The sequence below is a fragment of the Pseudomonas sp. B14(2022) genome (genome assembly GCF_012030485.1).
Classification (GTDB): Bacteria; Pseudomonadota; Gammaproteobacteria; order Pseudomonadales; family Pseudomonadaceae; genus Aquipseudomonas.
In genome coordinates, this window is sequence record NZ_JAAUVM010000007.1 from 56,219 (window position 1) to 113,110 (window position 56,892).

Genomic DNA, 56,892 nt, shown 5'->3' on the forward strand with positions numbered 1-56,892 from the left:
AATACATGCCGATTGTCGCGAGCAAAAAGCTCGACACCCAGCAAATCCTCAAGTCGTCGAATTTGCTGGCTGATTGCCGGCTGGGTCAGGCTCAACGCTTGCGCGGCCCGGGTGAAACTGCCCAGTTCTGCGACCTTGAGGAAACTGCGCAGCGACTGAATATCAAGATTGACTCTCATGCCATACCCATGCGAGTGAGTAAATATTCCCCGCTATTAGTGCAAGGCACCCGCTATACCTGTCAAGACTACCTACTTGGCGCGCACATGATTCATCCAATAAACCCCCGTCCCTGAAACAACAAACCCCACAAGCGCAACCCCACTCGGCACCTCACCCAACACCAATGACGCCATGATCTGCGTGACCGCCGGAATCACATGAAACAAGTTCGTCGCCTTACTCGCCTCCCCCCGTCGAATCATCAAATACAGCAGCGTCAGCGCACCCACGGAGTTCATCAGCGTGATCCAGGCCACCGACGCTGCGAATGGAACCCACTCGGTGACCTGCATGGTTTCGGTGGTGTATGCCAGCAACAACATGACCAGTGACGCGGTGACCATCTGAATGAAACAACCCACCCATAGATTCACCCCGCCAAGAAAGCGTTTTTGATAGAGGGTGCCAAGCGTGATACCCAATAGCGCCAAGCCCACCGCGCCGTAACCAACCACTGACGCCTCGGAGCCAAAAAAGCTGCCGGCCACGACGATGCCCACGCCGCCAACGCCCAGGATCGAACCCGGCAGGTCGCGCCAGCTCAATTGCTCACCCAGGCAGAAATAGGCACCGATCACGACGAACACCGGCATCAGCCCGACGATCAATGCCGCCTGCCCTGCGGGAACGCCTTGGCTGATGCCGGTGTAAAGGCCGCCGAACTGCAAGGCCTGCAACAGCAGCCCCACTGCCGCAGCATGGAGGTAGGGGGCGAGCCGTTTCGGCCATTGCGCCTTGATGGCGAGTGCAACTCCCAAGAACACCAGGGCAGCCAAGGCAAACCGATAGAACGTCATGGTGAAGGGCTCGCCATAACGCACACCGAACGCACCGCCGATGTAGCCGGAACTCCACAGCAGGATGAAGGCAATGGGCAGTGGCGATGTAAGGCGCACTTCGTAGCTTTTATCGGCAATCGGGTGCATGACACTCTCCAAGGCAAGGGTTCTGGAGAGATAAGCTGCACCGGGAGCTTAAATCGGTAAAATCATAAAATGTCAGGCGCATCATGCAGATTGCTTATGCATCATCCCTGTGTGAGGGGCAAGCCCCCCTCACACACTGACTGCAACCCAGCCCCAAGCCTGTGCGGCATCCCGAATCGAGAGGCATCCCATGACCTGGCAACCCCACATCACCGTCGCCACCATCGTCGAAGACAACGGCAAATTCCTGATGGTCGAAGAACTCAAGGGCGGCCGCGCCGTGCTCAATCAGCCCGCCGGCCACCTCGACCCGCATGAAACCCTGACCGAGGCCGCCGTGCGCGAAACCCTCGAAGAAACCGGCTGGGACGTGGACGCCACGGGCATCGTCGGCATCTACCTGTACACCGCCCCCAGCAACGGCGTGACCTACCAGCGCGTGTGCTTCATCGCCAAGGCCTTGAAACACCACCCGGACTACCAACTCGACGAAGGCATCCTGCGCGCCCGCTGGCTGACCCGTGACGAGCTGATGGCCGTGCGCGACGACTGGCGCAGCGAGCTGATCATCCGCTGTATCGATGATTATCTGGCCGGCCAGCGTCACAGTCTGGAATTGATCCGCCCTTCTCTTTAGCCTTGCGGGCCCAGGCCTGCTAGAATCGCGTCCTTTTTCAAGACACCCGTTGAAACCCTATGCGTGATCCAGCCCCTTCTGACACACAAAAGAAGCGCGTCATCGTCGGCATGTCCGGCGGCGTGGATTCTTCCGTTTCCGCCGTTCTGCTCATGGAGCAGGGTTATGAGGTGGAAGGCCTGTTCATGAAGAACTGGGAAGAAGACGATGGAACGGAATATTGCACCGCCATGGACGACCTGGCGGACGCCCAGGCCGTGTGCGACAAGATCGGTATCAAGCTGCACACCGCCAACTTCGCCGCCGAGTACTGGGACAACGTGTTCGAGCACTTCCTGGCCGAATACAAGGCCGGTCGCACGCCGAACCCGGACATCCTGTGCAACCGCGAAATCAAGTTCAAGGCGTTCCTCGACTACGCCATGATCCTTGGCGCCGACTTAATTGCCACTGGCCACTACGTGCGCCGCCGTGACATCGATGGCCGCACCGAACTGCTCAAGGGCCTGGACCCGAACAAGGACCAGAGCTACTTCCTGCACGCCGTCGGCGGCGAGCAGATCGCCAAGACCCTGTTCCCGGTGGGCGAACTGGAAAAGCCCGAAGTCCGCAGGATCGCCGAGCAACACGGCCTGGCGACCGCCAAGAAGAAGGATTCCACCGGGATCTGCTTTATCGGCGAGCGCCGCTTCAGCGACTTCCTCAAGCAGTACCTGCCGGCGCAACCGGGTGAGATCAAGACCACCGAGGGTGAAGTGATCGGCCGTCACCACGGCCTGATGTACCACACCATCGGCCAGCGCCAGGGCCTGGGCATCGGCGGCTTGAAGGACGCCGGCGAAGAGCCGTGGTACGTGCTGGTCAAGGACCTGGAACACAACGTGCTGATCGTCGGCCAGGGCAATGAACACCCGCTGCTGTTCTCGGGCGCGCTGCTGGCCTCGGAGATCTATTGGGTCAACCCGATCGACCTGAGCACCCCGCGCCGCCTGACCGCCAAGGTGCGCTACCGCCAGAGCGACCAGCCCTGCACCCTGGAAAAAACCGCCAGCGGCTACCGCGCCACTTTCGATGACCCGCAACGTGCGGTCACCCCTGGCCAGTCGGTGGTGTTCTATGACGGCGAAATCTGCCTGGGCGGCGGCGTGATTGAAGTCGCCGAAGCCTGGAGCAACCCGGCATGAGCCCGACCCAGGAGCAACTGACGGCACTCGGCGGGGTATTTCTCTCCGCCGTGCTGGTGGACAAGATCGCCAAGACCGGCCAGGTCACCGAAGCCGGCCTGACCTGCATGCTCGGCAGCCTGCTGATCCGCGACCCCAAGGACACCCTGGAAGTCTACGGGGGCGACGACCTCGCACTGCGTGAAGGCTACCGCGCCCTGATCGGCGCCCTGGAGCGCGACCCCAGCACCTTGCAGCGCGAGCCGCTGCGTTATGCCCTGTCGATGCTCGGCCTCGAGCGCCAACTGGCCAAGCGCGAGGACATGCTGGAAACCATCGGCAAACGCCTGCCCCAGATCCAATCCCAGGTAGAGCACTTCGGCCCGGCCCACGAAAACGTGATCGCCGCCTGCGGTGCGCTGTACCAGGACACCTTGAGCACCTTGCGCCAACGCATCCAGGTGCACGGCGACATGCGCAACCTGCAGCAACCGAACAACGCCTCGAAAATCCGCGCCCTGCTGCTGGCCGGTATTCGTTCGGCGCGGTTGTGGCGGCAATTGGGCGGTCATCGTTGGCAACTGGTGATCAGCCGACGCAAATTGCTCAAAGAGCTTTACCCGTTGATGCGCAACGAATAAGTCGCACCAACAGACTATTTTCAAGCCGTTACGCGTAATACGCCGGTCAGTTGGCAACGGACCGGCGAATTTTTTCATGTATGATACGCGCCCCATTTCGTTGCCCGACTGTCCGAGAACACCCCATGCAGCTCTCTTCGCTCACTGCGGTTTCCCCTGTTGACGGCCGCTACGCCGGCAAAACCCAGGCCCTGCGCCCTATTTTCAGCGAATACGGCCTGATCCGTGCTCGTGTATTGGTTGAAGTGCGCTGGCTCCAGCGCCTGGCCGCTCACCCCGCCATCAGCGAAGTGCCGGCGTTCTCCGCCGAAGCCAACGCTGTGCTCAACACCCTGGCGGAAAACTTCTCCCTGGAGCACGCCGAGCGTGTGAAAGAGATCGAGCGCACCACCAACCACGACGTCAAAGCCATCGAATACCTGCTCAAGGAGCAGGCGGCCAAGCTGCCGGAACTGGCCCAGGTCAGCGAATTCATCCACTTTGCCTGCACCAGCGAGGACATCAACAACCTGTCCCACGCCCTGATGCTGCGCGAAGGCCGTGATGACGTGATGCTGCCGCTGATGCGCCAGACCGCCGAAGCCATCCGTGAGCTGGCCATCCGCTTCGCCGACGTGCCGATGCTGTCGCGTACCCACGGCCAGCCAGCGTCGCCGACCACCCTGGGCAAAGAACTCGCCAACGTGGTGTACCGCCTGGAGCGCCAGATCGCTCAAGTCGCCGCAGTCCCGCTGCTGGGCAAGATCAACGGCGCCGTCGGCAACTACAACGCCCACCTGTCGGCCTACCCTGAGATCGACTGGGAAGCCAACGCCCGCGCCTTCATCGAAGACGAGCTGGGCCTGGGCTTCAACCCGTACACCACGCAGATCGAACCGCACGACTACATCGCCGAGCTGTTTGACGCCATTGCGCGCTTCAACACCATCCTGATCGACTTCGATCGCGATATCTGGGGCTACATCTCCCTGGGTTACTTCAAGCAGCGCACCATTGCCGGTGAAATCGGTTCGTCGACCATGCCGCACAAGGTCAACCCGATCGACTTCGAAAACTCCGAAGGCAACCTCGGCATCGCCAACGCCCTGTTCCAGCACCTGGCCAGCAAGTTGCCGATCTCCCGCTGGCAGCGCGACCTGACCGACTCCACCGTACTGCGCAACCTCGGCGTGGGCTTTGCCCACAGCGTGATCGCGTACGAAGCCAGCCTCAAGGGCATAAGCAAACTGGAGCTCAACGCGCAGAAAATCGCCGCTGACCTGGACGCCTGCTGGGAAGTGCTGGCGGAGCCGATCCAGACCGTGATGCGCCGCTACAACATCGAAAACCCTTACGAGAAGCTGAAAGAGTTGACCCGTGGCAAGGGCATCAGCCCTGAAGCACTGCAAACTTTCATCGACGGCCTGGACATGCCAGCCGCGGCCAAGGCCGAGCTCAAGCTGCTCACCCCGGCCAACTACATCGGCAACGCTGTAGAGCAAGCCAAGCGCATCTGATTCGCGCTAGCCCCCTTGAGACGCCCGGCCGCGCCGGGCGTTTTTATTCCAGTCTGAAAAGTGCTTTTTTTCAATAGGTTACACATGAATCCTGACATCCCTCTTCAACTTCTGGGCGGCATCACGGCACGGGAATTCCTGCGCGACTACTGGCAGAAAAAACCGCTGCTGATCCGCCAGGCGATCCCTGACTTCGAAAGCCCGATCGACGCCGACGAACTCGCCGGCCTGGCCCTGGAAGAAGAAGTCGAATCGCGCCTGGTGATCGAACACGGCGAACGCCCGTGGGAACTGCGCCGCGGCCCGTTCGCCGAAGACGCCTTCAGCACCTTGCCTGAGCGCGAGTGGACCCTGCTGGTACAGGCGGTCGACCAGTTCGTCCCAGAAGTGGCCGAGCTGCTGGAGCAGTTCCGCTTCCTGCCAAGCTGGCGCATCGATGACGTGATGATCAGCTTTGCCGCACCCGGCGGCAGCGTAGGCCCGCACTTCGACAACTACGACGTATTCCTGCTGCAAGCCCAGGGCAAGCGCAACTGGAAGATCGGCCAGATGTGCAGCTCCGAAAGCCCGCTGCTGCCACACGCCGACCTGCGCATCCTCGCCGAATTCGAAGAAAGCGCCGAATGGGTGCTGGAACCGGGCGACATGCTCTACCTGCCGCCGCGCCTGGCGCATTTCGGCATCGCCGAAGATGACTGCATGACGTACTCGGTGGGCTTTCGCGCACCAAGCGCCGCTGAAGTACTGACCCACTTCACCGACTTCCTCGCCCAGTACCTGACCGACGAAGAGCGCTACACCGACGCCGACGCGCAGCCGGTCAGCGACCCGCACCAGATCCAAAGCGACGCCCTCGACCGCCTCAAGAGCCTGCTGGCCGAGCACATGAGCGACGAGCGCATGCTGCTGACCTGGTTCGGCCAATTCATGACCGAACCGCGCTACCCGGAAATGGTGGCGGGCGAAGAACTGGGCGAAGACGACTTCATCAGCAGCCTGCAAGACGGCGCGATCCTGGTGCGCAATCCAAGCGCGCGCATGGCCTGGTCGGAAGTCGACGATGACGTATTGCTGTTCGCCAGCGGCCAGAGCCGCTACCTGCCGGGCAAACTGCGCGAGCTGCTGAAACTGGTCTGCGCCGCCGATGCACTGCACGCCGAAAACCTCGGCGAATGGCTGTTGGACGAAGACGCCCGCGACCTGCTGTGCGAGCTGGTCAAGCAAGGAAGCCTGGGGTTTGCTGATGAATAAGATTCACGTAAGTGTCGCGGACTGGCATAAGGATATCGCCGAGATTCGGCGCATTCGTGAAGCGGTATTTATCGCTGAACAATCGGTCCCACCTGAACTGGAGTGGGACGCGGACGACGCAGACGCGGTGCATTTCCTTGCATTCGAAGGCGACTTTCCGATTGGTACCGCGCGCCTGCTGCCGAGCGGCGAGATCGGTCGTGTGTCGGTGCTCAAGGACTGGCGCGGACTGAAGGTCGGCGACAAGCTGATGGAAGCGGTGATTGGCGTGGCCGAGCAACGTGGCCAGACCAAGCAGTTCCTGAGTGCGCAGGTGTATGCGGCGCCGTTCTATGAGCGACTGGGCTTCAAGATCGTCAGCGAGGAATTCCTGGAAGTCGGGATTCCCCATGTCGATATGGTGCGCGGGGGCTGATTCGAGACCGCGTCGCTGCCATCGGGGGCAAGCCCCCTCCCACACTTGACCGCATCCCCAAGGATGTACTCGGTCAAAATGTGGGAGGGGGCTTGCCCCCGATGGCTATTTCAGCAACACCAACAATGCCCTGCCATGCCAGGGCATTTTGCCGTCTACGATTCAAATTGCGACCTCCCAGGCCGACAAACTGGCACTATCAAGCCTAAATGACTCGCAGAGATAACGGACATGTCCCTACGCACCCTGCTCACCGCCCTCCTCCTGACTGCCAGTTGCTCGGCCATGGCCGACACCGAAGTCGTCAACCTGAGCAACCGCACCAGCACCGACCTGCTCCCCGTGGCGCAGAATTTCATCGGCAAGGACGGCACCGTCAGCGCCTACGGCAACCAGCTAATTGTCAACGCCGCCCCCGGCAAGATCCAGGATCTGCGTGCACTGCTCGCCCAACTGGACACACCGGCCAAGCGCCTGCTGATCACCGTCGACACCAACGAAAACAACCAGCAGAACAGCGGCGACAGCCAGACCCGCATCATCAGCTACGGCACCGCCAGCCGCGACGGCGGCATCCAGCAGATCCAGGCCAGCGAAGGCGTGCCTGCGCTGATCCAGGTCGGCCAGAGCGTGCCACTGACCACGACCCAGCCCGACGCCTACGGTCGCCCGCAGAACCAGACCCAGTACCGCAACGTCACCCAGGGCTTCTACGTCACCGCCAGCGTCACCGGCGAGACCGTGCATTTGGCGATCAGTACCAACCGTGACCGCATGAGCCAGGAACGTCCCGATGTAGTGAATGTGCAAAGTACCGACACAAGCGTCAGCGGGCGCCTTGGCGAATGGATCCCCCTGGCCGGCATCAACCGTGAGACCCAGGCCGATAAATCCTCTACAACCCGCAGCTACTCTACCCAGGGCCGTGATGACCTGACGTTGCGGGTTAAGGTCGACACCCTGAACTGAAGCACCAAAAACTGACTGATGAGTCGTATTAGACTAAAGATGTAGTGCCATAAAAAAAGCACTACAAAACATTTGACGATCCAAAAAAGCATGGGCATGATGGCCTCGCTCCCGCTAATCAGGGGCCCTAGCAAGGGCCTTCGGATCGACGCTCCAAGCTACCCACCCGAGCCGATTCGTGTCTGTACCGCCCACAAGGCGTGTTTGACGAGGTTGCGACTGGAACGAAGTTGTCCCGAGGGACGGAAGCTAACCAGGTGACCCGGCTACACACTGATGGATCGTACAAAGGCCCACGATGCCCGAAGACCGTTCGCAGTTCGCCCTTACCTGCTCAACTCCCCCCCTTGAGCCGTCGTTCATCCCGTCGCCTACTCCGTCGAACTCAACTTGAACACCTGAGCTTCTGGTCAGCGAGCAGCCATAACCACGCATTCACTACGTGGCTGGCAAATGGAATTTTCCACCTAGACCTATGCGACGAGGTTTTCCCCCATGGCACTGACACGCGAACAGCAAATTGCAGCCCTCGAGAAAGACTGGGCTGAAAACCCACGCTGGAAAGGCGTAACCCGCGCTTATTCCGCTGCTGACGTCGTCCGCCTGCGTGGCTCGGTTCAACCTGAGCACACCTTTGCAAAACTCGGCGCCGAGAAGCTGTGGAAGCTGGTCACCCAAGGTGCCAAGCCGTCCTTCCGCCCCGAGAAAGATTTCGTCAACTGCATGGGCGCCCTCACTGGCGGCCAGGCAGTCCAACAGGTGAAAGCCGGTATCCAGGCGATCTACCTGTCCGGCTGGCAAGTGGCAGCGGACAACAATTCCGCTGAATCCATGTACCCCGACCAATCGCTGTACCCGGTGGACTCCGTGCCGACCGTGGTCAAGCGCATCAACAACTCGTTCCGTCGTGCCGACCAGATCCAGTGGAAAGCCGGTAAAGGCCCGGGCGACGAAGGCTACATCGACTACTTCGCGCCAATCGTGGCCGACGCCGAAGCCGGTTTCGGTGGCGTACTGAACGCCTACGAGCTGATGAAAAGCATGATTGAAGCTGGCGCTGCCGGCGTGCACTTCGAAGACCAACTGGCTTCGGTGAAGAAATGCGGCCACATGGGCGGCAAGGTACTGGTACCGACCCAGGAAGCCGTGCAGAAACTGACCGCTGCCCGCCTGGCGGCTGACGTTGCCGGCACGCCGACCATCATCCTGGCCCGTACCGACGCCAACGCTGCGGACCTGCTGACTTCGGACTGCGACCCGTACGACCAACCGTTCGTGACGGGCGAACGCACCCAGGAAGGTTTCTACAAAGTGCGCGCCGGTCTCGACCAGGCCATCGCCCGCGGCCTGGCCTACGCGCCGTACGCCGACCTGATCTGGTGCGAAACCGCCAAGCCGGACCTGGACGAAGCGCGTCGCTTTGCTGAAGCGATCAAGAAGGAATACCCGGACCAACTGCTGTCCTACAACTGCTCGCCTTCCTTCAACTGGAAGAAAAACCTGGACGACGCAACCATTGCCAAGTTCCAGCGCGAACTGTCCGCTATGGGCTACAAGCACCAGTTCATCACCCTGGCCGGCATTCACAACATGTGGCACAGCATGTTCAACCTGGCGCACGACTACGCCCGCAACGACATGACCGCCTACGTGAAGCTGCAGGAGCAGGAATTCGCTGACGCCGCCAAGGGCTACACCTTCGTGGCCCACCAGCAGGAAGTGGGCACCGGCTACTTCGACGACATGACCACCGTGATCCAGGGCGGCACCTCGTCCGTGACCGCGCTGACCGGCTCGACCGAAGAAGAGCAGTTCCACTGATCGATGTGAGTACACGGCCACTGCGGACCCGTTAAAGAGCTAACCGCAGTGCCGCACGACAATCACGCCCCGACTGGTTCGGGGCGTTTTTTTGCCGGTACGCATCTCACTGATTCAATAAGGGCAAAAGGGCAAAATGTGGGAAGGGTCTTGCCCCGGTACAGACCGGAGACATCCTTTACGTTTGAAACCGGAGACATCCTTTACAAGCCTCCTCCCACAAGGGAACGCATGCAACCTGAAGATTTTGTCCAAAACCTTGATCCAGAGCGCTATTCGTTGCAGATAAATCGGTTAAAAGATCCGCTCCAACAACTAGCGCTAATCAGGCAAGTAACGGCAACTTACTCCGCTGCATGAGAAACAATCGCTTAAACCCCACGCAAACAATACTCATTATCATTTGCCACATAAAAACTTCGTTACAGGTTAAACAAAACACATTTGATAAAATGCCCGCTAATGCCCGCCCCGCAAGGGCTACAGCCCCAAGAAGGTGCACTATGTGCTTATTCCATCGAATAATTTCGCCCTAGGAATTTTACTTGCCCGGTGTTTAGCCATAAAATCACCGCGATTGATTGCAGTGCGACATATCGTCACTGCATCGTTACTTTTTCGAGCTCAGAGACCTTTGCTCTCTGTTAAGGATTTCCAGCATGACCGAAGCGACAGGACTCATGGCCCACAACTGGGGCTTTGCCATTTTCCTCCTCGGTGTTGTCGGCCTTTGCGCCTTCATGCTCGGTGTTTCCAGCCTCCTCGGGTCAAAAGCCTGGGGCCGCAGCAAGAATGAACCGTTTGAATCCGGCATGCTGCCTACAGGTGGCGCCCGCTTGCGGCTCTCAGCCAAATTCTATCTGGTCGCGATGCTCTTCGTGATCTTCGATATCGAAGCCCTCTTTCTCTTTGCCTGGTCTGTGTCCGTCCGCGAAAGCGGCTGGACCGGATTCGTCGAAGCTCTCGTTTTCATAGCAATTCTGTTGGCAGGCCTTGTCTACCTATTTCGAGTGGGCGCCCTTGATTGGGCTCCGGAAGCTCGTCGTAAGCGGCAAGCGAAGCTGAAACAATGAGGCTTTGGCGATGCAATACAATCTCACCAGGATCGACCCGGATGCTCCTAACGAGCAGTACCCCATCGGCGAACGGGAAACCGTTTCCGATCCGTTAGAAGACCAAGTCCACAAAAACATCTACATGGGCAAGCTGGAAGACGTGCTGAGTGGCGCGGTCAACTGGGGACGTAAGAACTCCCTGTGGCCGTACAACTTCGGTCTTTCGTGCTGCTACGTGGAAATGACCACCGCCTTCACGGCGCCCCACGACATCGCACGCTTTGGCGCCGAAGTTATCCGGGCATCGCCGCGCCAGGCGGATTTCATGGTTATCGCCGGTACCTGCTTTATCAAGATGGCGCCGATCATTCAGCGTCTCTACGAGCAAATGCTCGAGCCAAAGTGGGTTATCTCCATGGGTTCGTGCGCCAACTCCGGTGGCATGTACGACATCTACTCCGTGGTTCAAGGGGTGGACAAGTTCCTGCCCGTGGACGTCTACGTGCCTGGCTGCCCGCCCCGCCCCGAAGCATTCCTGCAAGGCTTGATGCTGTTGCAGGAATCGATTGGCAAGGAGCGTCGCCCGCTTTCCTGGGTCGTCGGCGATCAAGGCGTGTACCGCGCCGAGATGCCGTCGCAAAAGGAACAGCGCCGCGAACAGCGAATCGCAGTCACCAACCTGCGCAGCCCCGACGAAGTCTGATCCAGCACCGCTTCTTTTATAGAACGAAAACCTGGCTTCATTCTTTACGTTGACCGAAAGCGATAAAAAACCATGACTACAGGCAGTGCTCTGTACATCCCGCCTTATAAGGCAGACGACCAGGATGTGGTCGTCGAACTCAATAACCGTTTTGGCCCTGACGCCTTCACCGCCCAGGCCACACGCACCGGTATGCCGGTGCTGTGGGTGGCGCGCGCCAAGCTCGTCGAAGTCCTGACCTTCCTGCGCAACCTGCCCAAGCCGTACGTCATGCTCTATGACCTGCATGGCGTGGACGAGCGCCTGCGCACCAAGCGCCAAGGCCTGCCGAGCGGCGCCGATTTCACCGTGTTCTACCACCTGATGTCGCTGGAACGTAACAGCGACGTGATGATCAAGGTCGCACTGTCCGAGAGCGACCTGAGCATCCCGACCGTGACCGGTATCTGGCCCAACGCCAGCTGGTACGAGCGCGAAGTCTGGGACATGTTCGGTATCGACTTCCCGGGCCACCCGCACCTGACGCGCATCATGATGCCGCCAACGTGGGAAGGTCACCCGCTGCGCAAGGACTTCCCTGCCCGCGCCACCGAATTCGACCCGTTCAGCCTCAACCTCGCCAAGCAGCAACTTGAAGAAGAGGCCGCGCGCTTCCGTCCGGAAGACTGGGGCATGAAGCGTTCCGGCACCAACGAGGACTACATGTTCCTCAACCTGGGCCCGAACCACCCTTCGGCTCACGGTGCCTTCCGCATCATCCTGCAGCTGGACGGCGAAGAAATCGTCGACTGCGTACCGGACATCGGCTACCACCACCGTGGTGCCGAGAAGATGGCCGAGCGCCAGTCGTGGCACAGCTTCATCCCGTACACCGACCGTATCGACTACCTCGGCGGCGTGATGAACAACCTGCCGTACGTGCTATCGGTCGAGAAGCTGGCCGGCATCAAGGTCCCGGACCGCGTCGACACCATCCGCATCATGATGGCCGAGTTCTTCCGGATCACCAGCCACCTGCTGTTCCTGGGTACCTATATCCAGGACGTCGGCGCCATGACCCCGGTGTTCTTCACCTTCACCGACCGCCAGCGCGCCTACAAGGTCATCGAAGCCATCACCGGTTTCCGCCTGCACCCGGCCTGGTACCGCATCGGCGGTGTCGCCCACGACCTGCCGAATGGCTGGGAACGCCTGGTCAAGGAATTCATCGACTGGATGCCCAAGCGCCTGGACGAGTACCAGAAAGCCGCCCTGGACAACAGCATCCTCAAGGGTCGGACCATCGGCGTTGCCGCCTACAACACCAAAGAGGCCCTGGAATGGGGCGTCACCGGTGCCGGCCTGCGTTCGACCGGTTGCGACTTCGACCTGCGTAAAGCGCGCCCCTATTCCGGCTACGAGAACTTCGAGTTCGAAGTCCCGCTGGCGGCCAATGGCGACGCCTACGACCGTTGCATCGTGCGCGTCGAAGAAATGCGCCAGAGCCTGAAGATCATCGAGCAGTGCATGCGCAACATGCCGGCCGGCCCGTACAAGGCGGATCACCCGCTGACGACGCCGCCGCCGAAAGAGCGCACGCTGCAGCACATCGAAACCCTGATCACGCACTTCCTGCAGGTTTCGTGGGGTCCGGTAATGCCGGCCAACGAATCCTTCCAGATGATCGAAGCGACCAAGGGTATCAACAGTTATTACCTGACGAGCGATGGCGGCACCATGAGCTACCGCACCCGGATTCGTACCCCAAGCTTCGCCCACTTGCAGCAGATCCCTTCGGTGATCAAAGGCGAGATGGTCGCGGACTTGATTGCGTACCTGGGTAGTATCGATTTCGTTATGGCCGACGTGGACCGCTAAGCATGAACAGCACGCTTATCCAGACAGACCGTTTCACCCTGAGTGAAACCGAGCGCTCGGCCATCGAGCACGAGCTGCATCACTACGAAGACCCGCGCGCGGCGTCGATCGAAGCCTTGAAGATCGTCCAGAAGGAACGTGGCTGGGTGCCGGACGGCGCCCTCTACGCCATCGGCGAGATCCTCGGCATCCCCGCCAGCGACGTTGAAGGCGTGGCGACGTTCTACAGCCAGATCTTCCGCCAGCCGGTCGGCCGTCACATCATTCGCGTGTGCGACAGCATGGTCTGCTACATCGGTGGCCACGAATCAGTGGTCAGCGAGATCCAGAACACGCTGGGCATCGGCCTCGGCCAAACCACCCCGGACGGCCGCTTCACGCTGCTGCCGGTGTGCTGCCTGGGCAACTGCGACAAGGCGCCGGCGTTGATGATCGACGACGACACATTCGGTGACGTGCAGCCTGCTGGCGTGACCCAATTGCTCGAGGGCTACCCATGACCCTGACTTCCTTCGGCCCGGCCAACCTGATCAAGCGTTCGGCCGAAACCCACCCGCTGACCTGGCGCCTGCGTGACGACGGCGAGCCGGTATGGCTCGACGAGTACCAGGCCAAGAACGGTTACGCCGCTGCGCGCAAGGCCTTCGCCGACATGGCCCAGGACGACATCGTCCAGACCGTGAAGGACGCCGGCCTCAAGGGTCGCGGCGGTGCAGGCTTCCCCACGGGCGTGAAGTGGGGCCTGATGCCCAAAGACGAGTCCATCAACATCCGCTACCTGCTGTGCAACGCGGATGAAATGGAACCCAACACCTGGAAAGACCGCATGCTGATGGAGCAACTGCCCCATCTGCTGATCGAAGGCATGCTGATCAGCGCCCGCGCGCTGAAAACCTACCGTGGCTACATCTTCCTGCGCGGCGAATACACCACCGCCGCCAAGCACCTCAACCGTGCCGTGGCAGAAGCCAAGGCCGCAGGCCTGTTGGGCAAGAACATCCTCGGTTCGGGTTTTGACTTCGAACTGTTCGTGCACACCGGCGCCGGTCGTTACATCTGCGGTGAAGAAACCGCACTGATCAACTCCCTCGAAGGCCGCCGCGCCAACCCGCGTTCCAAGCCGCCCTTCCCTGCCGCCGTGGGCGTGTGGGGCAAGCCGACCTGCGTGAACAACGTCGAGACCCTGTGCAACGTGCCGGCGATCATCGCCGACGGCGTGGACTGGTACAAATCGTTGGCCCGCGAAGGCAGCGAAGACATGGGCACCAAGCTCATGGGCTTTTCCGGCAAGGTCAAGAACCCTGGCCTGTGGGAACTGCCATTCGGCGTGACCGCACGCGAGCTGTTCGAGGACTACGCCGGCGGCATGCGCGACGGCTACACCCTCAAGGCCTGGCAGCCAGGCGGCGCCGGCACCGGCTTCCTGCTCCCCGAGCATCTTGACGCACAGATGTATGCCGGCGGCATCGGCAAGGTGGGCACCCGGATGGGTACCGGCCTGGCGATGGCGGTGGACAACACCGTGAACATGGTCTCGCTGCTGCGCAACATGGAGCAGTTCTTTGCCCGTGAATCCTGCGGCTTCTGCACCCCATGCCGCGACGGCCTGCCGTGGAGCGTCAAGCTGCTGATGGCCCTGGAAAATGGCGAAGGCCGCGAGGGTGACATCGAGACCCTGCTGGGGCTGGTCGGTTTCCTCGGCCCAGGCAAGACCTTCTGTGCTCACGCACCGGGCGCCGTGGAGCCATTGGGCAGCGCAATCAAATACTTCCGCTCGGAGTTCGAAGCCGGCATCGCGCCTACCAGCGCCGCCGTCCCGCCTCTGGCAAGGCCGATCGTAGTCGGCGCGTAACGCTTAAAAAGCGAAGGGTCCGTGCCCTTCGCTTTCTCATGTGCTGACGCCGTCAAGGCTGTGTAGATGCACATGAACAACAAGATTCCATTAGCCACGCCCGCTGACAACGGGCCAACGAAGAACTTTGAACCATGGCCACTATCCACGTAGACGGCAAAGCGCTCGAAGTCGATGGGGCGGACAACCTGTTACAGGCGTGTCTGTCACTAGGCCTCGACATCCCTTATTTCTGCTGGCACCCCGCGCTTGGTAGCGTCGGTGCCTGTCGCCAGTGTGCGGTCAAGCAGTACACCGACGAAAACGACACCCGTGGTCGTATCGTCATGTCCTGCATGACCCCAGCCACCGACAACACCTGGATCTCCATCGACGATGATGAATCCAAGGCGTTCCGCGCCAGCGTTGTCGAATGGCTGATGACCAACCACCCCCACGACTGCCCGGTCTGTGAGGAAGGCGGTCACTGCCACCTGCAAGACATGACGGTGATGACCGGCCACAACGAGCGCCGTTATCGCTTCACCAAGCGTACCCACCAGAACCAGCAACTGGGCCCGTTCATTTCCCACGAGATGAACCGCTGCATCGCCTGCTACCGCTGCGTACGCTTCTATAAAGACTACGCCGGCGGCACCGACCTCGGCGTATTCGGCGCCCACGACAACGTGTACTTCGGTCGCGTTGAAGACGGCGTGCTCGAAAGCGAGTTCTCCGGCAACCTCACCGAGGTCTGCCCGACCGGTGTGTTCACCGACAAGACTCACTCCGAGCGCTACAACCGTAAGTGGGACATGCAGTTCTCGCCAAGCATCTGCCATGGCTGCTCGAGCGGTTGCAACATCTCCCCCGGCGAGCGCTACGGCGAACTGCGTCGCATCGAAAACCGCTTCAACGGTTCGGTCAACCAGTACTTCCTGTGCGACCGTGGCCGTTTCGGCTATGGCTACGTCAACCGCGAAGACCGCCCACGCCAGCCACTGCTGGCCGATGGCGCCAAGCTGAGCCTGGACGCGGCACTGGATAAAGCCGCCGACCTGCTGCGCGGCCGCAACATCGTCGGTATCGGTTCGCCCCGCGCCAGCCTCGAAAGCAACTACGCGTTGCGCGAGCTGGTGGGTGCCGAGCACTTCTACTCCGGTATCGAAGCCGGTGAGCTGGAGCGCATTCGCCTGGTCCTGCAGGTGCTGAACGACAGCCCGCTGCCGGTGCCGAACATGCGCGACATCGAAGACCACGATGCCATCTTCGTGCTCGGTGAAGACCTGACCCAGACCGCCGCGCGTATCGCGCTGTCCCTGCGTCAATCGGTCAAAGGCAAGGCTGAAGACATGGCCGACGCCATGCGCGTACAGCCTTGGCTCGACGCTGCGGTGAAAAACATCGGCCAGCACGCGCTGAACCCGCTGTTTATCGCAAGCCTGGCTGAAACCAAGCTCGACGACATCGCCGAAGAATGCGTCCACGCTGCACCGGACGACCTGGCGCGCCTCGGTTTCGCCGTGGCCCACGCCCTCGACGCCAGCGCACCAGCGGTCGAAGGCCTGGACACTGAAGCCGTCGAATTGGCCCAACGCATCGCCGACGCCCTGCTGGCAGCCAAGCGTCCATTGATCATTGCCGGTACCTCGTTGGGTTCCAAGGCATTGATCGAAGCCGCCGCCAACATCGCCAAGGCCTTGAAGCTGCGCGACAAGAACGGCTCCATCAGCCTGGTGGTGCCGGAAGCCAACAGCCTCGGCCTGGCCATGCTCGGTGGCGAGTCCCTGGACGCGGCCCTGCAAACCGTGATCGAGGGCACTGCCGATGCGATCGTGGTGCTGGAAAACGACCTGTACACCCGCACCGATGCCGCCAAGGTTGACGCTGCGCTGAACGCCGCCAAGGTCCTGATTGTCGCCGACCACCAGAAGACCGCCACCAGCGACCGTGCCGACCTGGTGCTGCCAGCCGCCACCTTCGCCGAAGGCGACGGTACCCTGGTCAGCCAGGAAGGCCGCGCCCAGCGCTTCTTCCAGGTGTTCGATCCGAAGTACATGGACGCCAGCATCCTGGTTCACGAAGGCTGGCGCTGGCTGCATGCCCTGCGCGCGACCCTGCTGAACCAGCCGATCGACTGGACCCAGCTCGACCACGTGACCGCCGCCGCCGCCGCGAGCGCGCCGCAGCTGGCGCGTATCGTCGACGCCGCACCGTCCGCCGCGTTCCGCATCAAGGGCATGAAGCTCGCCCGTGAGCCGCTGCGTTACTCCGGTCGTACCGCCATGCGCGCCGACATCAGCGTGCACGAACCGCGTACCCCGCAAGACAACGACACCGCGTTTGCCTTCTCCATGGAAGGTTACTCGGGTTCGGTCGAGCCACGTCAGCAGGTGCCGTTTGCCTGGTCGCCGGGCTGGAACTCGCCGCAGGCCTGGAACAAGTTCCAGGACGAAGTCGGTGGGCATATCCGCGCCGGCGACCCGGGCACCCGCCTGATCGAACCCCAGGGCGACGCGCTGAACTGGTTCGCTGCGGTCCCGCGCCCGTTCAACCCGGCCCAGGGCACCTGGCAGGTTGTGCCGCTCTTCCACCTGTTCGGCAGCGAAGAGACCTCTTCCAAGGCCGCGCCGGTACAAGAGCGCATTCCCGAAGCCTACGTGTCCTTGGCCAAGTCCGAAGCCGACCGCCTGGGCGTCAACGAGGGTGCCCTGCTCAGCGTGACCGTGGCCGGCCAGACCCTGCGTCTGCCGCTGCGCATCAACGAAGCGTTGGGTGCCGGCCTGGTTGCACTGCCTAAAGGCCTCGCCGGTATCCCGCCTGCGATCTTTGGCAAAACCGTTGACGGTCTGCAGGAGGCAGCGCAATGACCTGGTTCACCCCTGAAGTGATCGACGTGATCATCTCGGTCGTCAAGGCCATCGTGATCCTGTTGGCCGTGGTCGTCGCGGGCGCCCTGCTCAGCTTCGTCGAACGTCGCCTGCTGGGCTGGTGGCAGGACCGTTACGGTCCGAACCGCGTTGGCCCGTTCGGTATGTTCCAGATCGCTGCCGACATGCTGAAGATGTTCTTCAAGGAAGACTGGACCCCGCCGTTTGCCGACAAGGTGATCTTCACCCTGGCACCGGTCGTGGCCATGAGCGCCTTGCTGATCGCGTTCGCAGTCATCCCGATTACCCCGACCTGGGGCGTGGCGGACCTGAACATCGGCCTGCTGTTCTTCTTCGCCATGGCTGGCCTGTCGGTCTACGCGGTGCTGTTCGCCGGCTGGTCGAGCAACAACAAGTTCGCCCTGCTGGGCAGCTTGCGGGCCTCGGCCCAGACCGTGTCCTACGAAGTGTTCATGGGCCTCGCGCTGATGGGCATCGTGGTGCAGGTCGGCTCGTTCAACATGCGCGACATCGTCGAGTACCAGGCGCAGAACCTGTGGTTCATCATTCCGCAGTTCTTCGGCTTCTGTACCTTCTTCATCGCCGGCGTCGCCGTGACTCACCGTCACCCGTTCGACCAGCCGGAAGCGGAACAGGAACTGGCCGACGGTTACCACATTGAATACGCCGGCATGAAATGGGGCATGTTCTTCGTCGGTGAGTACATCGGCATCATCTTGATCTCGGCCCTGCTGGTCACGCTGTTCTTCGGCGGCTGGCACGGTCCATTCGGCATCCTGCCGCAGCTGGCGTTCTTCTGGTTCTTCCTGAAGACCGCGTTCTTCATCATGCTGTTTATCCTGCTGCGCGCTTCCATTCCGCGTCCACGGTATGACCAGGTGATGGATTTCAGCTGGCGTTTCTGCCTGCCGCTGACCCTGATCAATTTGCTGGTGACTGCTGCCGTTGTGTTGTTGAACACGCCAGCGGGCGCGGTTCAGTGAGGATTTGACCCATGTTCAAATATATTGGCGACATCGTTAAGGGTACCGGTACCCAGTTGCGAAGCCTGGTGATGGTTTTCGGCCATGGCTTTCGCAAGCGCGACACCCTGCAATACCCGGAAGAAGCGGTGTACCTGCCACCGCGCTATCGCGGCCGCATCGTACTGACCCGCGACCCCGATGGCGAAGAGCGTTGCGTAGCCTGCAACCTGTGCGCCGTGGCGTGCCCGGTGGGTTGCATCTCCCTGCAGAAAGCTGAAACCGAAGACGGTCGCTGGTACCCGGACTTCTTCCGCATCAACTTCTCGCGCTGCATTTTCTGCGGCCTCTGCGAGGAAGCTTGCCCGACCACCGCGATCCAGCTCACACCGGATTTCGAGATGGCCGAGTTCAAACGTCAGGACCTGGTGTACGAGAAAGAAGATCTGCTGATCTCTGGTCCCGGTAAAAACCCTGATTACAACTTCTATCGTGTTGCAGGTATGGCCGTTGCCGGTAAGCCGAAAGGCGCCGCACAAAACGAAGCCGAGCCGATCAACGTGAAGAGCTTGCTGCCTTAAGGAAGAAAGATGGAATTCGCTTTCTATTTCGCATCGGGTATTGCAGTGGTGTCCACGCTTCGCGTGATCACCAACACCAACCCCGTGCACGCCCTGCTCTACCTGATCATTTCGCTGATCGCCGTGGCCATGACCTTCTTCAGCCTCGGCGCGCCGTTCGCCGGTGTGCTCGAAGTGATCGCCTACGCCGGCGCCATCATGGTGCTGTTCGTGTTTGTGGTGATGATGCTCAACCTCGGGCCGGCCTCGGTCGCCCAGGAACGCGTCTGGCTCAAGCCCGGCATCTGGCTCGGCCCGGTTGTCCTCGCAGCGCTGCTGCTGGGTGAACTGCTGTATGTGCTGTTCGCTCACCAGAGCGGCCAGGCCATCGGCCACACCACCGTGGACGCGAAAGCCGTGGGCATCAGCCTGTTCGGCCCGTACCTGCTGGTGGTCGAACTGGCTTCGATGCTGCTGCTCGCCGCAGCCATCACCGCCTTCCACTTGGGCCGTAACGAAGCCAAGGAGCAATGACGATGCCTGCTATCCCTTTGGAGCATGGTCTGGCGGTCGCCGGCATCCTGTTCTGCCTTGGCCTGGTCGGCCTGATGGTTCGCCGTAACATTCTGTTCGTGTTGATGAGCCTGGAAATCATGATGAACGCTGCGGCACTGGCGTTCATCGTTGCAGGTGCACGTTGGGGCCAGCCGGATGGACAAGTGATGTTCATCCTGGTGATCAGCCTGGCAGCCGCCGAGGCCAGTATCGGCCTGGCGATCCTGCTGCAACTGTATCGTCGCTTCCACACGCTTGATATCGACGCTGCCAGTGAGATGCGCGGATGAACATGATCTTTCTGACTTTCGTATTTCCCCTGATCGGTTTCCTGCTGCTGTCGTTCTCTCGCGGACGCTGGTCGGAAAACCTTTCGGCCCTGATCGGTGTGGGCTCCATTGGCCTGTCGGCCATTGTCGCCGCCTACGTCATCTGGCAATTCAACGTGGCGCCGCCGGAAGGTGGTCACTACACCCTGGTGCTGTGGCAGTGGATGTCGGTGGAAGGCTTCAAGCCCAACTTCGCCCTCTACGTCGACGGCCTGTCGATCACCATGCTCGGCGTGGTCGTCGGCGTGGGCTTCCTGATCCACCTGTTCGCGTCCTGGTACATGCGCGGTGAAGCGGGCTACTCGCGCTTCTTCTCGTACACCAACCTGTTTATCGCCAGCATGCTGTTCCTGGTGCTCGGCGATAACCTGTTGTTCCTGTACTTCGGTTGGGAAGGCGTGGGCCTGTGCTCGTACCTGTTGATCGGTTTCTACTACAGCAACCGCAACAACGGTAACGCGGCACTCAAGGCATTTATCGTCACCCGGATCGGCGACGTGTTCATGGCCATCGGCCTGTTCATCCTGTTCCAACAGGTGGGCACGCTGAACATCCAGGAACTGCTGGTGCTGGCACCGCAGAAATTCCAGGTCGGCGACTTCTGGATCACCCTGGCGACCCTGATGCTGCTGGGCGGCGCCGTGGGTAAATCCGCGCAACTGCCGCTGCAAACCTGGCTGGCGGATGCGATGGCCGGTCCTACCCCGGTGTCGGCACTGATCCACGCCGCAACCATGGTTACCGCCGGTGTCTACCTGATCGCCCGTACCCACGGCCTGTTCACCCTGGCGCCGGACATCCTGCACCTGGTGGGCATCGTCGGCGGCGTGACCCTGGTACTGGCCGGCTTCGCCGCGCTGGTGCAGACCGACATCAAGCGTATCCTCGCCTACTCGACCATGAGCCAGATCGGCTACATGTTCCTGGCCCTGGGCGTCGGCGCCTGGGACGCGGCGATCTTCCACCTGATGACCCACGCCTTCTTCAAGGCCCTGCTGTTCCTGGCCTCCGGTGCGGTGATCGTGGCCTGCCACCACGAGCAGAACATCTTCAAGATGGGCGGCCTGTGGAAGAAACTGCCACTGGCCTACGCCAGCTTCATCGTCGGTGGTGCCGCCCTGGCCGCCCTGCCGCTGGTGACCGCCGGTTTCTACTCCAAGGACGAAATCCTCTGGGAAGCCTTTGCCAGCGGTAACCAGAACCTGCTGTACGCAGGCCTGGTGGGTGCGTTCATGACCTCGCTGTACACCTTCCGCCTGATCTTCATCACCTTCCACGGTGAAGCCAAGACCGAAGCACACGCAGGCCACGGCATCTCCCACTGGTTGCCACTGTCGGTGCTGATCATCCTGTCGACCTTCATCGGCGCCCTGATCACCCCGCCACTGGCCGGTGTACTGCCGGAAAGCGCCGGCCATGCCGGCGGCGCCGCCAAGCACAGCCTGGAAATCGCCTCGGGCGCCATTGCCATCGCCGGTATCCTGCTGGCGGCCATGCTGTTCCTCGGCAAGCGTCGCTTCGTGACCGCCGTGGCCAACAGTGGCATCGGCCGTTTCCTCTCGGCCTGGTGGTTCGCGGCCTGGGGCTTCGACTGGATCTACGACAAACTGTTCGTCAAGCCATACCTGGCCATCAGTCACGTGCTGCGTAAAGACCCGCTCGACCAGACCATCGGTTTGATCCCGCGCGCGGCCAAAGGCGGTCACACCGCCCTGAGCCGTACCGAGACTGGCCAATTGCGTTGGTATGCAGCTTCCATGGCGGCCGGTGCCGTGCTGGTGATCGGCGCCATCGTTGTGGTAGCGGTCTGATATGAACTTTGCGAACTTGCGAAAGGAAACGAGCCCGTCATGATTCTGCCCTGGCTAATCCTGATCCCCTTTATCGGCGGCCTGCTCTGCTGGATGGGTGAACGCTTCGGCGCCACCCTCCCCCGCTGGATTGCGTTGCTGACCATGTCCCTGGAACTCGCACTCGGCCTCTGGCTGTGGGCCCATGGCGACTATTCATTTGCTCCGGCACCGGGTGTCGATCCGACGTTCGCGCTTGAATTCAAGCACGTGTGGATCCAGCGCTTCGGCATCAACGTGCACCTGGCCCTCGATGGCCTGTCGCTGTTGATGATCCTGCTGACCGGCCTGCTGGGTATCCTCTCGGTACTCTGCTCCTGGAAAGAGATCCAGCGTCACGTGGGCTTCTTCCACCTGAACCTGATGTGGATCCTGGGCGGCGTGGTCGGCGTGTTCCTCGCCCTCGACCTGTTCATGTTCTTCTTCTTCTGGGAAATGATGCTGGTGCCGATGTACTTCCTCATCGCGCTCTGGGGTCACAGTTCTTCGGACGGCAAGAAAACCCGGATCTACGCGGCGACCAAGTTCTTCATCTTCACCCAGGCTTCCGGCCTGATCATGTTGGTGGCGATCCTGGGCCTGGTACTGGTCAACTTCAACTCGACGGGCGTGATTACCTTCAACTACGCCGACCTGTTGAAAACCAAGATGTCCCTGACCACCGAGTACATCCTCATGCTGGGCTTCTTCATCGCCTTCGCGGTGAAGCTGCCGGTGGTGCCGTTCCACTCCTGGCTGCCTGACGCTCACGCCCAGGCGCCGACCGCCGGTTCCGTGGACCTGGCCGGTATCCTGCTGAAGACGGCGGCCTACGGCCTGCTGCGTTTCGCCCTGCCGCTGTTCCCGAATGCCTCGGCCGAGTTCGCGCCGATTGCCATGACCCTCGGTCTGATCGGGATCTTCTACGGTGCGTTCCTGGCGTTCGCGCAAACCGACATCAAGCGTCTGATTGCCTTCTCGTCCGTTTCCCACATGGGCTTCGTACTGATCGGCATCTACTCCGGCAGCCAGCTGGCGTTGCAGGGTGCAGTGATCCAGATGTTGGCCCACGGTGTCTCCGCCGCCGCACTGTTTATCCTGAGTGGCCAGTTGTACGAGCGCCTGCACACCCGTGACATGCGTGAGATGGGCGGCGTGTGGTCGCGCATTGCGTACCTGCCGGCGATCAGCCTGTTCTTTGCCGCCGCCTCCCTGGGCCTGCCGGGTACCGGTAACTTCATCGGCGAGTTCCTGATCCTGATGGGTGCCTTCGTGCAAACGCCGTGGATCAGTGCCATTGCTACTTCCGGCCTGGTATTCGGTTCGGTCTACTCGCTGATCATGATCCACCGCGCCTACTTCGGCCCGGCCAAGTCCGACGCCGTCCTGAAAGGGATGGATGCTCGCGAACTGATCATGGTGCTCGGCCTTGCGGTATTGCTGATCTACATCGGCGTATACCCGCAGCCGTTCCTGGACACTTCTGCCGCAACGATGCATGGCGTGCAGCAGTGGTTCGGCACCGCCTTCTCTCAACTCGCTTCGGCCCGGTAAGAGCGCTATGGAATTCACGATCCAACACTTTATCGCGCTTGCGCCGCTGCTGATCACCAGCCTCACCATCGTGGTGGTGATGCTGGCGATCGCCTGGCGCCGCAATCATTCACAAACGTTCCTGCTGTCCTGTGCCGGTTTGAACCTGGCCTTGCTGTCGATTATCCCGGCACTCAAGGTCGCGCCACTGGCGGTGACCCCGCTGATGATGGTCGATGACTTCGCGCTGCTGTATATCGCGCTGATCCTCGTCGCCACCCTCGCCTGCGTCACCCTCGCCCACGCCTACCTCGGCGAAGGCGGCACCGGCTACCCGGGCAACCGCGAAGAGCTGTACCTGCTGATCCTGCTGGCTGCGGCCGGCGGTATCGTGCTGGTCAGCGCTCAGCACCTGGCCGGCTTGTTCATCGGCCTGGAACTGCTGTCGATCCCGACCTACGGCCTGGTGGCCTACGCCTTCTTCAACAAGCGTTCCCTGGAAGCCGGCATCAAGTACATGGTGCTGTCGGCCGCCGGTTCCGCGTTCCTGTTGTTCGGTATGGCCCTGCTCTACGCCGAAGCCGGCAGCCTGAGCTTCACCGGTATCGGTCACGCCCTGGCGGCCACCAACAGCCCCGCGCCGATTGCCCAACTGGGCCTGGCGATGATGCTGATCGGCCTGGCGTTCAAGCTCTCCCTGGTGCCGTTCCACCTGTGGACCCCGGACGTGTACGAAGGCGCCCCGGCGCCGGTGGCGGCGTTCCTGGCGACCGCGTCCAAGGTCGCTGTGTTTGCGGTGATGGTGCGTCTGTTCCAGATCTCGCCTGCCGCCAACACCGGCGTGCTGAGCAACGTCCTGACCGTGATCGCCATCGCGTCGATCCTGTTCGGCAACCTGCTGGCGCTGACCCAGAACAACCTCAAGCGTCTGTTGGGTTACTCGTCCATCGCTCACTTCGGCTACCTGCTGATCGCCCTGGTGGCGAGCAAAGGCCTGGCCGTGGAAGCCATCGGCGTGTACCTGGTCACCTACGTGATCACCAGCCTCGGCGCGTTCGGCGTGATAACCCTGATGTCCTCGCCTTACAAAGGCCGTGACGCCGACGCCCTGTACGAATATCGCGGCCTGTTCTGGCGCCGTCCGTACCTGACCGCCGTACTCACCGTGATGATGCTGTCCCTGGCCGGTATCCCGCTGACTGCGGGTTTCATCGGCAAGTTCTACATCGTCGCTACCGGTGTCGAAGCCCACGAGTGGTGGCTGGTTGCGTCCCTGGTGCTGGGCAGTGCCATCGGCGTGTTCTACTACCTGCGCGTGATGGTCACCCTGTACCTGATCGAGCCAAACCTGCGCCGTGTGGATGCCGAGCTGCACTGGGAACAGAAAGCCGGTGGTGTGATGCTGCTGGCTATCGCCCTGCTCGCCTTCTTCCTGGGCGTGTACCCACAACCGTTGCTCACCCTGGTGCAGCACGCGGTGCTGGGGGTTTGATCGCTTAGCGGTATGTGAGTCAACAGAAACGGCGCCTTCGGGCGCCGTTTTTGCGTTCTGGGCTGACCTGCAATAGCTCTAAAAAAAACGCCCCGAATGTTCGGGGCGTTTTACGTTGCAACCGCGTTAAAACGCGATGCCTACCTTGACCCCGTATTCATCCCGCTTGAGCCGAGTGTTATCGGCCACTTCGGAATCACCGTCTAGCTTGTATTCGGTGCGGGTGTAGTAAAGGCCCGCCATCACCGGCAGGTCGCCCTTCTGGTTCATCAGCAGGCTGACTTCGGCGTAAGGGTTGGTGCGGTCCTTGAGGTCTACGGTGTCGCTGCCCACGCCGTCCACCTTGAGCTTCGTACGACCATCAAGGGTGCGACGCGCACCCGCTTCAAAACGCAGCGTCATGTCATCGAACTGATGGTTGTAGCCAAAGGCTGCCTTGGCGAACGGCGACTTGTTGGTGAGTTCCATGTCGTAGTCGTTCGAGTCCAGCTCATAGCGGGTCCAGCTGTAACCGCCGCCAACGATCACGTCGACAAAGTTGCGCGCATCCAGCGCGGCACGCCAGCCGAGATCCAGGTCGGCCTGGCCTTCCTTGAGTGTGTTATCACTCTTTTCACCGTACTTGGCTTCCACGCCTGCCTGGTAGATAAAGCCCGACTCGGCGGTGAGCTTGTTGCCGAAGTTGTAGAAAAGGCCGGCTTCGGGCATGTGGTCCTTATCACTTTCACTCCCGCCTTCGAGCTTGAAGTCGTTGTAGCTCCCCAGAATCCCAAAGGTAGAAATCGGGTCAGTGGACGGTGCGGCGAACACCACGGCTGGCGCGGCGACCAGCGCCAGCAGTGAGGAATGCTTGAGGAAGTTTCCGAATAGTTTGGACATCGTTTACATCTCCTTGTCTGGTGGGCAAATTATTCAGGAAACGCTTCGAACCCGGGTTGGCACCAAAGGTTCGAAAAAATTTGCCCCCTCTTGGAGGTAAAACGGTTCAGCGATGGCTCTAGATCAATACTCCTGGCGGGCAGCCATTACCAAGCCATCAAGGGTTGAATCCAGCTTAGGGTGAACCGGCACGCGAATCCCAAAAGTAGTGCCCAGCACTCCCAGCAGTTCGTCGGCGCTCTGGATCACGCGCTTGTCACTCGGCCGATCCAGGTAGTGAATCGCATAATGGGCGTTGTTCAAGGTGTGGCGTTCGCCCGCTGCCAGGCGTGCGACTTTCAATTGGCCCAGGAACGGCGAACCTGGATGGGTAGAGACGTACCAGTTACCGATTTCGTAGTCGATGTCTGCCTGCACTTGCAGGTCGAACACATACAAGCCACGCCATTCCCCCGCGACCTCGGCCCACAAGGTGTAGCTGCCCTCCTGCTCATTGAGCGTCAGGCGATACGGCTCATGGGCCGTGGCCTGAACGGCTTGTGTGTGCAACTGCAACGGACTGCTGGGCACCATGCCACCAAAGCCGACGTCGGTGACGTAACGCACGCCGTCCAGTGTCACCAGGCTCAGGCGATGGGTACGCGCCGTGCGCGCCTCCGGTGGCCCGCCCATCACCACCCGGCCGGTAATGCCGCGTGCATCAAAGCCCAACTCTTGCAACAGCGCCAGGAACATCTGGTTCAACTCATAGCAATACCCACCCCGCCCCTCGAACAGGACTTTCTGCTCGACGCTGTGCAAGTCGATCGGCACCGGCAGGCGCAGCAGGGTCGACAGGCTTTCAAAGGCGAAGGTGCACACATGACGCAGTTGCAAATCCCGCAGGGTCTGCAGGGTGGGCGGTGGCGGCGAATCGTAACCCAGGCGTTGCAGGTACAGACGGCTGTGGTTCAGGAGGGTCATGGCGCGATCCTTGGGCGCGGGAGGGAGGGGTCACTATGCCGCGCAAGCATGCAGATTGTCATTTTGAGTGAACCTTTTTAAACCGTTCCCTATCCATCTATAACAAGACAGGGAGGCAACATGAGTACCGCAAAAATCTACACCATCCACTACCAACTGCACGGTCAACCGAAGTCCTTTGTGGTGCGTGCCGAAGTGATGAACAACGCCGAGGCGTGGCACTGGGCAGCCGTTGACGCTGACATTGCGCATGTCAGCCGTATCGGCCGGGTTGGTCATGAACAGGTGAAAAAAACCACGCGCCCATGGGCAGAGAAGTACGGCATCACCGACGTCACCTGGATGCCGCCAAGATAAACAAAAGCCCCGCTCAATGGCGGGGCTCAGTTCATTTTTTCAAGTCGCCCAACGGATCGTAGGGCGGCTTTTTTTTCGCCTCTTCCTTGTCCTTTTTATCCAGCGGGGCGATGGCCGGACCTACCGGATCAACCTGCGGATCTGCCACATCCGGCGAGTCCGGATCAAATCCCAACTCATCCTTGCCGCTGGCGTGTTCGTTGGAGGGGGGTCCATCCGAGCGCTTGTTCATCATGGTCTCCTGTTATAGGGGGCGAGCTTTGTCGTGAAGATTTTCCAGGTCTTGTTCGACGCGCTCCACATCATCCTGTGCATCACGCTCTTTCGGGTCATTGGGGCGCAAGGCATCGTTGTCACGCTCTTCTTCACCGGGGGTGCGATCAGGGTCGGGTGTACCGGGCGGTGGCTGCTTGTATTCGGGCATGGTGGTTCACCTCAAAGGGAGTACACCGGTTTAGAGAAACTGCCCCAGATCATGGTTCAACTTGATTGCCCCACCGCTGACCGCTGGCCATGAGAAGATGCCACTCCCTACCCGCCCTGGAGACCTGGACCGGATGTTCGAGCTCAAACCCTGCGACCCCGTCACCTACCGCCAACAGACCCGCCGCAGCACGCTGATCGTAGCCGTGCTGTTCATGGCCTTGGCCATGCTGCTGTCGAGCCTGGCGGTAATGCTGTTCGGCGAACCCGGCGGTGACAACATGCGCTTCAATGTCGGCGGCGTATTCGCCGGGGTGTTGATTACCCTCGCCCTGGTGCGCGGCCCGTTCTGGAGCCAACCCTGGCTGGCGCCGGCCGTGTATGGCTGGCAGCTCAAGCGCAACCTGATGCGCGTGACCAATGTGATGCACACCGTCACAGAGCGGGTGCAGGCCAATGACCCGACGGCGATCAAGGTGCTGCGTTTCTACCATTTGGGGCTGACGCAGATGCATGAACTGGATGCCAACTCCAGCGCCCAGGCGCAGTTGGTCGGCGAAATGAACGCGCATAAAAACAAGATGCAGGCACTGGGGATGGACACCGAGCAGACCCGTTTCGACCCCACCTGGCTGGAAGGCTTGAAAAGCGCGTAAGTCAGTCGCCAGCCACACGCGTACGCCAGCAAAACAGCGCACTCACCGCAATCGCAGCGCCTGCCACGCCAAACACCAGGGGTGCCGAGGCCACCGGCAACAGCAGGCCCGCCAGCAGTGGCCCGAGGCCCGCGCCGATATCACGCCATACCGCGTTGGACGCCAGGGCCGACACCCGCATCGAACCGGGGTTGCGCTCGGCGACCAAGGTGGTCACCAGGGGCAGTTGCAACGCGCGCAGCACCAACACCGCTGCCGCGCCGACAACCACCCAATAGCTGCCGAACGCCGTCAAGGCCAAGGCACTCATGAACGAAAACAGCAACAACATCGAGGTGGCGCCAAAGCGCTGCGCCGCGCGGCCGCCCAGGGGGCTCAGGAGCATTTCCGAGACATAACGCAGGGCCATCAAGCCGCCCGCGATCAGCACCGCGTCGCCGCCGAGCAGCTTCTGCGCCTGGATCGACAGGCCGAAAATAAACAGTCCGTCCAGCGCCACGCCTTCGATAAACGACCACATCGCCACGCTGTCGGGCCATTTGAAGCGGCGCCCGGGGGTGCTGTGCAAATCATGCCCGGCGCTGGGCAGGCTGCGCGCCATCCACAGCCCCACCAGGCAACAGCCAGCGAGGATCACAAAGATCGGTCGCGGCCCGGCCCACAGCGTCAGCCAGCCACCCAACGGCAACGCCAGCATCGGCCCCCAGGCGATCAACGCCCGCGATCGCCCTGCCCGCCGCGCGGCGCCCTCCGGTTCGGAGGTGGCCAATACCTGGGTCGACAGGTTCAACGCGGCAAAACACAGGCCCCACACCAGCCGCAGCCCCAACAATGCGGCAAAACCCGACAACACCGAATTACCCAGCGCACACAGCGTTGCGGCACCGGCGGCGATCATGCAGGTCAGGCGATCACCGTTGCGTGCGTAGAAATTCAGCACATGCCGGTAACCGAAAATCCGCACCAGCCGGTTGGCCGCCAGCAACACCCCGGCCTGGGCGAGCGTGATGCCGAAGGCCTGGGACTCCATGGGCAGCAGCAGATAGAGCAACACGTCACTGGGCAGGCATAAAGCCAGGGTCAACGCAGCGCGGCGGGAATGGGTATCAGCAGTGCGGAGGGCCAGGCTGGACATAAATCTGAAACATCCCGAAATATTCAGGTCGCCACGGTAGCCCTCCCGCCGCAGGTTTTACAACGGCTTTTTCCCGTAAGGCAGCAGACGCAGGCCGCTGGCCACGGCGCCCACCAGCGCAAACACACAACCCAGCCATAGCGCATACAGCGGGCCATTGCCCAGGGACAGGTGGAAACACAACGCCACCAACGACGCCCCCAGCGTCTGCCCCAGCAACCGCGAAATCGCCACGATGCCGCTGGCCCCACCGCTGCGCGCCAACGGCGCACTGGTCATCAAGGCTTTGAGGTTGGGCGACTGGAAGAAGCCGAAACCGGCACCGCACAGCGCCATGCGCCAGCCGATATCGAAGGCCGATGCGCCGTTGCCCAAGGTCGCCAACGCGGCCATCCCCACGCTCAACATCAACAGCCCGATACCACACAGCAGGCCCAGGGACACACGGTCAGCCAGGCGACCGGCGACCAGCGCCATCACCGCCACGACCGCTGGCCACGGCGTCATCAGGAATCCGGTTTCCACCTGGCTATGCCCCAGCACCGCCTGCAACAGAAAGGGCAGCGACACAAAGGCCAGGCCCTGGGCGCTGAAGGCGCAGATCGCCGTGAGGGAAGACAAGGCAAACACCGGGCGCTTGAACAGATCCAACGCCAGCATCGGCGCCGGGTGCCCGGCCTGGCGGCGCAGCAGCAAAGCGCCACATACCAGCGCCACCGCAATCAAGCCCAGGGTCAACGCCCCCTGCGCACCATGCACCGCCGTGCCCAGCCCCAGCACCAGCAAGGCGAACAAGCCGGCACACAGCATGGCCGCGAGGCGGTCGAAGGCATGCCCGGTCATCGGCAGGGTCGGCAATGAACGCAGGCCCAGTGCCAGGGCCAGCAGCCCCAACGGCACATTGATCAGGTACAGCCAGTGCCAGGTCGCCACCGACAGAATCGCCGACGCCGCCGTGGGCCCCAGGGTAAACGCCAGCCCCACCACCAGCGAGTTATAGCCCAGGCCACGCCCGAGCATTTTTGACGGGTAGATATGCCGCAGCAACGCCGTATTGACACTCATGATCGCCGCCGCCCCCAGCCCCTGCACCACACGGGCGGCGGTCAGGCTGACCAGCGAGCCGGCCAGCCCGCAAAACAGCGACGAGACGATAAACAGCAGCAACCCGCCGAGATACACGCGGCGGTGCCCGAGCACATCGCTGAGCGACGCAAACGGCAGCACCGTGGCGATAATCGCCAACTGGTAAGCGTTGACCACCCAGATCACCGAGGCGGAATCGGTGCCAATCCCTTCGGCCAGGGTCGGCAACGCCGTGTTGACGATGGCCGTGTCCAGCGTCGCCATGCCGATTCCCAGGGAGATCGCGATCACGGCAGGCAGGCGTTTATTGAGGGGCAGCCCATCGGCAACAGAAGACATGAACAATCCGCACAGGTGGCAAAGGTGTCTAGATTACGGGCAGCCGGGGATTTTTTCAGTGGGGGATTGCGTGGCTGTGCGAATTTTCATGTTCAGCCACGCACCACAGGTAAAGGCGATCAGCCTGCCAGTGCACTCAGGTCCAGGCGCCCACCGAGGGTCGGCGGGCACCAGTAGTAGCCACCGGTCAACGGCGTGCTGATCCGATACAGGCCATCGACAATCCCGTCTTCCAACCCGCTCATGCGGCGCAGTTGCGCTTCGAACGCATCGAAGGAATGGCCGAATGCAAGGAACATCAACCCAGCCTGACCATTTTCGGCCCAAGGCATGGAGCGGCGCACCACGAAGGCCTCCGGGGTGAAGCTTTCCTGGGCGGTACGCTTGGTGTGGGCGGATTCGGGAGCGTCTTCCAGCTCTTCGTTGTCGCCATGCCGGCGGCCGATGATGTAGTCGCGCTCCTGGGCGGGCAACGCGGCGAAACCATCGAGGTCGTGCTGCCATTGCTGGATCGCGGCGAAACTGGCGCCGCTGTCGGTCAAGGCGGCTTCAACGGCGGCGTCGTCGTGGGGGTTTTCGGTGCCGTCTTCGTAGTCGGTGAGGTCGAAGCCCGTCTTGTAGCGGAAGCCTTCGGTCGACTGCACCAGGCGAAACGCCGGGGCCAGGGCCTTCTCGAAAGCGCGACTGCGCAGCAGCAACTCGCCGCGATCGACGCCATGCAGCCACACCCACAGTGCCTGCTGGGTGGACGGGTTGTGCGCGCCCGGCGCGCTCACGGCAGGAAAGCTGCGCAAGCCATCAATCGTTGCACCCAGCGCGTTTACCAGCGGCTCGCCAAATCCGACCACTGCCGCCGAATCGGTCAACTGCACCAGCGCGTCCAGCGCAGCGGGCACGGCTGCCAGGGTATCCACGACAAAAAACAGATGGCGTGCCTGCAAAGGCACCGGTGCGGCAAGAATGCCCGGCTGGTACTGACTCATGTGAACTCCTTCAAGAAAGGCGCGCAGTCTACTATCTCGAAGAGCAGGCCACACGCCCCGGTGCGTACTGCAAAGCGCACAAGCCTTGCCATAGAGCCCTGTGTTGGGTGACTCTCTAGTCATATTTTGCAACTATTCCAGGGGAAGTGACATGACCACCAGCAACCTGCTCGACCAGCTGTTTCCCACCAGCGTCGCCGATATTCCCGAGCAATACCGCCTGGCGGCGCCCATCGAACAGCGTGATTACCTGGTCAACGGCCAGTTGCAGGTGTGGAACGGCCCCTTGGCCCAGGTGCAGAGCCCGGTGCAATTGGGCGACCGCCGCGTGGTGATCGGCAGCACGCCGTTGCTGGACGCCGACACCGCCCTCACCGCCCTCGATGCCGCCGTACGCGCTTATGACCGTGGCCAGGGTGAATGGCCGACGATGCGGGTGGTGGAGCGTATCCAGCACGTCGAGGCATTTTTGCGACGTATGCGCGAACAGCGCGACGCAGTGGTCAAGCTGCTGATGTGGGAGATCGGCAAGAACCTCAAGGACTCACAGAAAGAGTTCGACCGCACCTGCGACTACATCACCGACACCATCAATGCCCTCAAGGAACTCGACCGCCGCAGCAGCCGCTTCGAGCTGGAACAGGACACCCTCGGGCAAATCCGCCGCGTCCCCCTGGGCGTGGCGCTGTGCATGGGCCCCTATAACTACCCGCTCAACGAGACGTTTACCACGCTGATCCCGGCGCTGATCATGGGCAACACCGTGGTGTTCAAGCCGGCCAAGCTCGGTGTGCTGTTGATTCGACCGTTGCTGGAGGCCTTCCGCGACAGCTTCCCGGCCGGGGTGATCAACGTGATCTACGGCAGCGGCCGCGAAACCGTCAGTGCGTTGATGGCCAGCGGCAAGATCGACATCTTTGCCTTTATCGGCACCAACAAGGCCGCCAGTGACTTGAAAAAACTGCACCCCAAGCCGCACCGCTTGCGTGCAGCACTGGGCCTGGATGCGAAAAACCCGGGCATCGTGCTGCCGGAGGTGGACCTGGACAACGCCGTCAGCGAGGCCGTCACCGGCTCGCTGTCCTTCAATGGCCAGCGTTGCACCGCGTTGAAAATCCTGTTTGTGCATGAAGACGTGGTCGACAGCTTCATCGAGAAATTCAACCGCAAACTGGAGACCCTCAAGCCCGGCATGCCCTGGGAAGACGGCGTTTCACTGACACCGCTGCCGGAAGTCGGCAAGGTGGATTACCTCAACGAGCTGGTGGCCGATGCGCAACAACACGGCGCCCAGGTAGTGAACGCTAATGGCGGTACCCGCCGGGGTTCGTTCTTCTACCCGGCGGTGCTGTACCCGGTGAACCCGCAGATGCGCGTGTACCACGAGGAACAGTTCGGCCCGGTGGTGCCCATCGTGCCCTACCGTGATCTGGAGACGGTGATCGAGTACGTACTCGACTCGGACTTCGGCCAGCAATTGAGTATTTTCGGCACCAACGCCGTGGAAGTCGGGCGCCTGGTGGACACCTTTGCCAATCAGGTCGGCCGCATCAATATCAATGCCCAGTGCCAGCGCGGGCCGGACACGTTCCCGTTCAACGGGCGCAAGAACTCGGCCGAGGGCACGCTGTCGGTACATGACGCGCTGCGCGTGTTTTCGATCCGCACCCTGGTGGCGACCAAGTTCCAGGACAGCAACAAGGCGCTGGTCAGCGACATTCTGCGCAACCGCGACTCAAGCTTCCTGACCACCGACTATATCTTCTAAGGGCAATACCGATCTCAATGTGGGAGGGGCGGTGCGACGTTTCGACTTGTCCCCTCCCACATTTGGATTGTGTACATCTCCAAAACCGAGGCCACTTTAGTACTGATGAACCTGCCACTCTTCGCCCGGCGCCTGCTGCGCCCCCTGCTCGACCCGTACCGACGCTATCGCCACGCCAAGCTGATCCACGCCGTGCGCGTGTCCATTGGCCTGCTGGCGACGATCCTGCTGACCACCGGCATCAACCTGCCCCATGGTGAATGGGCGTCGGTGACCATGCTGATTGTGATCGGTGGCTTGCAGCACCACGGCAATATCGGCAAGAAAGCCGTGGAGCGCGCCTACGGCACCTTGATCGGCGCCAGCGTCGGCTTGTTGCTGGTGGTGCAACAGGCCTACTTCGGCCAACCGCTGTTGACTTACCTGTTGATGTCGGTGGTGTGCGGGTTCTTTTCCTATCACGCCATCGGCAAGGGCGGCTACATCGCGCTGTTGTCGGCGATCACGGTGTTTATCGTCGCCGGGCACGGTGACAATCCGATCTCGGATGGTTTGTGGCGCACGGTCGACATCCTGATCGGTATCGTGCTGGCCCTGGCGTTCTCCTTCGCCCTGCCGCTGTATGCGGTGTACTCGTGGCGCTACAACCTGGCCAGCGCGTTGCGCGACTGTGCCGCGATCTATAGCCGGATCATCAATGGCCAATCGGTCACTGACGATGAACACCTCAAACTGCTGAACCGCTTGAATGCGGCGATGCTGCAATTGCGCTCGCTGATGCCGTCGGTGTCCAAGGAAGTGCGGATTTCCATGACCGAACTGGACGCCATCCAACGGCACCTGCGCATGTGCATGAGCACCCTGGAGATTCTCGGCAACACGCGACCGGACCCGCGCGATGAACAGGCGATGGCGCGTATGCAGGTGATGCTGAAAGCCGAGCACCGGCAGATTCGAGTGCAACTGGTGGGGATGGCGCGGGCATTGAAGTCGGGGGTCACGGAGCGGCTGGAGCGGCCCAGCCCTATCACCGGCGGCGAGCCCACGCTGGATGCGCCGGTTTACAGTGCGCTGGATGGGTATCGATTGTTAACGGTGCAACTGGCGGCGAATGTGGACGCGATGCGCCAACGACTGGCCAAGAGCGCCGGGCGTTGGAGGATCTAGAAAGGTGGCCCGTTGACCTGTTTACTCACATCAACACTTTCACACTTTCTCTTACATATTTTTCACGTTTTATTCACATCCCGAGACGTAGTGTGAAGCCTCATCCGTTACAAATGTTGCACATCAAGCCCGCCGCCCCAGCGGGCTTTTTTTTGCCTGGGATTTGAGTTAGCGCGAGGCCTTCGCGGCCGGCGCGGCCGCTTGCTCACGAATGGCGCGCTGGGTATCCAGCACCTTGGCCAGCGCGTGTTCGGCTTCCGGGCTTTGCTGCGGCACACGAATCGCCGCCGAGACCAGGGTGATCAGCTTGGCCATCACTTCAGCGTCGGTCGCCGGGCGGCCCAGGCTCATGGAGTTCATCAGCAGGCGCAGTTCGGTACCCGCCATGACCCCGGAAATGGCCTTGAGGGCAAATTGCAGGCGCACTCCCAGCTCATTGCGCGGCAAGTCCGGCAAGGCCAGCGCGAAGGCTTCGAAGAAACGCTGGAACACCGGCTGGTAATGCACCTTGAGGTATTCCTGGATAAACGGCGAGGTGTCGCTATACACCCGCCCGAGGAAACGGATGAACGAACGCCCTTCCCCACTGGCGCTGGCCGGGTCGCTGCGCTCCAGGCCCATGGCCGGAGCGAAGAGCACACCGAGCAAGGTGTCGCAATCAAGCGGGCCATCGGACTCGGCTTCACAACGCGCCAGCAGTTCCAGGCGCTGCTCGTTGAGCGGCTCCAGGCGTTGCATCAGCAGGGTCTTCATCAGGGAATCCTTGTCCCCGAAGTGGTAGTTCACAGCGGCCAGGTTCACCTGGGCGCGCTCGGTAATCTGCCGCAACAACACCGCGTCATAACCGTACTTAATGAAGAGAGCCTCTGTCGCATCCAGCAATCGAGTCTTGGTAACGTTTGGAGCGCTGAGTTTCTTCGCGACCATAAGGGTTCCACGGCGGAAATATTGTTTTAAAAAATAATTTGATTTTTTATACCGGTGCGGCCGTTCGAAAGCAAGTAGTGACACACCGCTATGCTATCCAAAGCCTTTGCCAATGGGCACTTTGAGGGCAGTCCCAGGTATTTTGGCAGCCCACCACACCGACGGGTGAAATCATTTCAAAGCGTAAAACCGCTCTACACCCACGGCTGGCGAAGCGCGGGGAACCCGGTTAGTATTCAAACAATATTTTAAAAACAAGAAATAAAACCAGTCCGAGACGCGAACCAGCTAGCTCCCGAACTTGTTACAAAGATTTACAAAGGGGGCAGGACGGCGGCGTCGAGACTGCAGGCGTAGTCACGATGACAGATACCCGCGCGCACCCAGGCTTGATTTCCCTGCAAGGTATCGGCAAGCGCTATCAGCTCGCCGGGCAGGAACTGACCATTCTCAATGAGGTGTGCCTGTCCATCGATCGCGGTGACAGCTGCGGCATCCTCGGCGCCTCGGGCTCCGGCAAAAGCACCCTGCTCAATATCCTCGGCCTCCTGGACTTGCCCAACAGCGGCCAGTACCACTTTGCCGGCCACGATATCTTCAGCGCCTCCCCGGACGAGCTGGCGGCGATCCGTAACCAGCAGATCGGTTTTGTGTTCCAGAGCTTCAACCTGCTGCCGCGCCTCAGCGCCCTGGACAACGTCGCCCTGCCCCTGAGTTATCGCGGCGTGTCCCGGCATGAATCAGTGGCGCAGGCCCTGCGCATGCTCGAACAGGTCGGGCTGGCGGAGCGCGCCCATCATCGTCCCGCCGACCTCTCCGGCGGCCAGCGCCAACGTGTGGCGATTGCCCGAGCATTGGTGGGCAAGCCTTCGGTGATCCTGGCCGACGAGCCCACCGGCAACCTCGACAGCAGCACCGCCCAGGACATCATGGACCTGCTCCTGGCCCTGAACCGCGAGCAACAGGTCACGTTGATCATCGTCACCCACGACCCGCATATCGCCGCGCGCCTGGAGCGCAGGATACTGGTGCGCAATGGCGTGGTACACGAGGCCGACCGCCTATGAGCCTGCGGGTCGAACAGAGCTTCAGCCAATTGCTGCATGAAGCCTTCGTCAGCCTGCGCACCCTGGGCAAGCGCTCGGTCCTGGCCCTGCTGGGCATCGTCATCGGCAGTTCGTCGGTGGTGGCGCTGATCAATATCGGCCATAACGCGGCGGTGGATGCCGCGATGATTTTCAAGGACATGGGCACCGACACCCTGGTCGCCCAGTTCCCGCCCAAGGGCAGCAGCACCGTGCCGACGCCCGCGAAGCTCGACCTGGACGCCGTGCGCCAGGCCGTGCCGGGCATTGCCCATATCGGCGCACTGACCTTGTTCAGCGGGCCCATCGTGTTCCATGGCCGCACCACCAACGCCAACCTCGTAGGCAGCACACCGGACATCCAGGCGGCGATGCGCCTGGTGGTACGGCAGGGGCGCTTCCTGTCGAGCTTCGACGCCAACGAAACCTACGGCGTGATCGGTGACCAGGTGGCCCAGGCCCTCGGAACGCCGGGCGATCCGCTGCAACTGGGCGACCGCGTGCGCATCAACGACTACCTGTTCCTGGTGGTGGGCATTCTGCAGAACCAGCCCAGGGCAATGCTGATGCCGGTACAGGCCAACGATTCATTGTTCATTCCCGCCGAAGGCATGCGCCGCATCTATGCCATGCCGCAGATCGGCAATGTGATCATCCGCGCCGCGCCCGGCCAGGACATGGAGCGCATTGCCAAGGAAGCCGCCAGCGCCTTGCAGACCCAGCTCACCGACCACACTGTCGACATCCAGGTGCCCCAGCAAATGATCGACGGCATGACCCGGCAAAGCCGCACCTTCGCCTACCTGCTGCTGGCCCTCGGCGCCATCTCCCTGGTCGGCGGCGGTGTGGGGGTGATGAATGTGATGCTGATGAACGTGTCGGAGCGCCGTCGTGAGATCGGCATTCGCATGGCCCTGGGCGCTCGCCAGCGCGACATCCGCAACCTGTTCCTGCTCGAAGCCGTTACCCTCACCGCCGTCGGCGCGCTGTGCGGCGCGGTACTCGGGATGACCGCCGCATGGCTCTATGCCTGGCTGTCGGGCTGGCTATTTGACCTGGCCGCTGCCGCCCTGCCCCTGGGGGTGGGCAGTACGTTGCTGGTGGGCCTGTTCTTTGGCATCTACCCGGCTGTCTCGGCCTCACGGTTGCAGCCGGTGGAGGCCCTGCGTGATGAATAAATGGCTCTGGCTACTCGCGCTGATCAGCCTGCCCGTCGGGGCGGCCGATGTGGTCATCAAGCCGTCGGCGCCGAGTACCACCCGCAGCGGTTACGACCGGGGCGTGTCCTTGAATGCCCAGGTCACCACCATGACCCTGGGTGACGCCGTGTACCTGGGCCTGCGCAACAACCCGGCGATCCGCAGCGCTTACCTGCAGCGGGTCGCGCAGAAATTCGACCTGCGTGTCGCCGAAGACGTGTTCAACCCCAAGCTCACCCTCAACAGCTATTACCGCAGCACCCGCGGCTCCCAGGACAGTGCGCGCAATGCCAACGTGGCGCCGGCCACCAGTTTGCTCAGTGAGTACGGCACCCGCTTGAGCATGGCCTGGACCCAGCAATTGAACAACGCCGACCGCGCCGGCCGTTACCGCAGCGACGGCCTCGACCTGGCGATCATCCAGCCGTTGATGCGCGGTGCCGGCTGGGACGCCACCACCGCACCGCTGCGCCTGTCACGCCTGTCGGAGCAGGCCAACCGCCTGAACCTCAAGGCGACCGTGGCGCAAACCATCAGCCAGATCATCGCCACCTACCGCGAACTGCTGCGGGCCCAGGAGCAACTGAGCATCGTGCAGGACGCCCTCAAGCGCTCCGGCACGCTGCTTGAAGTGAACAAGGCGTTGATCAGCGCCGGGCGCATGGCCGAGTTCGAAATCGTGCAGACCGAAGCCGACATCGCCACCCAGCAACTGGGCGTCGAAGAAGCGCAGAACCAGCTCGACACCAACCGCCTGGCCTTGCTGCGCCTGCTGGCCCTGGACCTGTCCACACCAATTCGCGCCAGCGAAGCCCTGGAGGCCAAGCCCATGCAGATCGACAAACGCCAGGCCTTCAACCTCGCGCAGACCCAGCAACCGGAATACCTCGCCGCCCTGCTCGGCAGCCAGCAGGCCGACCTCAACCTGGTGATCGCCAAGGACTCCGGGCGCTGGCAGGTGGACCTGGTGGCCGGCGCGAACCAGATACGCGACGCCTACAATAACGACGGCGGCAGCACCAACAACCGCACCTGGGACAGCTACGCCGGGGTGCAGGTGCAGATCCCCATCGGCGACATCAGCACACGCCAGGCCGAAGTGCGTGCGCGGGTCAACGTGGAGGACCAGGAGATCCGCATCACCGACGCCCGCCAGGAACTGGAGCGCAGCGTCAACGACGTGGTGCGCGACCTCGGCACCCGCTGGCGCCAGTATGAAATCTCCCAGCGCGCGGTGGAGTTGTCGCGGCGCAAGATCGAGATCGAACGGGAAAAGCTCAGCGCCGGGCGCTCCACCAACTTCCAGGTGCTGAGTTTCGAGACCGACCTGCGCAATGCCGAAAACGCACAGCTCAACGCGCTGATCGCTTATTTGAACGCCCAGACCCAGCTCGACTTGACCCTGGGCATGACGCTGGAAAGTTGGGAAATTACCCTCAATGACTATTAAACAGAAAGGCCTGCTGGGCGCTGTATTGATCGTGCTGCTGGCCGGCGCCGGGCTGGCCCTGCGCAGCCCGGCCGAAGGCCCGGCTACCACCGGCGAACAATGGCTGGCCGTCAAGCCCGACCCGCTGGTGCACCAGATCGGCCTGGTGGGCAAGATCGAACCCGACACCACCCTCACACTCACGGCGCCGTTCGACGGCAATGTGCAGGCCAACCTGGTGGAGCAAGGCCAGCGGGTCGAGGCCGGCCAGGTCCTGCTACGCATGGACCCGGCCACCCTTGAAGTGCAATTGCGCGAGGCCCTCTCCGCCCAGCTCAAGGCAAGGCGCACCGTGCAGGAAATGCAGGACTGGGACAGCGGCCCCACCGTCAGCCGTGCGCGCCGCAGCCTGCGCACCGCCGAGATGACCGCCGGCAACACCCAGCGCAAACTCACCGAAAGCGAAAATCTGTTCAAGCGCGGCATCATCCCGCGCAACGAGCTGGACGACCTCAAGCAACAGACCCAGCAACAGCAGCTGGACCTCGCCGCCGCCCGCAGCGAACTGCAACAGGCCCTTGATCAGGGCAAGGGCGAGTACCGCCAGATCGCCGACATGGAACTGACCAACGCCACGGTGAAATACGAGGCCTTGCGCACCCTGCTCGAAGGCAAAGAGGTGAAGGCGCCGTTCTCCGGCATCGTGGTGCCCGCGCCCGGCAATAATGCGCCCCAAGGCGGCAACGCGAACGCGCCCATTCAGGCCGGCAGCAGGGTAAGCCAGGGCCAGGTGCTATTCGGCCTGGCCAATATCGAGCGGCTGAAGATCGTCGCCAAGGTCTCCGAGCTGGACATCAACCAGTTGCACCAGGGCCAGGCGGTGGAAGTGCTGGGCGATGGTTTTGACGGCGAACGGCTGAGCGGCTCGGTGAGCGTGGTCAGCGGCCTGGCGATTGCCGGCGACAGCCAGAGCAGCGCGCAGTTTCCGGTGACCCTGTCGATCCCCAGGCTGACCCCGCAACAGTTGCAGCGCGTGCGGCTGGGGATGAGTGCGCGATTGACCATCGTCACTTACAACAACGCGCAGGCGATGGTGATTCCGAGCGAGGCAATCCAGGCGGATAGGACGGTGGAGTATCGAGAAACGATGGATAAGCCGGTGGAGCGCGTGAAGGTGACCACCGGGCAATCGACGGCGCAAGGGGTTGAGGTGTTCGGCCTCAAGCCCGGCTTTGTGAAGACCTCAAGATAAATGGAGATCCCCTCCCTCATTTAGAAATGCGCCAACTTCGATGCCAGTGCCTTGGCCTGAAGGGCAACATCGGTTACCGCCGTGCTCTCCCACCACATCCCCCGCAACGGCGGGCCCATGGCGAACAATCGCGCGCTGACCTGGCCCTGGGCATCCAGCACTGCGCCGGAGGTGTCCGCCGCAATCCCCAACGCCAACGGCCCGGGCGTGATCAGCCCGCGCTTGAGCAACTGCTGCGGCAACGGCCGGGCCACGCGGCGCCAGTCGTATTCGATGCCGCTGGAGTTGATCAGCGCTGCGCCCGATACCTGAGTGATCGCCTGTTCGCCCCGATAACGCAAACGAATGGTCACGCCCTCACCCGCAGGCTCCAGCCCCTTGAACGACGCCGCACGAATCCGCAACCGCCCCTCTTCATGCAGCCTTGCCACCAACTGCGCACTCAACGGCGGCGAGCGGTGGTGATGGCTTTCCCACCAGGGCCGTACATGCCGTACGAACTGACGTTTCTGTCCCTCGCTGGCCTGGCTCCACAAACGCCCGATATGGGCGCGCACGGTGTCCAGTGGCGCCTGCCAATCGATCCCCTGCGCCAGCGCCAAGCGGCATTGGCGACGCACCTCGCGCAGCAGTTGTCGCGGGCTGCGCAAGGCGTGGTCAGCGGCGAGGAAATCGTCCCAGCCCGGCGGTTGCCGGCGCACATGGGGCAACAAACCGTGGCGTGAAAACACCTCGATGGGCCCACGGTGCCCGGCCTGTTCCAGGGACACCACGGCGTCCACCATGGTCAACCCGGAGCCGATGATCAGCACGGGCGCCTGCGGGTCGAGGTGGGTCATGGCCTGCACGTCCCAGGGGTCCACGGCGGCGGCGTTCAACCCGCTGGATTCGGTCTGCGGCGTGCGCGCCGCCGGGAACATGCCGGTGGCCAACACCGCGTGGGCACCACGCAGTTGTTGGCCATTGTCGAGGGTCAGCAACACTGAGTCGTCGCCAACTTGCAAGTCGACGACTTCGGCGCGGATATGCTCGACGGTGGACGCCGACAACGCCTTGGCTTCAGCCAGCCGTTGCTGCGCATACAGGCCAAAAATCCCGCGTGGCGGGAACAGTTCGCTGATGGGCACGTGCTGCTGGTCCGACTCGGGCCAACCGCCGGCGCCGATGTAGTCGATGAGCCATTGGGTCAGGTCATCGGCATTGTCCGGGTCGACGCTCATGCGCGCGGCATTACCGTTCAGGGTGTGGCCCAGTTCGACGGCGCTGTAGGCCTCGCCACGGCCGAGTTCGGCGCGCGGTTCGATCACCAGGATCCGGCGCTGCCCAGGCAGGCGCAGCAGTTGCACCGCCAGCATCGTGCCGCTCAGGCCGCCGCCGATGATCAGGACATCAGCGTTGCGGAGGGATTCAGTCATGCACATTCGCCTTTACTGTTTACCCAGATAAATATCGTGCAAATCGCCCCGCGCCAACAGCTCGGCGGCGCTGCCACTCAAGGCCACGCGCCCAGTATCCAGCACGTAGCCCTGGGACGCATCGTTGAGCGCGACGTGGATGTTCTGCTCGGCGATCAGGAAGCTCACCTGCTGCTCGCGGTTGAGCTGCGCGATGATCTCGAAGATCTCCTGCACGATCATAGGCGCCAAACCCATGGACGGCTCGTCGAGCAGTACCAAAGTAGGATGGGTCATCAATGCGCGGCCAATGGCGACCATTTGCTGCTCGCCGCCGGACGTCAGGCCGGCGCGGGTGTGACGTTTGGTCTTGAGCCGGGGGAACCAGGCGTAGATGCGCTCCAGGTCTTGCTCCATGGCCTTGCGGCTCAGGCGCCGCACAAAGCCGCCGCTGCGCAGGTTGTCTTCCACGGTGAGCTGGCCGAATACATGGCGGCCTTCCAGCACATGCACCATGCCCTGGCGCACGCGCTGGCTGGGGTCGACGCCGGCGTATTCGAGCAGGCCCCGGCTGACCTCGGCGCGTTCGGCACGCAAGTTGTGCCCAGTGTTGCAGGTGTTCCAGGAGGGCCGTTGGTTCGTACACGCTCATAGGGGGTTGCTCCTATTGGGGGGTGTGCGTGCGGTGGTCCGCTGGTTTGATTATTTGGATCGACACGGGACAACTGTGGGAGGGGCGGTGCGACGATTCGACTTGCTCCCGATGGCGGTGGGTCAGTTAGAACACCTTTGACTGAGCCACCGCTATCGGGAGCAAGCCCCCTCCCACATTGGTTTTTTGTATCCCAAATAAATTGCGGTAGCCCGCGCCCGGGTGGTTCGCACCCAACCTTGCACCATCGCCAAACAACTTCTCGCGCAACGTGCCCTGGGCGTATTCGGTCTTGTACACGCCACGCTTCTGCAACTCCGGCACCAGCCACTCGACGGCGTCGATAAAGGTTTCATGGGTCAGCGCATAGGCGAGGTTGAAGCCGTCGACGTCAGTCTCTTCGACCCACTCCTGCAACAGGTCCGCCACGGTTTCCGGGCCACCGACGAACAGTGGGCCAAAGCCGCCGATACCGACCCAATCGGCCAGTTCGTTGGGCGTCCAGACCTTGTTCGGATCCGCCGTGGAGAAAGCTTCCACCGCCGATTGAATCGCATTGGTGTGCACGTGCTTGAGCGGTTCATCCGGCTTGAACTGACTGAAATCGATCCCGGTCCAGCCGGAGATCAGCGCCATCGCGCCTTCATAGCTGACGTAGGATTTGTACTCGTCAAACTTGGCCTTGGCCTTGGCGTCGGTCTCATCGACGATCACCGTCTGCAAGTTGAAGATCAGGATTTTCTTCGGGTCGCGCCCGGCCTCGGCCGCACGGCGGCGGATGTCGGCAACGGTCTTTTTCAACAGTACCTTGGACGGCGCGGCAACGAACACGCATTCGGCCTGCTCCGCGGCGAACTGCTTGCCACGGCTGGAGGCACCGGCCTGGTACAGCACCGGCGTGCGCTGCGGCGAGGGTTCGCACAGGTGGATGCCGGGCACCTGGAAATGTTTACCGACGTGGCGAATCTCGTGGATCTTGCTCGGGTCGCTGAAAATCCGACGTTCGCGGTCGCGCAGTACCGCGCCCTCTTCCCAACTGCCCTCCCAGAGCTTGTAGCAGACCTCCAGGTATTCCTCGGCGTAGTCGTAGCGTGCGTCGTGTTCGGTCTGGGCTTTCTGGCCAAGGTTCTTGGCGCCGCTTTCCAGGTAGGAGGTGACGATGTTCCAGCCGATGCGGCCCTTGGTCAGGTGGTCGAGGGTCGAGAGACGGCGGGCAAACGGATACGGGTGCTCGAACGACAGCGACGCGGTCAGGCCAAAACCCAGGTGCTCGGTGACCAGCGCCATGGGCGCGATCAGCGACAACGGATCGTTGACCGGCACCTGGGTCGCCTGGCGAATCGCCGCGTCACCATTGCCGTTGTACACGTCGTAGATGCCCAGCACGTCGGCGATAAACAGGCCGTCGAACTTGCCGCGCTCAAGAATCTTCGCCAGGTCGGTCCAGTACTCAAGGTCCTTGTACTGCCACGAGCGATCACGCGGATGCGCCCACAGGCCCGGCGATTGGTGGCCGACACAGTTCATGTCGAAGGCGTTCAAGCGGATTTCACGGGACATCACAGCACTCCGTTGAGGTGGTAGTTGCCGACGACCTGGTATTTCCAGCGCAACGGATCATCCAGGGTCGGTGGCAGCGCGGTGCGTTGGCCGGTCAGTTCGAATTCGGTGTTGCTGGCAAAGAGCAAGGCTTCGGCGGCGGCGATCTGCGCTTCGGTGACGGCGACCGGGCTTGGATCGGTTTCGGCGCGTTCAAGTAAGGCGGCCGCGACATCCACGCGAATCTGCCAATCGCCGAAGCGGCTGATCACGTAGGGGTCGTCGCTTTTCTCGACAGTGCGTCGAGTGCTTTCCAGCAATTGACGCGCTTGATTCAGGGCAGTCATGGATAAGGCTCCTCAGTTCCAGGCGTGGCGCGCAGGCTTGACGCCGTTAAGCACGTAATTGCCAATCAGGTGGTATTTCCAGCGGGCTGGGTCGTGCAGGGTGTGGGTCCGCGCGTTGCGCCAGAAGCGGTCGAGGTTGTGCTTGGCGGTGACCGAGCGGGTGCCAGCCAGTTCGAAGAGTTTGCTGCTGGCGAGCAAGGCGGTTTCGGCCGACAGGACCTTGGCCTGGGCGACGACCAGCGAGGCCTGGGCGACGGTGTCTTCATTCGGTTCGGCGAGGGCCCGGTCGACGGCCAGACCGGCCTTGGCGAGGATCGCTTCGGTGCCGTGCACACGCCATTCCAGGTCGCCGATGGCGGCGATGGTGAACGGGTCCTGCCAACCGTGATCCTGCTGGCTGTCAATCCACGGACGGGCCTGGCGCGCGAAATTTTTTGCCTGCTCAAGGGCGCCGAGGGCAATGCCGGTGTCGACAGCAGCCTGGATGATTTGCGAAATCGGCCCATCGGCCGTGGGTTGGTCAAACGCCAGGTGGGCGGGAATCACCGCGCTCAAGGGCACGGTCACGCCGTCGAGGGTCACGCCGCCGCTGGCGGTAGTGCGCTGGCCGAAGCCGTCCCAGTTGTCGATGACGGTAAGGCCTGGCGCATCACGCTCGACGAGGCCGATGAACGCCTGACCCTTTTCGTTATTACCCACGGTGGGCACGATATGCGCGAACAACGCGCCGGTGCAGTAGAACTTCTCGCCGTTGATTTGCGCGGTGTCGCCGTGAAAGCGGATCTGCGTATCGAAGGTGCCGGCGTTTTTGCTCTTGGCCTCGGAGAAGGCGTTACCGAAGCGATAACCCGCCAGGACCTTGCCGAAGTAGTGACGCTTTTGTTCCTCGGTGGCGGTTTGCAAGAGGATGTCCACCACACCCAGGTGGTTCTGCGGGATTTGCCCCAGGGACGGGTCGGCGGCGGAGATCAACTTGATTACCTCGGCCACCGTCACATAGGACACCTCGGCGCCGCCATAGGCCTTGGGAACGGTGATACCCCACAGGCCGCTGGCGGAAAATTCGTCAAGTTCGGCAACGGGCAGGCGACGCTCACGGTCACGCTCGCTGGCGTCGACGGCAAAGCGTTGGGCCAGGCGCTTGGCGACCTCGATGGCCTCCGCGTCCGAGCGGATGATATGGGCAGGTTGTTGAGGGTGGGCAGACATGGGCCGACTCCAGGCTCCGATGGGATACTGGAGTGTTTGCAGGAGTCGTGCCTGAATTTAATCGTCAGTAAAATCAGGCGGTTGCTGGGTAAACAGGCGGACAACCGCCGTTTCAAACCAGCAAAGTGTGCATCCACTGTTGGCTGGCAAACAGTTAGATCACCACATTGCGCACAAAGCGCACAGCGACGTCGCCGTCACTGCGATAGGCATGGGGCTGGTGGCTGGCCGTTGAGGGATGGCATATCGGAGTTAAAGCGGGACTTTCAATAAACCAGATATTCGAAAGAAATACGGGGCTAGGCGGTCAAGCCGAGAAAAAATTATCCCAATAGTGTGGCGCCGTAAGCACTTGCACCGGCTACGATCTTGTTCCGACTCATTCGATACCCAACTTTAATACTCAGGGCGATGGCCCTGAGTATTGGCACCACTGGAGCCTATAGCAATCCAAGATCATCTCGACACGCTATATGTATTCTCATCAGAGTAACCCAGTACTTCATCATTGAGCATAACAAAATAACTGGCAACGACGGACTCCGTAAGGAATACGATATCAAACTTTAAAACAGCCTCATAACAGGGCTCCAACTTCTCAACCTCAAACCAGGAAGATGCAGTACCGTTTCCTTTCACACTCCAGTAAACCTTATGCCCTACCGATATCCCTGGATACTGCGGAATAACAATCCGACCTTTGCCACCGGTCACCTCGCTGTACTTCACAGTCTTGCCATCAGAGGGTCTTATTTCTGGAGCGGGTAACAGCTGCTCCCTGAGTAGGTGTTTTGATTTCATCAGTATTTCCTCCATGAGGTGATAAAACCACCCAACATTCACTGGTTTAGCATGAATCGACTTTATTGAGTGGCAACACCGACTCTAGTCCCCTCTCCAAAGAATGTAAGCTGTGAAACCTGACAGTTGACAGGCATAAATAACACTGATCATCAGATCACTATATTTCTCACGAACCGCACTACCCCACCCTCTGAGTTGCGATAAGAATGAGGCTGGTGGCTGGGAAACATGAAGAATTCGCCGGCATTGATGGCGTTTTCCTGCTCGCCCACCACCAACGTCAAGCTGCCTTCGAACACGAACACCTGCACGCTCCAACCTTCCGGGTCCGGCTCGGGGCTGTAGCGGTCCCCCGGCTCCAGACGCATTTCCCACAGCTCGACTTCGCGCCGGGCGTGAGCCCTGGCGAGCAACACCGCCTTGCTGCCGGGAATCTCACCCGCCCAGGCCAGTTCATTGATGCGGCTGTGATCGCGCACATCCGGCGCCTGGATCAGGTCGCTGAACGCCACATCCAATGCTTCGGCCACGCGATCGAGGGTGGACAGGCTGACGTTCTTCTCCCCCGCCTCGATGGCAACGAGCATGCGCCGGCTGACCCCGGACTTTTCCGAGAGCGCGGTCTGGCTCAGGTCGGCGGCATGGCGCAGGCGACGAACGTTCTGGCTGACGTGCTGCAGGACCGAGGCCCGTTGTGGATTTTCTTTGTGCACTATATTGCTCATTGGGTGGATGTGCGCAGTATACTGCCCAGCGTGCGGCGCATTGTGCGGTCCGTGCCTTTCCCATGCAAGACCAGAGCCGCCATGACTGCCCCGACCTCCCCTTCGCGTTTCAACCGCTTCAGCAAAGCCGAATGCATCCTGGTGTTTATCACCATGATTTGGGGCGGCACGTTTTTGCTGGTTCAGCATGCCATGACCGTGAGCGGGCCGATGTTTTTCGTGGGCCTGCGCTTTGCGGCGGCGGCGATTGTGGTCGGGTTCTTTTCCTTGCGTACCTTGCGCGACCTGACGCTGTTCGAACTGAAGGCGGGCGTGTTTATCGGCGTGGCGATCATGTTCGGCTACGGCTTGCAGACCATTGGCCTGCAGACGATCTTGAGCAGCCAGTCGGCGTTCATCACTGCACTGTATGTGCCGTTTGTGCCGCTGCTGCAATGGCTGGTGCTGGGCCGTCGCCCGGGGTTGATGCCGAGCATTGGCATCATGCTGGCGTTTGCCGGGTTGATGTTGTTGACCGGACCGGCGGGGGCTTCGCTGAATTTCAGCCCAGGTGAAATCGCCACCCTGATCGGTGCCGTGGCGATAGCGGCAGAGATCATCCTGATCAGTGCGTTCGCCGGGCAAGTGGACGTACGCCGGGTGACGGTGGTGCAACTGGCGACGGCGTCGCTGCTGTCGTTCCTGATGGTGGTGCCCATGGGCGAAGCGTTGCCAGGGTTCTCGTGGCTGCTGCTGTTCAGCGCGGTGGGCCTGGGCCTGACCAGTGCGGTGATCCAGGTCGCGATGAACTGGGCGCAGCAGAGTGTTTCGCCAACGCGAGCCACGTTGATCTATGCCGGTGAGCCGGTGTGGGCAGGCGTAGTCGGGCGTATCGCCGGCGAGCGGTTCCCGCCGATTGCGATGCTGGGGGCGGCATTGATCGTGGTGGCGGTGATTGTGAGTGAGATGAAGACAAAAGGGCAAAAAGCCATCGAGCTGCAGGATGCGAGGGAACAGGAGCAACAGGGCTAGGGTCCGAAACACTGCCAAATGGGATTATTCGACCTATCTTGTAGGATCCTGCCACATCTTGCCGTTTGGTGATCGTCAAAGCGGCACGTATGATGCATCCCAAACTCCCGCAGATTAGAAGCCTATGTCCCTGATAGTTCTACTGCTTCTGCCGTTCATTGGCAGCTGTCTGGCGGCCTTGCTGCCGCACAATGCACGTAACACCGAATCCCTGCTGGCCGGCCTTGTGGCCCTGGTCGGAACCGTTCAAGTCGCCCTGCTCTACCCCCAGATCGCCCACGGTGGCGTGATCCGCGAAGAATTCATGTGGTTACCCAGCCTTGGGCTCAACTTCGTGCTGCGCATGGATGGGTTTGCCTGGCTGTTCTCGATGCTGGTGCTCGGCATCGGCGCGCTGGTGTCTCTGTATGCGCGCTACTACATGTCACCGGACGATCCGGTGCCGCGTTTCTTCGCGTTTTTCCTGGCCTTTATGGGCGCGATGCTCGGGCTGGTGATTTCCGGCAACCTGATCCAGATCGTGTTCTTCTGGGAACTGACCAGCCTGTTCTCGTTCCTGTTGATCGGCTACTGGCACCACCGCGCCGATGCGCGTCGTGGTGCGTACATGGCGTTGATGGTCACCGGCGCGGGCGGCTTGTGCCTGCTGGCCGGGGTGATGCTGCTGGGGCATATCGTCGGCAGCTATGACCTGGATCGGGTGCTGGCCGCCGGCGACCAGATTCGCGCGCATTCGCTGTACCCGGTGATGCTCGCCCTGGTGCTGATCGGCGCGCTGAGCAAAAGCGCGCAGTTCCCGTTCCACTTCTGGCTGCCCCATGCCATGGCCGCACCGACCCCGGTGTCAGCCTATCTGCACTCGGCGACGATGGTGAAAGCCGGCGTGTTCCTGCTGGCCCGCCTGTGGCCGTCGCTGTCCGGCAGCGAAGAATGGTTCTGGATCGTCGGCGGTGCCGGCGCGCTCACCCTCCTCCTCGGCGCTTACTGCGCCATGTTCCAGAATGATCTCAAAGGCCTTTTAGCCTATTCCACCATCAGCCACCTCGGGCTGATCACCCTGCTGCTGGGCCTCAACAGCCCGCTGGCCGCTGTCGCCGCCGTGTTCCACATCCTCAATCACGCCACTTTCAAGGCCTCGCTGTTCATGGCGGCGGGCATCATCGACCACGAAAGCGGCACGCGGGACATCCGCAAACTCAGCGGGCTGGTGCGGTTGATCCCGTTTACCGCGACCCTGGCGATGGTGGCCAGCGCATCCATGGCGGGCGTGCCATTGCTCAATGGTTTCCTGTCCAAAGAGATGTTCTTCGCCGAAACCGTGTTTATCTCGTCAACCCAATGGGTGGAAATCGCCCTGCCCATGATCGCGACCATCGCCGGTACGTTCAGCGTGGCCTACGCCCTGCGCTTTACCGTGGATGTGTTCTTCGGCCCGCCCGCCACCGACTTACCCCACACGCCTCACGAACCCCCGCGCTGGATGCGCGCCCCGGTTGAGCTGCTGGTATTCACCTGCCTGCTGGTGGGGATCTTCCCGGCCCAGGTGGTCGGTTCGATCCTCGCCGCCGCAGCGCTGCCGGTGGTCGGAGGCGTGCTGCCGGAATATAGCCTGGCGATCTGGCATGGCTGGAATGCGCCGATGATCATGAGCCTGGTGGCCATGTCCGGTGGCGTGGTGCTCTACCTGCTGTTGCGCAAACAACTCAAGCGCGGCCGCTTCAAGTACCCGCCGGTCATCAGCTACTTCAACGGCAAGCGCGGCTTCGAGCGCAGCCTGGTGGTGATGATGCGCGGCGTGCGCAGGATCGAGAAACGCATCAGCACCAAGCGCCTCCAGACCCAATTGTTCCTGTTGGTGATCGTCGCAGTGATCGGCGCCATGATCCCGATGATCAACAGCGGCCTTACCTGGGGCGACCGGCCGAAGATCCCGGGCTCCATCGTGTTCGTCACCCTGTGGCTGCTGGCGATTGCCTGTGCCCTGGGCGCCGCCTGGCAAGCCAAGTACCACCGGCTCGCGGCCCTGACCATGGTCAGCGTGTGCGGCCTGATGACCTGCATCACCTTCGTGTGGTTCTCGGCGCCGGACCTGGCGCTGACGCAGTTGGTGGTAGAAGTCGTCACCACCGTGCTGATCCTGCTGGGCCTGCGCTGGCTGCCTCGGCGGATCGAAGAGGTATCGCCACTGCCCGGTTCGCTGCGCAAGGCCCGCATCCGTCGTCTGCGCGACTTCCTGCTGTCCACCGTGGTGGGCGGCGGGATGGCGTTGCTGTCCTACGCGATGCTGACGCGCCAGACGCCCAACGATATTTCCTCGTTCTACTTGAGCCGCGCCCTGCCCGAAGGGGGTGGCAGCAATGTGGTGAACGTGATGCTGGTGGACTTCCGTGGCTTCGATACCCTCGGCGAAATCACCGTGCTCGGCGCCGTGGCGCTGACCGTCTACGCCCTGCTGCGGCGCTTCCGCCCGTCCAAGGAAAGTATGCAACTGCCCGCGCAACAGCGGCAGTTGGCACCCGACGTGGCCACCGACCTGGTCAACCCGCGCCAGGCCAGCGACACCGCACTGGGCTTCATGATGGTGCCGGCGGTGCTGGTGCGCCTGCTGCTGCCGATTGCGCTGGTGGTGTCGTTCTACCTGTTCATGCGCGGCCACAACCAACCGGGCGGCGGGTTTGTCGCGGGCCTGGTGATGTCGGTGGCGTTTATCCTGCAATACATGGTCGCCGGCACCCAGTGGGTCGAGGCGCAGATGAGCCTGCGGCCGATGCGCTGGATGGGCTTCGGCCTGTTCTCGGCGACGCTGACCGGGATCGGCGCGTTGTTTGTCGGCTACCCGTTCCTCACCACCCACACTTGGCATTTCAGCCTGCCGCTGCTGGGCGATATTCATATCGCCAGCGCGTTGTTCTTCGACGTCGGCGTGTACGCCATGGTCGTCGGCTCGACGCTGCTGATGCTCACCGCCCTCGGCCACCAGTCGGTGCGTGCGCATAAACCGAGCAACCAGGCCAAAGTAGTCGCCGCCACCGAAGGAGCCGCCTGATGGAAGAAGTCATCGCAATTGCCATTGGGGTCCTGGCGGCCTCCGGCGTCTGGTTGATCCTGCGGCCACGGACGTTCCAGGTGGTGATGGGCCTGTGCCTGTTGTCATACGGGGTCAACCTGTTCATTTTCAGCATGGGCAGCCTGTTTATCGGCAAGGAGCCGATCATCAAGGACGGCGTGCCGCAAGACCTGCTCAACTACACCGACCCCCTGCCCCAGGCCCTGGTGCTCACGGCCATCGTGATCAGCTTCGCCATGACTGCGTTGTTCCTAGTGATACTGCTGGCGTCACGGGGCCTGACCGGCACTGACCATGTGGACGGCCGGGAGCCCAAGGAATGAATTGGGTCAACCAACTGATCGTCGCCCCCATCTTGCTGCCGTTGCTCACCGCCGCGCTGATGCTGATGCTCGGTGAAAAACGCCGCCCGCTCAAAGCCAAGATCAATCTGTTCTCCAGCCTGATCGGTCTGGGCATTGCCGTTTTGCTGCTGTACTGGACGCAACAAGGTGGCCCCGGCTCGATTGGCGTCTACCTGCCGGGCAACTGGCAGGTGCCGTTCGGTATCGTGCTGGTGGTGGACCAACTCTCGGCATTGATGCTGGTGCTCACCGGGATCATCGGCGTGAGTGCGCTGCTGTTCGCCATGGCCCGTTGGGACCGTGCCGGTACCAGCTTCCATGCGCTGTTCCAGATCCAGATGATGGGCCTGTACGGCGCGTTCCTCACGGCGGACCTGTTCAACCTGTTCGTGTTCTTCGAGGTGCTGCTGGCGGCGTCCTACGGCTTGATGCTGCACGGCTCGGGCCGGGCGCGGGTGTCGTCGGGCCTGCATTACATCGCGATCAACCTGCTGGCGTCGTCGTTGTTCCTGATTGGCGCGGCGATGATCTACGGCGTCACCGGTACGCTGAATTTCGCTGATCTGGCGCTGAAAATCCCACTCGTGCCCGAGGCCGATCGCGGCCTGCTGCATGCCGGTGCGGCGATCCTCGCCACCGCATTCCTGGCCAAGGCCGGCATGTGGCCGCTGAACTTCTGGCTGGCCCCCGCCTACTCCTCGGCCAGTGCGCCGGTGGCGGCGATGTTCGCGATCATGACCAAGGTCGGCGTGTACACCGTGCTGCGCCTGTGGACCCTGCTGTTCTCCGGCCAGGCCGGCGCGTCGGCATTGTTCGGCGGCGACTGGCTGGTGTACGGCGGCATGGCCACGATCATCTGCGCGGCGCTGGCAATGCTGGCGGCGCAGCGACTGGAGCGCATGGCCAGCTTGAGCATCCTGGTCTCGGCCGGGATCCTGCTGTCGGCCGTTGGTTTCGCCCAGCCAAGCCTGACCGCCGGAGCGCTGTTCTATCTGGTCAGCTCCACGCTGGCGTTGAGCGCGCTGTTCCTGCTGGCCGAATTGATCGAACGTTCGCGCTCGGCCAACGACCTGCCGCTGGATGAAGAGATCGACGCACTGCCCAAGGCCATGGAATCCCTGCATCCGCGCCCTGGCGTCAACCTGGATGACGAGCAGAAAGCCGTGGTCGGCCAGGTAATCCCGTGGACCATGGCCTTCCTTGGCTTGAGCTTTGTCGCCTGCGCCCTGCTGATTATCGGCATGCCGCCGCTGTCCGGGTTTATCGGCAAGCTCAGCCTGCTGAGTGCGCTGGTTAATCCTCTGGGCCTGGGCGTCAGTGTGGATGAACCTGTTCGTCCTGCGGCCTGGGGTTTGGTGGCGCTGTTGATCCTCTCTGGTCTGGCCTCGCTGATCGCTTTCGCCCGCCTGGGCATCCAGCGTTTCTGGACCCCGGAAGAGCGCCCATCGCCCTTGCTGCGCCGCTATGAATGCGTGCCGATCTTCTTCCTGCTGGGCCTGAGCATCCTGCTGACCTTCAAGGCCGAGCCGCTGATGCGCTACACCCAGGCTACTGCCCAGAGCCTGAACAATCCGGAGAACTACGTCATGGCGGTGATGGCGACCCGCCCGGTTCCAAGCCCCGAAGCCAAGACCGCCGCCCTGGAGGTGCAACCATGAAGCGCCTGTTGCCTGCCCCGTGGTTGTCGCTGGCATTGTGGTTGCTGTGGCTGGTGCTGAACCTGTCCGTCAGCCCCGGCAACCTGCTGCTGGGCGCGCTGCTGGGCTTTCTCGCACCGCTGCTGATGGCGCCGCTGCGCCCGCTGCCGATCCGCGTCCGCCGCCCCGGCGTGATCATCCGCCTGTTCTTCGTGGTCGGCCGCGATGTGATCGTCTCCAACCTGCAAGTGGCCTGGGGCGTGCTGATGTGCGGTTCACGCCCACCGCGTTCGCACTTCGTCAAAATCCCCCTGAACCTGCGCGACCCCAACGGCCTCGCCGCCCTGTCGATGATCACCACCGTGGTCCCCGGCACCATCTGGTCGGAACTGGCGCTGGACCGCAGCATCCTGCTGCTGCACGTGTTCGACCTGGAGGATGAAGCGGCGTTTATCGAACACTTCAAAAGCGCCTACGAGCGGCCATTGATGGAGATCTTCGAATGAGCCCCCTGCTCTCCAATGCGATCCTGTTCAGCCTGTTCCTGTTCTCACTGGCCATGGTGCTGACGTTAATCCGCCTGTTCAAAGGCCCTTCAGCTCAAGACCGGGTACTGGCGCTGGACTATCTGTACATCCTGGCGATGCTGATGATGCTGGTGCTCGGTATTCGTTATGCCAGTGACACCTACTTTGAAGCGGCGCTGCTGATTGCGCTGTTCGGCTTCGTGGGCTCGTTTGCCCTGGCGAAATTCCTGCTGCGTGGGGAGGTAATTGAATGATGCCGTTATGGATGGAAATCGTCGTCGCGGTCCTGCTGGTGTTGAGCAGCGTGTTCGCACTGATCGGCGCGATTGGCTTGCTGCGCATGAAAGACTTCTTCCAGCGCATGCACCCGCCTGCACTGGCCTCGACGCTGGGCGCGTGGTGCGTGGCGTTGGCGTCGATCATCTACTTTTCGGTGCTCAAGTCCGGGCCGGTGTTGCACGGGTGGTTGATACCGATTTTGTTGGCGATCACCGTGCCGGTGACCACGTTGCTGCTGGCGCGTACGGCGCTGTTTCGCAAGCGTATGGCCGGTGATGATGTACCGGCTGAGGTCAGCAGCCGCCGCTGATTTATGAAGCTGACACAGTAAAAAATGTGGGGGGGCTTGCTCCCGATGGCGGTGGGCCAGCTACAGATGAGCTGACTGGTCCACTGCTATCGGGAGCAAGCCCCCTCCCACACTGGACCGGGTGATCCGCTCACTAAAACGGTATGCAAAAAAACGCCCCGAACCAGTCGGGGCGCTTTTCATCCGGCGTTTGCCAATCAGGCCTGATCAGCCAACCGCCAGGTAGTCCCGCCCTTGCCGTCTTCCAACACCACGCCCATCGCGGTCAGTTGGTCACGGATACGGTCGGACTCCGCCCAGTCCTTGTTGGCACGCGCCGCCAGACGCGCCTGGATCAGCGCATCGACCTCAGCCGCATCCACACGCCCTTCAGCGCCGGCTTGCAGGAAGTCGTCGGCTTCCATCTGCAACACACCCAGCACGCTCGCCAGTTCTTTCAGGCGCGCCGCCAGACCCGCTGCCGCGTCGAGATCAGTCTCACGCAACCGGTTGATCTCGCGCACCATCTCGAACAGCACGGCGCAGGCTTCGGGGGTGCCGAAGTCGTCGTTCATGACTTCGGTAAACCGTGCCACGAACGCTTCGCCGCCCGCCGGTGCAACGGCGGGCAAGCCTTTCAACGCGTGGTAGAACCGCTCCAGGGCGCCCTTGGCGTCCTTGAGGTTGTCTTCCGAGTAGTTGATGGCGCTGCGGTAGTGGCTGGACACCAGCAGGTAACGCACCACTTCCGGGTGGTACTTTTCCAGTACGTCGCGGATGGTGAAGAAGTTGTTCAAGGACTTGGACATCTTCTCGCCATTGATGCGGATCATGCCGCAGTGCATCCAGGCGTTGGCGTAGGTCTTGCCGGTGGCGGCTTCGCTCTGGGCGATTTCGTTTTCGTGGTGCGGGAACTCGAGGTCGCTGCCGCCGCCATGAATGTCGAAGGTCTCACCCAGGCAGCAGGTGGACATCACCGAGCACTCGATGTGCCAGCCCGGACGCCCGGCGCCCCACGGCGATTCCCAGCTCGGCTCGCCGGGCTTGGTGCCTTTCCACAGCACGAAGTCGAGCGGATCCTGCTTGGCTTCGTCGACTTCGATACGCGCGCCAATGCGCAGGTCTTCGATTTTCTTGCGCGACAGCTTGCCATAGCCCATGAACTTGGCGACGCGGTAGTACACGTCGCCGTTGCCTGGGGCGTAGGCGTAACCCTTGTCGATCAGGGTCTGGATCATCGCGTGCATGCCAGGGATGTGGTCCGTGGCACGCGGTTCCATGTCCGGCTTGAGGATGTTGAGGCGCGCCTCGTCCTCGTGCATGGCGGCGATCATGCGCTCGGTCAGCGCGTCGAACGACTCGCCGTTTTCATTGGCGCGGTTGATGATCTTGTCGTCGATGTCGGTGATGTTGCGCACATAGGTCAAGTCATAGCCGCTGAAACGCAACCAGCGGGTCACCAGGTCGAAGGCAACCATGCTGCGGCCGTGGCCGATGTGGCAGTAGTCGTACACGGTCATGCCGCACACGTACATGCGCACCTTGTTGCCATCCAGCGGCTTGAAGACTTCTTTGGTCTTGCTGAGTGTGTTGTAGATCGTTAGCACGACAGTTCCTTAAAACAGAATCACTGGCCCCACGAATCACGCAAGGTCACGGTACGGTTGAATACCGGCTGACCAGGTTTCGAGTCCTTGATATCCGCGCAGAAGTAGCCTTCGCGCTCGAACTGGAAACGGTCTTCCGGCTGTGCGTCGCCCAAAGAGGGTTCGGCACGACAACCGGTGAGAACTTGCAGGGAGTCTGGGTTGATGTTGTCGAGGAAACTGGCGCTGTCTTCGGCCTTCTCAGGGTTCGGCGAACGGAACAGGCGATCGTACAGGCGCACTTCGCACTCGATGCTGGCAGCGGCCGGCACCCAGTGGATCACGCCCTTGACCTTGCGGCCTTCAGGGTTTTTGCCCAGGGTTTCCGGGTCGTAGGAGCAACGCAGTTCGACGATGTTGCCATCGGCGTCCTTGATCGCTTCGTCGGCACGGATCACGTAGCTGCCGCGCAGGCGCACTTCGCCGTTCGGCTCCAGGCGCTTGTAGCCTTTGGGCGGCTCTTCCATGAAGTCATCGCGGTCGATGTAGATTTCACGCGAAAACGGCAGCTTGCGCACGCCCAGTGCTTCGTTCTGCGGATGACGCGGCAGTTCGAGGTGGTCGACCTTGTCTTCCGGGTAGTTGGTAATCACGACTTTCAACGGACGCAGCACGCACATGGCGCGCGGCGCGTTC

54 protein-coding genes and 1 pseudogene (2 of these 55 only partly in view) are annotated in these 56,892 nt (G+C 61.7%); 36 read left to right on the plus strand and 19 right to left on the minus strand.

The window, feature by feature from the left end:
• Together HCF10_RS12745 and HCF10_RS12750 are read right to left on the minus strand one after the other, a co-directional pair.
• Positions 1–179: the start of a LysR family transcriptional regulator gene (locus HCF10_RS12745; RefSeq protein ID WP_167655668.1), read on the minus strand. It extends 694 nt beyond the left edge of the window; 179 of the gene's 873 nt are visible here — the first part of the coding sequence; it begins with the start codon at positions 177–179; its stop codon lies off the left edge, out of view.
• Between the two features lie 72 nt (positions 180–251).
• Positions 252–1,148, minus strand: a complete 897-nt coding sequence (locus tag HCF10_RS12750; RefSeq protein ID WP_131698059.1) for a DMT family transporter — start codon at positions 1,146–1,148, stop codon at positions 252–254.
• A gap of 190 nt (positions 1,149–1,338) precedes the next feature.
• Here HCF10_RS12750 and HCF10_RS12755 point away from each other — a divergent pair, with 190 nt between their 5' ends.
• The 21 genes from HCF10_RS12755 (at position 1,339) to nuoN (ending at position 25,138) form a co-directional block, all read left to right on the plus strand.
• Positions 1,339–1,785 (plus strand): NUDIX hydrolase, encoded by a 447-nt coding sequence (locus HCF10_RS12755; RefSeq protein ID WP_167655670.1) that lies wholly within the window; start codon positions 1,339–1,341, stop codon positions 1,783–1,785.
• A 59-nt stretch (positions 1,786–1,844) separates the two neighbouring features.
• On the plus strand, positions 1,845–2,969 hold the full coding sequence (gene mnmA, locus HCF10_RS12760) for a tRNA 2-thiouridine(34) synthase MnmA (protein WP_131698061.1): 1,125 nt from the start codon (positions 1,845–1,847) through the stop codon (positions 2,967–2,969).
• A complete protein-coding gene (hflD, locus tag HCF10_RS12765; RefSeq protein WP_027606331.1) occupies positions 2,966–3,589 on the plus strand; it encodes a high frequency lysogenization protein HflD in 624 nt (207 codons plus the stop codon). Before mnmA ends, hflD begins: the two co-directional genes overlap by 4 nt.
• Before the next feature lie 125 nt (positions 3,590–3,714).
• On the plus strand, positions 3,715–5,085 hold the full coding sequence (gene purB, locus HCF10_RS12770) for an adenylosuccinate lyase (RefSeq protein ID WP_032889684.1): 1,371 nt from the start codon (positions 3,715–3,717) through the stop codon (positions 5,083–5,085).
• 84 nt (positions 5,086–5,169) lie between these two features.
• Positions 5,170–6,336, plus strand: a complete 1,167-nt coding sequence (locus HCF10_RS12775; protein WP_167655671.1) for a ribosomal protein uL16 3-hydroxylase — start codon at positions 5,170–5,172, stop codon at positions 6,334–6,336.
• Positions 6,329–6,751: a GNAT family N-acetyltransferase gene (locus HCF10_RS12780; protein ID WP_131698064.1), complete on the plus strand. Its 423-nt coding sequence runs from the start codon at positions 6,329–6,331 to the stop codon at positions 6,749–6,751. The genes HCF10_RS12775 and HCF10_RS12780 overlap by 8 nt, the downstream gene beginning before the upstream one ends.
• 231 nt (positions 6,752–6,982) lie before the next feature.
• Positions 6,983–7,720 carry a secretin N-terminal domain-containing protein gene (locus HCF10_RS12785; RefSeq protein ID WP_131698065.1) on the plus strand — a complete coding sequence of 246 codons (738 nt, stop codon included), beginning with the start codon at positions 6,983–6,985 and terminating at the stop codon, positions 7,718–7,720.
• Positions 7,721–8,215: 495 nt separating this feature from the next.
• A complete protein-coding gene (aceA, locus tag HCF10_RS12790) occupies positions 8,216–9,541 on the plus strand; it encodes an isocitrate lyase (RefSeq protein ID WP_003219577.1) in 1,326 nt (441 codons plus the stop codon).
• A gap of 659 nt (positions 9,542–10,200) precedes the next feature.
• Complete coding sequence (locus HCF10_RS12795) at positions 10,201–10,614, plus strand: NADH-quinone oxidoreductase subunit A (RefSeq protein WP_003219575.1); 414 nt, start codon at positions 10,201–10,203, stop codon at positions 10,612–10,614.
• A 10-nt stretch (positions 10,615–10,624) separates the two neighbouring features.
• Positions 10,625–11,299: a NuoB/complex I 20 kDa subunit family protein gene (locus HCF10_RS12800; RefSeq protein WP_003174719.1), complete on the plus strand. Its 675-nt coding sequence runs from the start codon at positions 10,625–10,627 to the stop codon at positions 11,297–11,299.
• Between the two features lie 72 nt (positions 11,300–11,371).
• A complete protein-coding gene (nuoC, locus tag HCF10_RS12805; RefSeq protein ID WP_090402815.1) occupies positions 11,372–13,156 on the plus strand; it encodes an NADH-quinone oxidoreductase subunit C/D in 1,785 nt (594 codons plus the stop codon).
• A gap of 2 nt (positions 13,157–13,158) precedes the next feature.
• Entirely contained in the window at positions 13,159–13,656 is a 498-nt protein-coding gene (gene nuoE / locus HCF10_RS12810; protein ID WP_127880709.1) for an NADH-quinone oxidoreductase subunit NuoE, read from the plus strand.
• Entirely contained in the window at positions 13,653–15,008 is a 1,356-nt protein-coding gene (gene nuoF / locus HCF10_RS12815; RefSeq protein ID WP_027606325.1) for an NADH-quinone oxidoreductase subunit NuoF, read from the plus strand. Before nuoE ends, nuoF begins: the two co-directional genes overlap by 4 nt.
• Positions 15,009–15,142: 134 nt before the next feature.
• Positions 15,143–17,857, plus strand: a complete 2,715-nt coding sequence (gene nuoG / locus HCF10_RS12820) for an NADH-quinone oxidoreductase subunit NuoG (protein ID WP_167655672.1) — start codon at positions 15,143–15,145, stop codon at positions 17,855–17,857.
• Positions 17,854–18,861, plus strand: coding sequence for an NADH-quinone oxidoreductase subunit NuoH (gene nuoH, locus HCF10_RS12825; protein WP_057721782.1), 1,008 nt, complete (start codon positions 17,854–17,856; stop codon positions 18,859–18,861). The genes nuoG and nuoH overlap by 4 nt, the downstream gene beginning before the upstream one ends.
• A gap of 11 nt (positions 18,862–18,872) precedes the next feature.
• On the plus strand, positions 18,873–19,421 hold the full coding sequence (nuoI, locus tag HCF10_RS12830) for an NADH-quinone oxidoreductase subunit NuoI (protein ID WP_003174725.1): 549 nt from the start codon (positions 18,873–18,875) through the stop codon (positions 19,419–19,421).
• Between the two features lie 9 nt (positions 19,422–19,430).
• The gene (gene nuoJ / locus HCF10_RS12835) at positions 19,431–19,934 is read left to right on the plus strand and encodes an NADH-quinone oxidoreductase subunit J (RefSeq protein WP_003174726.1); all 504 of its coding nucleotides are present in this window, start codon (positions 19,431–19,433) and stop codon (positions 19,932–19,934) included.
• Between the two features lie 2 nt (positions 19,935–19,936).
• Positions 19,937–20,245: an NADH-quinone oxidoreductase subunit NuoK gene (gene nuoK, locus HCF10_RS12840; protein ID WP_003174727.1), complete on the plus strand. Its 309-nt coding sequence runs from the start codon at positions 19,937–19,939 to the stop codon at positions 20,243–20,245.
• Positions 20,242–22,095 carry an NADH-quinone oxidoreductase subunit L gene (gene nuoL / locus HCF10_RS12845; RefSeq protein ID WP_145337656.1) on the plus strand — a complete coding sequence of 618 codons (1,854 nt, stop codon included), beginning with the start codon at positions 20,242–20,244 and terminating at the stop codon, positions 22,093–22,095. The genes nuoK and nuoL overlap by 4 nt, the downstream gene beginning before the upstream one ends.
• A 39-nt stretch (positions 22,096–22,134) precedes the next feature.
• Complete coding sequence (gene nuoM / locus HCF10_RS12850) at positions 22,135–23,667, plus strand: NADH-quinone oxidoreductase subunit M (RefSeq protein ID WP_048728604.1); 1,533 nt, start codon at positions 22,135–22,137, stop codon at positions 23,665–23,667.
• Positions 23,668–23,674: 7 nt separating this feature from the next.
• Positions 23,675–25,138 (plus strand): NADH-quinone oxidoreductase subunit NuoN, encoded by a 1,464-nt coding sequence (nuoN, locus tag HCF10_RS12855; RefSeq protein ID WP_003174731.1) that lies wholly within the window; start codon positions 23,675–23,677, stop codon positions 25,136–25,138.
• A 126-nt stretch (positions 25,139–25,264) separates the two neighbouring features.
• Here nuoN and HCF10_RS12860 read toward each other — a convergent pair whose 3' ends face one another.
• Positions 25,265–26,017: an outer membrane beta-barrel protein gene (locus tag HCF10_RS12860; protein WP_167655673.1), complete on the minus strand. Its 753-nt coding sequence runs from the start codon at positions 26,015–26,017 to the stop codon at positions 25,265–25,267.
• A 123-nt stretch (positions 26,018–26,140) separates the two neighbouring features.
• On the minus strand, positions 26,141–26,980 hold the full coding sequence (locus HCF10_RS12865; RefSeq protein ID WP_131698069.1) for an arylamine N-acetyltransferase family protein: 840 nt from the start codon (positions 26,978–26,980) through the stop codon (positions 26,141–26,143).
• Positions 26,981–27,100: 120 nt separating this feature from the next.
• Here HCF10_RS12865 and HCF10_RS12870 point away from each other — a divergent pair, with 120 nt between their 5' ends.
• Positions 27,101–27,337, plus strand: a complete 237-nt coding sequence (locus tag HCF10_RS12870; RefSeq protein WP_027606320.1) for a DUF6555 family protein — start codon at positions 27,101–27,103, stop codon at positions 27,335–27,337.
• Between the two features lie 31 nt (positions 27,338–27,368).
• Here the strand turns inward: HCF10_RS12870 and HCF10_RS12875 are convergent, their stop codons facing one another.
• A complete protein-coding gene (locus tag HCF10_RS12875) occupies positions 27,369–27,569 on the minus strand; it encodes a DUF6021 family protein (RefSeq protein WP_131698071.1) in 201 nt (66 codons plus the stop codon).
• A gap of 12 nt (positions 27,570–27,581) precedes the next feature.
• Positions 27,582–27,761, minus strand: coding sequence for a hypothetical protein (locus tag HCF10_RS12880; RefSeq protein ID WP_131698072.1), 180 nt, complete (start codon positions 27,759–27,761; stop codon positions 27,582–27,584).
• Between the two features lie 133 nt (positions 27,762–27,894).
• On the opposite strand from HCF10_RS12880, the gene HCF10_RS12885 reads away from it, so the two are divergent.
• Positions 27,895–28,416 carry a DUF3087 domain-containing protein gene (locus HCF10_RS12885; RefSeq protein ID WP_145337713.1) on the plus strand — a complete coding sequence of 174 codons (522 nt, stop codon included), beginning with the start codon at positions 27,895–27,897 and terminating at the stop codon, positions 28,414–28,416.
• 1 nt (position 28,417) lies between these two features.
• Here HCF10_RS12885 and HCF10_RS12890 read toward each other — a convergent pair whose 3' ends face one another.
• The 3 genes from HCF10_RS12890 to HCF10_RS12900 form a co-directional block, all read right to left on the minus strand.
• Positions 28,418–29,551: an MFS transporter gene (locus HCF10_RS12890; protein WP_167655674.1), complete on the minus strand. Its 1,134-nt coding sequence runs from the start codon at positions 29,549–29,551 to the stop codon at positions 28,418–28,420.
• A gap of 57 nt (positions 29,552–29,608) precedes the next feature.
• Positions 29,609–30,976, minus strand: a complete 1,368-nt coding sequence (locus tag HCF10_RS12895) for an MFS transporter (RefSeq protein ID WP_145337654.1) — start codon at positions 30,974–30,976, stop codon at positions 29,609–29,611.
• 119 nt (positions 30,977–31,095) lie between these two features.
• On the minus strand, positions 31,096–31,959 hold the full coding sequence (locus tag HCF10_RS12900) for a Dyp-type peroxidase (RefSeq protein ID WP_131698076.1): 864 nt from the start codon (positions 31,957–31,959) through the stop codon (positions 31,096–31,098).
• A 151-nt stretch (positions 31,960–32,110) separates the two neighbouring features.
• Between HCF10_RS12900 and HCF10_RS12905 the strand changes: the two genes are divergently transcribed.
• Together HCF10_RS12905 and HCF10_RS12910 are read left to right on the plus strand one after the other, a co-directional pair.
• Complete coding sequence (locus HCF10_RS12905) at positions 32,111–33,727, plus strand: NADP-dependent glyceraldehyde-3-phosphate dehydrogenase (RefSeq protein WP_131698077.1); 1,617 nt, start codon at positions 32,111–32,113, stop codon at positions 33,725–33,727.
• A 105-nt stretch (positions 33,728–33,832) separates the two neighbouring features.
• On the plus strand, positions 33,833–34,894 hold the full coding sequence (locus HCF10_RS12910) for an FUSC family protein (protein WP_145337651.1): 1,062 nt from the start codon (positions 33,833–33,835) through the stop codon (positions 34,892–34,894).
• Positions 34,895–35,062: 168 nt separating this feature from the next.
• Here the strand turns inward: HCF10_RS12910 and HCF10_RS12915 are convergent, their stop codons facing one another.
• Complete coding sequence (locus HCF10_RS12915; protein WP_131698079.1) at positions 35,063–35,821, minus strand: TetR/AcrR family transcriptional regulator; 759 nt, start codon at positions 35,819–35,821, stop codon at positions 35,063–35,065.
• A 362-nt stretch (positions 35,822–36,183) separates the two neighbouring features.
• On the opposite strand from HCF10_RS12915, the gene HCF10_RS12920 reads away from it, so the two are divergent.
• Genes HCF10_RS12920 through HCF10_RS12935 form a run of 4 tightly spaced genes read left to right on the plus strand, consistent with a single transcriptional unit; the run spans position 36,184 to position 40,786 of the window.
• A complete protein-coding gene (locus HCF10_RS12920; protein ID WP_167655675.1) occupies positions 36,184–36,888 on the plus strand; it encodes an ABC transporter ATP-binding protein in 705 nt (234 codons plus the stop codon).
• Entirely contained in the window at positions 36,885–38,084 is a 1,200-nt protein-coding gene (locus HCF10_RS12925) for an ABC transporter permease (protein WP_145337650.1), read from the plus strand. Before HCF10_RS12920 ends, HCF10_RS12925 begins: the two co-directional genes overlap by 4 nt.
• Positions 38,077–39,555: a TolC family protein gene (locus HCF10_RS12930; RefSeq protein ID WP_167655676.1), complete on the plus strand. Its 1,479-nt coding sequence runs from the start codon at positions 38,077–38,079 to the stop codon at positions 39,553–39,555. The genes HCF10_RS12925 and HCF10_RS12930 overlap by 8 nt, the downstream gene beginning before the upstream one ends.
• Positions 39,545–40,786 (plus strand): efflux RND transporter periplasmic adaptor subunit, encoded by a 1,242-nt coding sequence (locus HCF10_RS12935; RefSeq protein WP_167655677.1) that lies wholly within the window; start codon positions 39,545–39,547, stop codon positions 40,784–40,786. The genes HCF10_RS12930 and HCF10_RS12935 overlap by 11 nt, the downstream gene beginning before the upstream one ends.
• 20 nt (positions 40,787–40,806) lie before the next feature.
• Here HCF10_RS12935 and HCF10_RS12940 read toward each other — a convergent pair whose 3' ends face one another.
• From HCF10_RS12940 to HCF10_RS12975, 7 genes and pseudogenes are all read right to left on the minus strand, one after another.
• Complete coding sequence (locus HCF10_RS12940) at positions 40,807–42,201, minus strand: FAD/NAD(P)-binding protein (protein ID WP_167655678.1); 1,395 nt, start codon at positions 42,199–42,201, stop codon at positions 40,807–40,809.
• 12 nt (positions 42,202–42,213) lie between these two features.
• Positions 42,214–42,777, minus strand: a pseudogene (locus tag HCF10_RS12945) (ABC transporter ATP-binding protein); the annotation flags it as partial.
• Between the two features lie 181 nt (positions 42,778–42,958).
• Positions 42,959–44,392, minus strand: coding sequence for an LLM class flavin-dependent oxidoreductase (locus HCF10_RS12950; RefSeq protein WP_131698085.1), 1,434 nt, complete (start codon positions 44,390–44,392; stop codon positions 42,959–42,961).
• Positions 44,392–44,718: an acyl-CoA dehydrogenase gene (locus HCF10_RS12955; protein ID WP_167655679.1), complete on the minus strand. Its 327-nt coding sequence runs from the start codon at positions 44,716–44,718 to the stop codon at positions 44,392–44,394. Before HCF10_RS12955 ends, HCF10_RS12950 begins: the two co-directional genes overlap by 1 nt.
• A 12-nt stretch (positions 44,719–44,730) precedes the next feature.
• Positions 44,731–45,927 carry an SfnB family sulfur acquisition oxidoreductase gene (locus HCF10_RS12960; RefSeq protein WP_167655680.1) on the minus strand — a complete coding sequence of 399 codons (1,197 nt, stop codon included), beginning with the start codon at positions 45,925–45,927 and terminating at the stop codon, positions 44,731–44,733.
• A gap of 456 nt (positions 45,928–46,383) precedes the next feature.
• Complete coding sequence (locus tag HCF10_RS12970) at positions 46,384–46,728, minus strand: hypothetical protein (protein ID WP_131698088.1); 345 nt, start codon at positions 46,726–46,728, stop codon at positions 46,384–46,386.
• A 152-nt stretch (positions 46,729–46,880) separates the two neighbouring features.
• Positions 46,881–47,444 carry a helix-turn-helix domain-containing protein gene (locus tag HCF10_RS12975; protein ID WP_167655681.1) on the minus strand — a complete coding sequence of 188 codons (564 nt, stop codon included), beginning with the start codon at positions 47,442–47,444 and terminating at the stop codon, positions 46,881–46,883.
• Between the two features lie 93 nt (positions 47,445–47,537).
• Between HCF10_RS12975 and HCF10_RS12980 the strand changes: the two genes are divergently transcribed.
• The 7 genes from HCF10_RS12980 to HCF10_RS13010 all read left to right on the plus strand — a co-directional run bounded on the left by HCF10_RS12980 (position 47,538) and on the right by HCF10_RS13010 (position 54,631).
• Complete coding sequence (locus tag HCF10_RS12980; protein WP_131698090.1) at positions 47,538–48,467, plus strand: DMT family transporter; 930 nt, start codon at positions 47,538–47,540, stop codon at positions 48,465–48,467.
• A gap of 124 nt (positions 48,468–48,591) precedes the next feature.
• A complete protein-coding gene (locus tag HCF10_RS12985; protein WP_167655682.1) occupies positions 48,592–51,513 on the plus strand; it encodes a monovalent cation/H+ antiporter subunit A in 2,922 nt (973 codons plus the stop codon).
• Positions 51,513–51,857 carry a Na+/H+ antiporter subunit C gene (locus tag HCF10_RS12990; protein ID WP_167655683.1) on the plus strand — a complete coding sequence of 115 codons (345 nt, stop codon included), beginning with the start codon at positions 51,513–51,515 and terminating at the stop codon, positions 51,855–51,857. Before HCF10_RS12985 ends, HCF10_RS12990 begins: the two co-directional genes overlap by 1 nt.
• The gene (locus tag HCF10_RS12995; RefSeq protein ID WP_167655684.1) at positions 51,854–53,536 is read left to right on the plus strand and encodes a monovalent cation/H+ antiporter subunit D; all 1,683 of its coding nucleotides are present in this window, start codon (positions 51,854–51,856) and stop codon (positions 53,534–53,536) included. Before HCF10_RS12990 ends, HCF10_RS12995 begins: the two co-directional genes overlap by 4 nt.
• Positions 53,533–54,021, plus strand: coding sequence for a Na+/H+ antiporter subunit E (locus HCF10_RS13000; RefSeq protein WP_145337642.1), 489 nt, complete (start codon positions 53,533–53,535; stop codon positions 54,019–54,021). Before HCF10_RS12995 ends, HCF10_RS13000 begins: the two co-directional genes overlap by 4 nt.
• Positions 54,018–54,296: a K+/H+ antiporter subunit F gene (locus tag HCF10_RS13005; RefSeq protein WP_024076217.1), complete on the plus strand. Its 279-nt coding sequence runs from the start codon at positions 54,018–54,020 to the stop codon at positions 54,294–54,296. Before HCF10_RS13000 ends, HCF10_RS13005 begins: the two co-directional genes overlap by 4 nt.
• Positions 54,293–54,631 carry a Na+/H+ antiporter subunit G gene (locus HCF10_RS13010; protein ID WP_027606290.1) on the plus strand — a complete coding sequence of 113 codons (339 nt, stop codon included), beginning with the start codon at positions 54,293–54,295 and terminating at the stop codon, positions 54,629–54,631. Before HCF10_RS13005 ends, HCF10_RS13010 begins: the two co-directional genes overlap by 4 nt.
• A 197-nt stretch (positions 54,632–54,828) precedes the next feature.
• Here HCF10_RS13010 and cysS read toward each other — a convergent pair whose 3' ends face one another.
• Complete coding sequence (cysS, locus tag HCF10_RS13015; protein WP_145337639.1) at positions 54,829–56,217, minus strand: cysteine--tRNA ligase; 1,389 nt, start codon at positions 56,215–56,217, stop codon at positions 54,829–54,831.
• Positions 56,218–56,237: 20 nt separating this feature from the next.
• On the minus strand, positions 56,238–56,892 hold the end of the coding sequence (locus tag HCF10_RS13020; protein WP_131698096.1) for a glutamine--tRNA ligase/YqeY domain fusion protein. 1,046 nt of this gene lie beyond the right edge of the window; the window shows 655 of its 1,701 coding nt (coding positions 1,047–1,701); the start codon falls outside the window, past its right edge; the stop codon is at positions 56,238–56,240.

Bases quoted from the DNA above. Each gene is read 5' to 3' on its own strand.
- HCF10_RS12750 (WP_131698059.1), bottom strand. From the start codon at position 1,148: ATGCACCCGATTGCCGATAAAAGCTACGAAGTGCGCCTTACATCGCCA.
- HCF10_RS12755 (WP_167655670.1), top strand. From the start codon at position 1,339: ATGACCTGGCAACCCCACATCACCGTCGCCACCATCGTCGAAGACAAC.
- mnmA (WP_131698061.1), top strand. From the start codon at position 1,845: ATGCGTGATCCAGCCCCTTCTGACACACAAAAGAAGCGCGTCATCGTC.
- hflD (WP_027606331.1), top strand. From the start codon at position 2,966: ATGAGCCCGACCCAGGAGCAACTGACGGCACTCGGCGGGGTATTTCTC.
- purB (WP_032889684.1), top strand. From the start codon at position 3,715: ATGCAGCTCTCTTCGCTCACTGCGGTTTCCCCTGTTGACGGCCGCTAC.
- HCF10_RS12775 (WP_167655671.1), top strand. From the start codon at position 5,170: ATGAATCCTGACATCCCTCTTCAACTTCTGGGCGGCATCACGGCACGG.
- HCF10_RS12780 (WP_131698064.1), top strand. From the start codon at position 6,329: ATGAATAAGATTCACGTAAGTGTCGCGGACTGGCATAAGGATATCGCC.
- HCF10_RS12785 (WP_131698065.1), top strand. From the start codon at position 6,983: ATGTCCCTACGCACCCTGCTCACCGCCCTCCTCCTGACTGCCAGTTGC.
- aceA (WP_003219577.1), top strand. From the start codon at position 8,216: ATGGCACTGACACGCGAACAGCAAATTGCAGCCCTCGAGAAAGACTGG.
- HCF10_RS12795 (WP_003219575.1), top strand. From the start codon at position 10,201: ATGACCGAAGCGACAGGACTCATGGCCCACAACTGGGGCTTTGCCATT.
- HCF10_RS12800 (WP_003174719.1), top strand. From the start codon at position 10,625: ATGCAATACAATCTCACCAGGATCGACCCGGATGCTCCTAACGAGCAG.
- nuoC (WP_090402815.1), top strand. From the start codon at position 11,372: ATGACTACAGGCAGTGCTCTGTACATCCCGCCTTATAAGGCAGACGAC.
- nuoE (WP_127880709.1), top strand. From the start codon at position 13,159: ATGAACAGCACGCTTATCCAGACAGACCGTTTCACCCTGAGTGAAACC.
- nuoF (WP_027606325.1), top strand. From the start codon at position 13,653: ATGACCCTGACTTCCTTCGGCCCGGCCAACCTGATCAAGCGTTCGGCC.
- nuoG (WP_167655672.1), top strand. From the start codon at position 15,143: ATGGCCACTATCCACGTAGACGGCAAAGCGCTCGAAGTCGATGGGGCG.
- nuoH (WP_057721782.1), top strand. From the start codon at position 17,854: ATGACCTGGTTCACCCCTGAAGTGATCGACGTGATCATCTCGGTCGTC.
- nuoI (WP_003174725.1), top strand. From the start codon at position 18,873: ATGTTCAAATATATTGGCGACATCGTTAAGGGTACCGGTACCCAGTTG.
- nuoJ (WP_003174726.1), top strand. From the start codon at position 19,431: ATGGAATTCGCTTTCTATTTCGCATCGGGTATTGCAGTGGTGTCCACG.
- nuoK (WP_003174727.1), top strand. From the start codon at position 19,937: ATGCCTGCTATCCCTTTGGAGCATGGTCTGGCGGTCGCCGGCATCCTG.
- nuoL (WP_145337656.1), top strand. From the start codon at position 20,242: ATGAACATGATCTTTCTGACTTTCGTATTTCCCCTGATCGGTTTCCTG.
- nuoM (WP_048728604.1), top strand. From the start codon at position 22,135: ATGATTCTGCCCTGGCTAATCCTGATCCCCTTTATCGGCGGCCTGCTC.
- nuoN (WP_003174731.1), top strand. From the start codon at position 23,675: ATGGAATTCACGATCCAACACTTTATCGCGCTTGCGCCGCTGCTGATC.
- HCF10_RS12860 (WP_167655673.1), bottom strand. From the start codon at position 26,017: ATGTCCAAACTATTCGGAAACTTCCTCAAGCATTCCTCACTGCTGGCG.
- HCF10_RS12865 (WP_131698069.1), bottom strand. From the start codon at position 26,980: ATGACCCTCCTGAACCACAGCCGTCTGTACCTGCAACGCCTGGGTTAC.
- HCF10_RS12870 (WP_027606320.1), top strand. From the start codon at position 27,101: ATGAGTACCGCAAAAATCTACACCATCCACTACCAACTGCACGGTCAA.
- HCF10_RS12875 (WP_131698071.1), bottom strand. From the start codon at position 27,569: ATGAACAAGCGCTCGGATGGACCCCCCTCCAACGAACACGCCAGCGGC.
- HCF10_RS12880 (WP_131698072.1), bottom strand. From the start codon at position 27,761: ATGCCCGAATACAAGCAGCCACCGCCCGGTACACCCGACCCTGATCGC.
- HCF10_RS12885 (WP_145337713.1), top strand. From the start codon at position 27,895: ATGTTCGAGCTCAAACCCTGCGACCCCGTCACCTACCGCCAACAGACC.
- HCF10_RS12890 (WP_167655674.1), bottom strand. From the start codon at position 29,551: ATGTCCAGCCTGGCCCTCCGCACTGCTGATACCCATTCCCGCCGCGCT.
- HCF10_RS12895 (WP_145337654.1), bottom strand. From the start codon at position 30,976: ATGTCTTCTGTTGCCGATGGGCTGCCCCTCAATAAACGCCTGCCTGCC.
- HCF10_RS12900 (WP_131698076.1), bottom strand. From the start codon at position 31,959: ATGAGTCAGTACCAGCCGGGCATTCTTGCCGCACCGGTGCCTTTGCAG.
- HCF10_RS12905 (WP_131698077.1), top strand. From the start codon at position 32,111: ATGACCACCAGCAACCTGCTCGACCAGCTGTTTCCCACCAGCGTCGCC.
- HCF10_RS12910 (WP_145337651.1), top strand. From the start codon at position 33,833: ATGAACCTGCCACTCTTCGCCCGGCGCCTGCTGCGCCCCCTGCTCGAC.
- HCF10_RS12915 (WP_131698079.1), bottom strand. From the start codon at position 35,821: ATGGTCGCGAAGAAACTCAGCGCTCCAAACGTTACCAAGACTCGATTG.
- HCF10_RS12920 (WP_167655675.1), top strand. From the start codon at position 36,184: ATGACAGATACCCGCGCGCACCCAGGCTTGATTTCCCTGCAAGGTATC.
- HCF10_RS12925 (WP_145337650.1), top strand. From the start codon at position 36,885: ATGAGCCTGCGGGTCGAACAGAGCTTCAGCCAATTGCTGCATGAAGCC.
- HCF10_RS12930 (WP_167655676.1), top strand. From the start codon at position 38,077: ATGAATAAATGGCTCTGGCTACTCGCGCTGATCAGCCTGCCCGTCGGG.
- HCF10_RS12935 (WP_167655677.1), top strand. From the start codon at position 39,545: ATGACTATTAAACAGAAAGGCCTGCTGGGCGCTGTATTGATCGTGCTG.
- HCF10_RS12940 (WP_167655678.1), bottom strand. From the start codon at position 42,201: ATGACTGAATCCCTCCGCAACGCTGATGTCCTGATCATCGGCGGCGGC.
- HCF10_RS12950 (WP_131698085.1), bottom strand. From the start codon at position 44,392: ATGTCCCGTGAAATCCGCTTGAACGCCTTCGACATGAACTGTGTCGGC.
- HCF10_RS12955 (WP_167655679.1), bottom strand. From the start codon at position 44,718: ATGACTGCCCTGAATCAAGCGCGTCAATTGCTGGAAAGCACTCGACGC.
- HCF10_RS12960 (WP_167655680.1), bottom strand. From the start codon at position 45,927: ATGTCTGCCCACCCTCAACAACCTGCCCATATCATCCGCTCGGACGCG.
- HCF10_RS12970 (WP_131698088.1), bottom strand. From the start codon at position 46,728: ATGAAATCAAAACACCTACTCAGGGAGCAGCTGTTACCCGCTCCAGAA.
- HCF10_RS12980 (WP_131698090.1), top strand. From the start codon at position 47,538: ATGACTGCCCCGACCTCCCCTTCGCGTTTCAACCGCTTCAGCAAAGCC.
- HCF10_RS12985 (WP_167655682.1), top strand. From the start codon at position 48,592: ATGTCCCTGATAGTTCTACTGCTTCTGCCGTTCATTGGCAGCTGTCTG.
- HCF10_RS12990 (WP_167655683.1), top strand. From the start codon at position 51,513: ATGGAAGAAGTCATCGCAATTGCCATTGGGGTCCTGGCGGCCTCCGGC.
- HCF10_RS12995 (WP_167655684.1), top strand. From the start codon at position 51,854: ATGAATTGGGTCAACCAACTGATCGTCGCCCCCATCTTGCTGCCGTTG.
- HCF10_RS13000 (WP_145337642.1), top strand. From the start codon at position 53,533: ATGAAGCGCCTGTTGCCTGCCCCGTGGTTGTCGCTGGCATTGTGGTTG.
- HCF10_RS13005 (WP_024076217.1), top strand. From the start codon at position 54,018: ATGAGCCCCCTGCTCTCCAATGCGATCCTGTTCAGCCTGTTCCTGTTC.
- HCF10_RS13010 (WP_027606290.1), top strand. From the start codon at position 54,293: ATGATGCCGTTATGGATGGAAATCGTCGTCGCGGTCCTGCTGGTGTTG.